This window comes from Aminobacter carboxidus (genome assembly GCF_014863355.1).
GTDB lineage: Bacteria > Pseudomonadota > Alphaproteobacteria > Rhizobiales > Rhizobiaceae > Aminobacter > Aminobacter carboxidus.
Genome location: NZ_JACZEP010000003.1, coordinates 286,602 through 341,834 on the forward strand (window position 1 = coordinate 286,602; position 55,233 = coordinate 341,834).

Annotated in this window: 54 protein-coding genes (1 of these 54 cut by a window edge); 27 read left to right on the forward strand and 27 right to left on the reverse strand. The window is 64.0% G+C overall.

Annotated features, from left to right (window positions below):
- Nucleotides 1-3 precede the first annotated feature (3 nt).
- The 4 genes from IHE39_RS13235 to pdxA all read right to left on the reverse strand — a co-directional run bounded on the left by IHE39_RS13235 (nt 4) and on the right by pdxA (nt 4,285).
- Nucleotides 4-1,134 carry an iron-containing alcohol dehydrogenase gene (locus IHE39_RS13235; RefSeq protein ID WP_192566786.1) on the reverse strand — a complete coding sequence of 377 codons (1,131 nt, stop codon included), beginning with the start codon at nt 1,132-1,134 and terminating at the stop codon, nt 4-6.
- A gap of 43 nt (nt 1,135-1,177) precedes the next feature.
- Nucleotides 1,178-2,314, reverse strand: a complete 1,137-nt coding sequence (locus IHE39_RS13240; RefSeq protein ID WP_184770591.1) for a sialidase family protein — start codon at nt 2,312-2,314, stop codon at nt 1,178-1,180.
- 79 nt (nt 2,315-2,393) lie between these two features.
- Nucleotides 2,394-3,299, reverse strand: a complete 906-nt coding sequence (locus IHE39_RS13245) for a dihydrodipicolinate synthase family protein (RefSeq protein ID WP_192566787.1) — start codon at nt 3,297-3,299, stop codon at nt 2,394-2,396.
- Nucleotides 3,296-4,285 carry a 4-hydroxythreonine-4-phosphate dehydrogenase PdxA gene (pdxA, locus tag IHE39_RS13250; protein WP_184770481.1) on the reverse strand — a complete coding sequence of 330 codons (990 nt, stop codon included), beginning with the start codon at nt 4,283-4,285 and terminating at the stop codon, nt 3,296-3,298. Before pdxA ends, IHE39_RS13245 begins: the two co-directional genes overlap by 4 nt.
- Nucleotides 4,286-4,668: 383 nt before the next feature.
- Between pdxA and IHE39_RS13255 the strand changes: the two genes are divergently transcribed.
- The 8 genes from IHE39_RS13255 (at nt 4,669) to IHE39_RS13290 (ending at nt 12,511) form a co-directional block, all read left to right on the forward strand.
- Nucleotides 4,669-6,318 carry an ABC transporter substrate-binding protein gene (locus IHE39_RS13255; RefSeq protein WP_192566788.1) on the forward strand — a complete coding sequence of 550 codons (1,650 nt, stop codon included), beginning with the start codon at nt 4,669-4,671 and terminating at the stop codon, nt 6,316-6,318.
- 82 nt (nt 6,319-6,400) lie between these two features.
- On the forward strand, nt 6,401-7,357 hold the full coding sequence (locus IHE39_RS13260; protein ID WP_184770483.1) for an ABC transporter permease: 957 nt from the start codon (nt 6,401-6,403) through the stop codon (nt 7,355-7,357).
- 1 nt (nt 7,358) lies between these two features.
- On the forward strand, nt 7,359-8,324 hold the full coding sequence (locus IHE39_RS13265) for an ABC transporter permease (RefSeq protein WP_210322386.1): 966 nt from the start codon (nt 7,359-7,361) through the stop codon (nt 8,322-8,324).
- Nucleotides 8,321-9,331, forward strand: coding sequence for an ABC transporter ATP-binding protein (locus tag IHE39_RS13270; RefSeq protein WP_184770484.1), 1,011 nt, complete (start codon nt 8,321-8,323; stop codon nt 9,329-9,331). The genes IHE39_RS13265 and IHE39_RS13270 overlap by 4 nt, the downstream gene beginning before the upstream one ends.
- Nucleotides 9,331-10,323 carry an ABC transporter ATP-binding protein gene (locus IHE39_RS13275; RefSeq protein WP_192566789.1) on the forward strand — a complete coding sequence of 331 codons (993 nt, stop codon included), beginning with the start codon at nt 9,331-9,333 and terminating at the stop codon, nt 10,321-10,323. Before IHE39_RS13270 ends, IHE39_RS13275 begins: the two co-directional genes overlap by 1 nt.
- Nucleotides 10,320-11,402 (forward strand): four-carbon acid sugar kinase family protein, encoded by a 1,083-nt coding sequence (locus tag IHE39_RS13280; RefSeq protein ID WP_192566790.1) that lies wholly within the window; start codon nt 10,320-10,322, stop codon nt 11,400-11,402. The genes IHE39_RS13275 and IHE39_RS13280 overlap by 4 nt, the downstream gene beginning before the upstream one ends.
- Complete coding sequence (locus IHE39_RS13285; RefSeq protein WP_184770487.1) at nt 11,399-12,184, forward strand: FadR/GntR family transcriptional regulator; 786 nt, start codon at nt 11,399-11,401, stop codon at nt 12,182-12,184. The genes IHE39_RS13280 and IHE39_RS13285 overlap by 4 nt, the downstream gene beginning before the upstream one ends.
- A 51-nt stretch (nt 12,185-12,235) precedes the next feature.
- Nucleotides 12,236-12,511 (forward strand): hypothetical protein, encoded by a 276-nt coding sequence (locus IHE39_RS13290; protein ID WP_192566791.1) that lies wholly within the window; start codon nt 12,236-12,238, stop codon nt 12,509-12,511.
- A gap of 182 nt (nt 12,512-12,693) precedes the next feature.
- Here the strand turns inward: IHE39_RS13290 and IHE39_RS13295 are convergent, their stop codons facing one another.
- From IHE39_RS13295 to IHE39_RS13315, 5 genes are all read right to left on the reverse strand, one after another.
- Nucleotides 12,694-13,497 (reverse strand): sulfite exporter TauE/SafE family protein, encoded by an 804-nt coding sequence (locus IHE39_RS13295; protein WP_192566792.1) that lies wholly within the window; start codon nt 13,495-13,497, stop codon nt 12,694-12,696.
- Nucleotides 13,498-13,599: 102 nt separating this feature from the next.
- Entirely contained in the window at nt 13,600-14,490 is an 891-nt protein-coding gene (locus IHE39_RS13300) for a sugar ABC transporter substrate-binding protein (RefSeq protein WP_192566793.1), read from the reverse strand.
- Nucleotides 14,491-14,852: 362 nt separating this feature from the next.
- Nucleotides 14,853-15,503 carry a GntR family transcriptional regulator gene (locus IHE39_RS13305; RefSeq protein ID WP_192566794.1) on the reverse strand — a complete coding sequence of 217 codons (651 nt, stop codon included), beginning with the start codon at nt 15,501-15,503 and terminating at the stop codon, nt 14,853-14,855.
- A gap of 81 nt (nt 15,504-15,584) precedes the next feature.
- Nucleotides 15,585-16,520: a 2-hydroxyacid dehydrogenase gene (locus tag IHE39_RS13310; protein ID WP_192566795.1), complete on the reverse strand. Its 936-nt coding sequence runs from the start codon at nt 16,518-16,520 to the stop codon at nt 15,585-15,587.
- A gap of 102 nt (nt 16,521-16,622) precedes the next feature.
- On the reverse strand, nt 16,623-17,027 hold the full coding sequence (locus IHE39_RS13315) for a VOC family protein (protein WP_192566796.1): 405 nt from the start codon (nt 17,025-17,027) through the stop codon (nt 16,623-16,625).
- A gap of 194 nt (nt 17,028-17,221) precedes the next feature.
- Here IHE39_RS13315 and IHE39_RS13320 point away from each other — a divergent pair, with 194 nt between their 5' ends.
- Genes IHE39_RS13320 through IHE39_RS13330 form a run of 3 tightly spaced genes read left to right on the forward strand, consistent with a single transcriptional unit; the run spans nt 17,222 to nt 19,499 of the window.
- On the forward strand, nt 17,222-18,178 hold the full coding sequence (locus IHE39_RS13320) for an alpha/beta hydrolase (protein ID WP_192566797.1): 957 nt from the start codon (nt 17,222-17,224) through the stop codon (nt 18,176-18,178).
- Between the two features lie 5 nt (nt 18,179-18,183).
- Nucleotides 18,184-19,098 (forward strand): dihydrodipicolinate synthase family protein, encoded by a 915-nt coding sequence (locus IHE39_RS13325; RefSeq protein WP_192566798.1) that lies wholly within the window; start codon nt 18,184-18,186, stop codon nt 19,096-19,098.
- 2 nt (nt 19,099-19,100) lie between these two features.
- Complete coding sequence (locus IHE39_RS13330; protein WP_192566933.1) at nt 19,101-19,499, forward strand: RidA family protein; 399 nt, start codon at nt 19,101-19,103, stop codon at nt 19,497-19,499.
- Between the two features lie 107 nt (nt 19,500-19,606).
- On the opposite strand, the gene IHE39_RS13335 is transcribed toward IHE39_RS13330, so the two are convergent.
- Both IHE39_RS13335 and IHE39_RS13340 read right to left on the reverse strand, forming a co-directional pair.
- A complete protein-coding gene (locus tag IHE39_RS13335; protein ID WP_246485471.1) occupies nt 19,607-20,218 on the reverse strand; it encodes a malonic semialdehyde reductase in 612 nt (203 codons plus the stop codon).
- Nucleotides 20,218-21,027: a glutathione S-transferase family protein gene (locus tag IHE39_RS13340; RefSeq protein ID WP_192566799.1), complete on the reverse strand. Its 810-nt coding sequence runs from the start codon at nt 21,025-21,027 to the stop codon at nt 20,218-20,220. The genes IHE39_RS13335 and IHE39_RS13340 overlap by 1 nt, the downstream gene beginning before the upstream one ends.
- Before the next feature lie 130 nt (nt 21,028-21,157).
- Here IHE39_RS13340 and IHE39_RS13345 point away from each other — a divergent pair, with 130 nt between their 5' ends.
- The 5 genes from IHE39_RS13345 (at nt 21,158) to IHE39_RS13365 (ending at nt 25,430) form a co-directional block, all read left to right on the forward strand.
- A complete protein-coding gene (locus IHE39_RS13345; protein ID WP_210327561.1) occupies nt 21,158-22,069 on the forward strand; it encodes a fumarylacetoacetate hydrolase family protein in 912 nt (303 codons plus the stop codon).
- A 46-nt stretch (nt 22,070-22,115) separates the two neighbouring features.
- Nucleotides 22,116-23,108, forward strand: a complete 993-nt coding sequence (locus IHE39_RS13350; RefSeq protein WP_210322389.1) for an ABC transporter substrate-binding protein — start codon at nt 22,116-22,118, stop codon at nt 23,106-23,108.
- Nucleotides 23,109-23,136: 28 nt separating this feature from the next.
- On the forward strand, nt 23,137-23,679 hold the full coding sequence (locus IHE39_RS13355) for a VOC family protein (RefSeq protein WP_210322390.1): 543 nt from the start codon (nt 23,137-23,139) through the stop codon (nt 23,677-23,679).
- A gap of 150 nt (nt 23,680-23,829) precedes the next feature.
- The gene (locus tag IHE39_RS13360; protein ID WP_184770499.1) at nt 23,830-24,594 is read left to right on the forward strand and encodes an ABC transporter permease; all 765 of its coding nucleotides are present in this window, start codon (nt 23,830-23,832) and stop codon (nt 24,592-24,594) included.
- Between the two features lie 23 nt (nt 24,595-24,617).
- The gene (locus IHE39_RS13365; protein ID WP_192566801.1) at nt 24,618-25,430 is read left to right on the forward strand and encodes an ABC transporter ATP-binding protein; all 813 of its coding nucleotides are present in this window, start codon (nt 24,618-24,620) and stop codon (nt 25,428-25,430) included.
- A gap of 106 nt (nt 25,431-25,536) precedes the next feature.
- Here the strand turns inward: IHE39_RS13365 and IHE39_RS13370 are convergent, their stop codons facing one another.
- From IHE39_RS13370 to IHE39_RS13380, 3 genes are read right to left on the reverse strand one after another with little or no spacing between them, the layout of a single operon-like run.
- Nucleotides 25,537-26,418, reverse strand: coding sequence for a DMT family transporter (locus IHE39_RS13370; protein ID WP_343070088.1), 882 nt, complete (start codon nt 26,416-26,418; stop codon nt 25,537-25,539).
- 7 nt (nt 26,419-26,425) lie between these two features.
- Nucleotides 26,426-28,831: a PIG-L family deacetylase gene (locus tag IHE39_RS13375; RefSeq protein ID WP_192566803.1), complete on the reverse strand. Its 2,406-nt coding sequence runs from the start codon at nt 28,829-28,831 to the stop codon at nt 26,426-26,428.
- A 25-nt stretch (nt 28,832-28,856) separates the two neighbouring features.
- A complete protein-coding gene (locus IHE39_RS13380; RefSeq protein ID WP_434781312.1) occupies nt 28,857-30,071 on the reverse strand; it encodes an ROK family protein in 1,215 nt (404 codons plus the stop codon).
- Nucleotides 30,072-30,359: 288 nt separating this feature from the next.
- Between IHE39_RS13380 and IHE39_RS13385 the strand changes: the two genes are divergently transcribed.
- The 6 genes from IHE39_RS13385 to IHE39_RS13410 are packed head-to-tail and all read left to right on the forward strand — an operon-like array spanning nt 30,360 to nt 36,899.
- Nucleotides 30,360-31,628: a sugar ABC transporter substrate-binding protein gene (locus IHE39_RS13385; RefSeq protein WP_184770504.1), complete on the forward strand. Its 1,269-nt coding sequence runs from the start codon at nt 30,360-30,362 to the stop codon at nt 31,626-31,628.
- Nucleotides 31,629-31,646: 18 nt separating this feature from the next.
- Entirely contained in the window at nt 31,647-32,585 is a 939-nt protein-coding gene (locus IHE39_RS13390; RefSeq protein WP_184770595.1) for a carbohydrate ABC transporter permease, read from the forward strand.
- Nucleotides 32,582-33,433, forward strand: coding sequence for a carbohydrate ABC transporter permease (locus tag IHE39_RS13395; protein WP_184770505.1), 852 nt, complete (start codon nt 32,582-32,584; stop codon nt 33,431-33,433). Before IHE39_RS13390 ends, IHE39_RS13395 begins: the two co-directional genes overlap by 4 nt.
- A 3-nt stretch (nt 33,434-33,436) precedes the next feature.
- Nucleotides 33,437-34,951 (forward strand): argininosuccinate lyase, encoded by a 1,515-nt coding sequence (gene argH, locus IHE39_RS13400; RefSeq protein WP_192566804.1) that lies wholly within the window; start codon nt 33,437-33,439, stop codon nt 34,949-34,951.
- Nucleotides 34,951-35,988 carry an ABC transporter ATP-binding protein gene (locus tag IHE39_RS13405; protein ID WP_192566805.1) on the forward strand — a complete coding sequence of 346 codons (1,038 nt, stop codon included), beginning with the start codon at nt 34,951-34,953 and terminating at the stop codon, nt 35,986-35,988. The genes argH and IHE39_RS13405 overlap by 1 nt, the downstream gene beginning before the upstream one ends.
- Nucleotides 35,985-36,899 carry a carbohydrate kinase family protein gene (locus IHE39_RS13410; protein ID WP_192566806.1) on the forward strand — a complete coding sequence of 305 codons (915 nt, stop codon included), beginning with the start codon at nt 35,985-35,987 and terminating at the stop codon, nt 36,897-36,899. The genes IHE39_RS13405 and IHE39_RS13410 overlap by 4 nt, the downstream gene beginning before the upstream one ends.
- A 33-nt stretch (nt 36,900-36,932) precedes the next feature.
- Here IHE39_RS13410 and pcaF read toward each other — a convergent pair whose 3' ends face one another.
- From pcaF to IHE39_RS13455, 9 genes are all read right to left on the reverse strand, one after another.
- A complete protein-coding gene (gene pcaF / locus IHE39_RS13415; protein WP_192566807.1) occupies nt 36,933-38,135 on the reverse strand; it encodes a 3-oxoadipyl-CoA thiolase in 1,203 nt (400 codons plus the stop codon).
- Nucleotides 38,132-40,111: a 3-hydroxyacyl-CoA dehydrogenase NAD-binding domain-containing protein gene (locus IHE39_RS13420; protein WP_192566808.1), complete on the reverse strand. Its 1,980-nt coding sequence runs from the start codon at nt 40,109-40,111 to the stop codon at nt 38,132-38,134. Before IHE39_RS13420 ends, pcaF begins: the two co-directional genes overlap by 4 nt.
- Nucleotides 40,112-40,113: 2 nt before the next feature.
- Nucleotides 40,114-40,509, reverse strand: coding sequence for a RidA family protein (locus IHE39_RS13425; RefSeq protein ID WP_192566809.1), 396 nt, complete (start codon nt 40,507-40,509; stop codon nt 40,114-40,116).
- Nucleotides 40,502-40,918, reverse strand: a complete 417-nt coding sequence (locus IHE39_RS13430) for a thioesterase family protein (protein WP_192566810.1) — start codon at nt 40,916-40,918, stop codon at nt 40,502-40,504. Before IHE39_RS13430 ends, IHE39_RS13425 begins: the two co-directional genes overlap by 8 nt.
- Before the next feature lie 10 nt (nt 40,919-40,928).
- Nucleotides 40,929-42,122, reverse strand: a complete 1,194-nt coding sequence (locus IHE39_RS13435) for an acyl-CoA dehydrogenase family protein (protein ID WP_246485472.1) — start codon at nt 42,120-42,122, stop codon at nt 40,929-40,931.
- 3 nt (nt 42,123-42,125) lie between these two features.
- Entirely contained in the window at nt 42,126-42,974 is an 849-nt protein-coding gene (locus tag IHE39_RS13440; protein ID WP_192566811.1) for an enoyl-CoA hydratase family protein, read from the reverse strand.
- Nucleotides 42,971-43,753: an SDR family NAD(P)-dependent oxidoreductase gene (locus IHE39_RS13445; protein ID WP_192566812.1), complete on the reverse strand. Its 783-nt coding sequence runs from the start codon at nt 43,751-43,753 to the stop codon at nt 42,971-42,973. The genes IHE39_RS13440 and IHE39_RS13445 overlap by 4 nt, the downstream gene beginning before the upstream one ends.
- The gene (locus IHE39_RS13450) at nt 43,750-46,077 is read right to left on the reverse strand and encodes a bifunctional salicylyl-CoA 5-hydroxylase/oxidoreductase (protein WP_192566813.1); all 2,328 of its coding nucleotides are present in this window, start codon (nt 46,075-46,077) and stop codon (nt 43,750-43,752) included. Before IHE39_RS13450 ends, IHE39_RS13445 begins: the two co-directional genes overlap by 4 nt.
- 180 nt (nt 46,078-46,257) lie before the next feature.
- A complete protein-coding gene (locus tag IHE39_RS13455; RefSeq protein WP_192566814.1) occupies nt 46,258-46,806 on the reverse strand; it encodes a cysteine hydrolase family protein in 549 nt (182 codons plus the stop codon).
- Nucleotides 46,807-46,911: 105 nt separating this feature from the next.
- On the opposite strand from IHE39_RS13455, the gene IHE39_RS13460 reads away from it, so the two are divergent.
- Nucleotides 46,912-47,886, forward strand: coding sequence for a GlxA family transcriptional regulator (locus IHE39_RS13460; protein ID WP_192566815.1), 975 nt, complete (start codon nt 46,912-46,914; stop codon nt 47,884-47,886).
- 9 nt (nt 47,887-47,895) lie between these two features.
- Here IHE39_RS13460 and IHE39_RS13465 read toward each other — a convergent pair whose 3' ends face one another.
- From IHE39_RS13465 to IHE39_RS13475, 3 genes are all read right to left on the reverse strand, one after another.
- On the reverse strand, nt 47,896-48,420 hold the full coding sequence (locus tag IHE39_RS13465; protein ID WP_192566816.1) for a MarR family winged helix-turn-helix transcriptional regulator: 525 nt from the start codon (nt 48,418-48,420) through the stop codon (nt 47,896-47,898).
- Nucleotides 48,421-48,516: 96 nt separating this feature from the next.
- On the reverse strand, nt 48,517-49,485 hold the full coding sequence (locus IHE39_RS13470; RefSeq protein WP_192566817.1) for a pyridoxal-phosphate dependent enzyme: 969 nt from the start codon (nt 49,483-49,485) through the stop codon (nt 48,517-48,519).
- A complete protein-coding gene (locus tag IHE39_RS13475) occupies nt 49,482-50,261 on the reverse strand; it encodes a GntR family transcriptional regulator (protein WP_184770519.1) in 780 nt (259 codons plus the stop codon). The genes IHE39_RS13470 and IHE39_RS13475 overlap by 4 nt, the downstream gene beginning before the upstream one ends.
- 151 nt (nt 50,262-50,412) lie before the next feature.
- Here IHE39_RS13475 and IHE39_RS13480 point away from each other — a divergent pair, with 151 nt between their 5' ends.
- From IHE39_RS13480 to kynU, 4 genes are all read left to right on the forward strand, one after another.
- Nucleotides 50,413-51,399: an ABC transporter substrate-binding protein gene (locus tag IHE39_RS13480; RefSeq protein WP_184770520.1), complete on the forward strand. Its 987-nt coding sequence runs from the start codon at nt 50,413-50,415 to the stop codon at nt 51,397-51,399.
- Nucleotides 51,400-51,464: 65 nt separating this feature from the next.
- Nucleotides 51,465-52,244, forward strand: coding sequence for an ABC transporter ATP-binding protein (locus tag IHE39_RS13485; protein WP_192566818.1), 780 nt, complete (start codon nt 51,465-51,467; stop codon nt 52,242-52,244).
- Nucleotides 52,245-52,249: 5 nt separating this feature from the next.
- Nucleotides 52,250-53,173, forward strand: coding sequence for an ABC transporter permease (locus IHE39_RS13490; protein ID WP_184770522.1), 924 nt, complete (start codon nt 52,250-52,252; stop codon nt 53,171-53,173).
- A gap of 18 nt (nt 53,174-53,191) precedes the next feature.
- Nucleotides 53,192-54,439, forward strand: a complete 1,248-nt coding sequence (gene kynU, locus IHE39_RS13495) for a kynureninase (protein WP_192566819.1) — start codon at nt 53,192-53,194, stop codon at nt 54,437-54,439.
- A gap of 206 nt (nt 54,440-54,645) precedes the next feature.
- Here the strand turns inward: kynU and IHE39_RS13500 are convergent, their stop codons facing one another.
- Nucleotides 54,646-55,233: the 3' portion of an ATP-binding cassette domain-containing protein gene (locus tag IHE39_RS13500; protein ID WP_192566820.1), read on the reverse strand. 99 nt of this gene lie beyond the right edge of the window; the window shows 588 of its 687 coding nt (coding positions 100-687); the start codon falls outside the window, past its right edge — the gene reads right to left on this strand; the stop codon is at nt 54,646-54,648.

Consider the following 55,233-nt stretch of genomic DNA (forward strand, 5'->3'; position numbering starts at 1 on the left):
GGTTCAGTGAGCCGCGCGATAGATCGACAGGATGTCGTCGCGTGCCAGTTCACGCGGGTTGTTGTCGAGCAGGCGACGGATGGCGAAAGCGTCATCGGCCATCGTCTCCAGGTCGTTTTCCGGCACTCCGAGCTTCGACAGGCGCATCTCGATGCCGAGCGAGGCGCAATAGTCGTACGTCGACCCGAACACGTCCTGCACCGCATAGGCTGCGGGCAGGCCGAGCGCTGAAAGGACATGGCCCGTCTTTTCGACAGCTGCCGGAAGGTTGAAGGCAAGCACATGCGGAAAGATCAGCGCGTTGGCAGCACCATGGGCGACGTGCCAGCGCGTGCCGAGCGGGTAGGCGAGCGCGTGACCGCCCGCCGTGTTGACCGGGCCGAGGCAGAAACCACCATAGAGCGAGGCGAGCGACAGGCCGGCGCGGGCCTCGACGTCGCTGCCGTCCTTGACCGCGCGGGTGAGATAGCGGCCGACCAGCTTCACGCCTTCCAGCGCGTAGAGGTCGATCATCGGATGCGCCTTCTTGTTGGTGTAGGCCTCGACGCAGTGAGCCATGGCGTCGACGCCTGTTGCAGCAGTGACGGCTGGCGGCACGGTCATCGTCAGCGCCGGATCGACGATTGCGATGTCGGCCAGCATCTCGATGCTTTCGACAGCGAGCTTGGCTTGCGTTTCGGGATCGGTGACGAGCGCACGGATGCCGGCTTCGCTGCCGGTACCAGAGGTCGTCGGCACCTGGGCGAGGGCGACGCGCCGACGCGCCGCCTTGCCGACACCGACGATGTCCTGCACCCGCTGGCTGGTGCCGACCATGACCGAGACCAGCTTGGCGAGGTCCATGGCGCTGCCGCCGCCGAAGCCTATGATCAGGTCGGCCTGCGAGCGGGCGGCCAGTTCGAGCACCTTTGCCAGATTGGGCAGGTCCGGCTCGGGCCGCACCTCGCCGAAGACGACGGTCTCGACACCGAGGGCGAGGGTGTCGACACGAGCAGCGTTGAAGGCGTCCGCGACGACGAGTGCCTTGCTGACATTGCGCGCCTTCACCCAGGGGTCGAGCCGCGCGGCGACGCCAGGGCCGAACTCGATGATTGGCGGACGAACGATCGTGATGGGCGTGTTGAGACCGGTCATCGTCAGTGCTCCATCTGAATATGGCTGCCGCCGTCGCGCATGATCAGAAAGCCCCTGAGGACAGGCGGATGTATTTGATGGCGCGGCGGAAATAGGTGAAGGCGACGTGGATCACCCCGTCCGTGGTCGCGAGGATCGACGGGTAGGAGAACTCGCGATTCAGCCCGTCCTTGGAATTGTTGGTCAGGCAGAAGCCGTCGCCGGTTTCGAGGTCGATCCGGTTGCCGAAGGTCTCACCGGCGTCGGACGAGAAGGCGAGGCAAAGCGGCGCGCGTGGGACGCCCCAGACTGCCTTGCGGCCCGAGAGCTGAACGGCTGCCGATATTGTCTCTGCCTCATCACCCTCGATTTCGTCATAGAGTGACAGGCGCCTGTCGGCGGACATCGATGCATTGGCGTGGTTGTAGACGATGGCGATGCGGCCATCGCTCGTACGCACCGCCTGCACCGAAGAGTTGTTGTTGGGCAGGTCCGTTGCTTCAGGTGCGCTCCAGCTGCGGCCACCGTCATGTGAGCGGCTGCGCAGCACCTGCTCGGAAAAGCGGTTGCGGTAGAGCGCCACCATCTCGTCGCCGCCGAGCGGCACGATGTTCATGTGCACCGCGCCGATGCTGTCGCGTACGTCGTGGATCGCCCAGCTGGCGCCGGCGTCGGTGGAGATCAACACTGCAGCGGTGTCGATATCGCCGCTCCAGCGCGTGCCTGAAATGCCAATGCATCGGAACACCGGCAGCAGCCACGCCCCGGAACCATTCACGATGATCGGCTGGCGCACGAAGGTGCCCGGGATGTCGCAGAGGACGGACACCTCGCCGAAGGTCCTGCCGTCATCGTCCGAAATGCGGCGCTTGACGACGGCGCCGTCCTGATGGCCCGAGGTCTGCGAGGTGTAGAGCAGCCAGACCTTGCCGTCAGGGGCATTGAACAGCAGTGGGTTCTGCTCGGATTTCTGCGCGTCGTCCGTCATCTTCTCCGGCACGGACCAGACGTCCGAACCGGGCGTAAGTCGCGACATGTAGATCGAGATGTCGCCCATGCCCTCCATGGTGCCGCCGAACCAGACGCAGGCGAGCGTACCGTCGGAGAGCAGCGAAAGGTTGGCGGCGTGGTTCTGCACTGTCGGCGACGGCAGGAAGGCCTCAGTGCGGCCGGGCGCGGTCGCGCGCATTTTGCCGTCCATGCGGGCGGCGACCTCGGCGTGGGTCAGAACTGCTGCATCTGGGTCCGCTGGTGCCGTATTCGTGGTCATGGAACCCTCCTTACGGCAGCTGTTCGAGCTGCGGGTTAAGTGCGGCGATCTCGCCTTCGCTCAGCCCGACCAGCGGTGGCCGCAGACGCTGCCATGCCTTTTCGCCGTGCTTCAGGCCGACCATCGCCTTGATGGTCGGGATCTGGGCGTAGCTGTTGGAGAGATTGCGCCAGGCATTGATACGCGCCTGTGCCGCTTCGACCTTGGCCACTTCGCTCGGGATGGCGTGGTTGTCGAACACCGTGCGCAGCGAATCCGCGATCAGGTTGGAGGTGGCGGTGATGCAGCCGGCGCCGCCTTCGCGCAGAAGCGGCAGCATTAGCGGGTCAGCACCTGGAAATACGGCGAAGCCGGGATAGGCCTTCACCAGCGCCTGCATGTTGGCGAAGTCGCCTTTGGATTCCTTGATGCCGACGACGGCCCTTGGGAAGGCCTTGATCAGACGGCCGACGAGTTCCACTGACAGCGAAATGCCCGACACCTGCGGGATATGGTAGAGCACGACCTTGAGCCGATCGTCGGCGACGCCTTCAAGGATGCGTGAATAGGCGTCGAACAGGCCGTCGTCTGATACACCCTTGTAGTAAAAGGGCGGCAGCATCACCACCTTGTCGATCCCAATGGATAACGCATGGCGGGTCAGGTCGATGGTCTCGGGGATGGCCGCGACGCCGGTGCCGGGCATCAGTCTGTCGACCCCGACGCCTGCCTTGACGACGCTCTCCAGCATCGCCTTGCGCTCGCCAAGCGAGAATGAATTGGCCTCGCCCGTGGTGCCGAGCAGAGCAACGCCATGGCAGCCCTCATCGAGCAGCCGCTGGCAGTGCGCCGCGAGCAGGCCGTGGTCAGGCGAAAGGTCGGCATTGATCGGCGTGGCGGCGGCGGAGAAGACGCCAGAGATTGCGAATTTCGTCATGCTGTCACCCGAGGCGTTCCGGCAAGCTTGCGCGCATAGGCGATCGCCGCATTCATGTTGACGTGGTTGGCCTTGCCAGTCCCGGCAATGTCGAAGGCGGTGCCATGGTCGACGGAAGTGCGGTCGATCGGCAGGCCGAGTGAGATGTTGACGCCGCTGTCGAAGGCCACCAGCTTCATCGGGATGTGGCCCTGGTCGTGATACTGCGCGACGACGAGGTCGAAGGCGCCGGAATAGGCGCGGTGGAAGACTGTATCAGGTGGCACCGGCCCGTAGGCGTCGATGCCCTCGGCCTTGGCCGCGGCGATGGCTGGTGCGATAAACTCGTCATCCTCGGTGCCGAACAGGCCATTTTCACCGCAATGTGGGTTGAGGCCGGCGACCGCGATGCGCGGGTTTTCGACGCCGATGCGGCGCAGGTGGCGATAGCCGGTGCGGATGGTCTCGAGAATGCGCTCCGGCCTGACCCGGGCAATTGCTTCCTTGAGCGACACGTGGGTCGAGACATGGATAACCGACATGCGCTCGGCAGCGAGCAGCATCCAGGATGAGCGCGATCCGGTGAGATGCGCCAGCATTCCGGTGTGGCCGTCATAGTGGTGCCCGGCGAGGTTCAGCGCTTCCTTGTTGATCGGGGCGGTGACGATGCAGCCGATCTCGCCGGCGGTCGCAGCTTCCACCGCGCGTGCGATGAAGCGGAACGAGGCGTCGCCGGCGCGGGTGTCAATCTTGCCGAAGGCGATCGGGCCGCCGTCGATGGCGACATGCTCGACGGCAACCGTGTCGACACTGTTGGAGGCGGGTGCAAATTTCAGCGCTGCGCCGACGATCTTGGCTGCAGCCTCAAGGCTGTCGCGATTGCCAAAGACGCGGATGGTGGCGCGGTCGGCGGCACTCATCTCGACGAGCGACTTGCAGATGATCTCGGGGCCAACCCCTGCGGGGTCTCCCATGGTGATGCCTATCGTGCGGCTAGAACTCGCCATCGCTCCCTGTCCGTCTTGTCTGCCGGCGACACCAGGGTTGTGGTGCGCGGCTGCCTGGAATCCTCCCGAGCACATGCACCCGCGGTGCCAACTGCACTTGGACTATGGCCGGAAAACTGACCACAAGCAGGAAAGTTGTCAAGTTGCTTTTTCATCTCAGGGTCAACGGACCGCCGCGATGAATGCGCTAACAGTATGATATTACGATAGTATTTTGATGTCATTTTACCTGTGCCTAATTATTGCGGGTGGCGATCTGAAAAAATGAATTGACATGTTTACAATATGACGGCATTTGTTCGGCCACGGTAGCCGCTTCCGTGTCTGTTGCCTTTCGACTGACCAGAGCATCGCCGTTCACGGGTTTCAGGGAGGAAATTGTGATGTCGAAACGGAATACCGAGACTCCGTCGCGTGCCGGGATGACCCGCCGCGACGCGCTCAGGCTCGGCCTGGGCAGCGCTGTGGGCTTCACGCTGCTCGGCCTCAACGCCAAGATCGTCTTCGCTCAGGAAGGGCAGGTGCTGAAGGTCGCCAATCCGGCCTTCAATCAGGACTGGTCGCCGCTGCGCGGCGGTGGCGTGCCCTATCGCTGGAACTCGGCGTGGTGGGCCTCGCCGATGTATTTCGACAGCGAAGGCAAGATCCATCCTTATGTCTTCGCCAGCTGGGAAGGCTCGGCCGATTCCAAGACCTGGACATTCAAGCTCGACCCCAAGGCGACCTTCTCGGACGGCAGTAAGATCACCTCGGCCGACGTCGCCGGGTCGTGGAACGTGGCGGCCATGCCCGGCACCAAGAGCCAGCGTGCCGACCAGGTGCTCGCCAAGGTAGCAGGCTTTGCCGAAGTGACTGGCGGCAGTGCGGATACCATTTCCGGCGTCGCCACACCCGACGAAGGCACTGTCGTCGTGACGCTGAACGAGGCCGACCCGATCTATTTCATGCGCGTCGCCAATCACATCGTGCCGATCACCAAGGCATCGCAGTCACGCGGCGAGGACGGCAACGAGATCCAGGACTGGTTCACGCCCGATGCAGGTGCGGTCTATTCCGGCCCGTTCAAGCTGACCAGCATCGACATCGACGCCGGCAAGCTGGTGTTCGAACCGAACGAGCATTTCTTCGGTCCTAAGCCGAAGCTGGCCCGCATCGAGATCACCTCGATCGAGGACAACGTCACGGCAACCTCGTTGCTCAAGTCGGGCGAGTTCAACGCCCACACCGAGCTCGTCACCTCGACCATCGTGCAGGACCTCGGCGCCGAATTCGCCTCGGGCCCGCTGATCCCGACCAGCCAGCACTTCTGGTTCAATTCCAAGCGTGCGCCGATGGACGATCCGAAGGTTCGCCAGGCGCTGATCATGGCCGTCGATCGCGATGGCCTGATGAAGGCATCGTTCCCCGATGGCCCGCACAAGAAGACCGACCAGGTGCTCAACTCGGTGCCCGGCGCTGACAATTCCGGCTTCGAGCCATACCCCTACGATCCGGAAGGTGCCAAGAAGCTGCTCGCCGAGTCGACCTATGGCGGCCCGGAGCGCCTGCCCAAGATCCTGTTCGTCGGCATCTCCTCGCCGGCAAACGAAGCGGCGGCCCAATTCATCGCCGAGCAGTGGCGCCAGAATCTCGGCATCACCGCCGTCGACATGAAGCCGCAGCAGGACGCCTATGCTGGACCCGACCAGAACGCGGTGCAGATCTTCCGCGACGATGTCGGCACGCGCGTGCCCGACGCCGCGAGCTATCTCGCCGGCTCGATCGCCTCGACCTCGTCCAACGCCCAGAACAAGCTCGGCGGCTACAAGAACGACAAGGTCGACCAGTTGCTGGCCGAAGCCGCTACCAAGGCGGCAGACGACCCGCAGCGCGTTGCTCTCGCCCAGGAAGCCCAGAAGGCCTTCCGCGAGGACTGGACCTTCATCCCCTGGTACGCACAGGCGATGTCCCGCTGGGCCAATGCAAATGTGAAGGGCATCGACAAGAACCTCGATTGGCAGGTTGTCGCCCCTTGGGAAATCACCATCGGCTGATGCCGTGGTGACGCGCACGGGGGCTCGGCCCCCGTGTTATGCTCCTCGTTAGGACTAACCGTGCGGTGGGAGGCCGCCCGCCATGCTGCGTTATATTGCAACACGGCTGCTGCTGTGGATCCCGTCCGTTCTGCTGGTCATGCTGGCGGTCTATGCCATGGCCTATTTTGGCGCCGGCGACCCGATCAAGCTGATCTTCCTGCGCGCGCCCGGCGACGTCGCCTACAATCCCGAAAAGATCGAGGCGATCCGCGATGCCGCCGGCCTCAACCGGCCGTTCCTCGTCCAGTTCGGCAGCTACATCCTCAACCTGATCCAGGGCAATTTCGGCAATTCGCTGACCTCGGGCCGCTCGGTCTGGGCAATGGTTTCAGCCGCCGCACCTGTATCGTTCAAGCTCGGCCTGTGCGCCGTCGTGCTGACCGCCGTCGTTGCCGTTCCGCTCGGCATGATCGCGGCGATGAACCAGAATACCAAGGTCGACTACGCGATCCTCGGCTCGGCCTTGTTCCTCTGGGCCATTCCGGCCTATGTCGCCGGTCCGTTGCTGATGGTGCTCCTGATCCTCATCCTGCCCGGCGGCAGTGTTCCCTACGGCTGGGGCGGCATCTTCGATGTGCGTATTCTTTTGCCGCTGCTCGTGCTCTCGTTCCAGCCGATCGCGCTGATCGTGCGCCAGACCCGGGCCGCCGTGATCGAGGTGTTGTCGGAGGATTTCGTTCGCACCGCTCGCGCCAAGGGCGTGCCCGAGATGGTGGTGGCCTTCCGGCACATCCTCCGGCCGGTGCTGACGCCCGTCGTCACCCAGCTCGGCCTGATCATGATCACCATCGTCAATGGCGCCATCTTCGTCGAGCTGGTGTTCGGTCTGCCCGGCCTCGGCCGATTGACCGTCTCGGCGCTGACCAATTCCGACTATCCCGTCATCCTGGCCATCACGCTGATCGGCTCGTTCCTGGTGATGCTGTCGAACCTTTTGGTCGACGTGCTCTATCCGCTGCTCGATCCGCGCGCCAACGACACGATGAGGAGCCGCTGACATGACGATCACGCCCGTCAATCTCTCCTCGTCAGTGGCCGACGACGAGCCCCCCGTCAGCTTGTGGCGCGATGCCTGGCACCGCCTGGTTCGCAACAAGCTGGCGGTCGCCGGTCTCGCCGTGGTCGTCCTGCTCGCCTTCGTCGCTGTCTTCGGCCCCTGGTTGACGCCCTACGACTTCCTGACCCAGGACCTGAACGCCCGCAACCAGGCGCCATCGTTGGCCCATCTGTTCGGCACCGACGATCTCGGCCGAGACGTCTTCTCTCGTGTCGTTTACGGCACCCGCACGGCCTTCGTCGTGGCCATCGTCGTCACGACGATCGCAGTTGCCATCGGCGTGACGCTCGGCGCCATGGCCGGTTTCTTCGGCGGATTGTTCGACCGTACGGTCATGTGGTTCACCGACATGACCATGTCGGTGCCCAACTTGTTGCTGGTCGTGGTCATCAACGCTTCGCTGAAGACGCCGATAACCGCCTGGATGGAAGCGCGCTACCAGGCGACGCTGAACCCTTTCTACCGCGAAACCATCTGGGTCGATTTCCTCTTGGTATTCGGCTCGATGGCGCTGATCAGCTGGCCGCCCTATGCCCGCTTGGTGCGCGCCCAGGTGTTGTCGATCCGCGGCCGGCCCTACGTCACCGCCGCCCGCGCACTTGGCCTGACCAACCGGCTGATCCTGATGCGCTACATCGTGCCCAACGCCATCGGCCCGCTGATCGTCTCGGTCAGCGCTGGGCTCGGAACGGCGATGGTGCTGGAGAGCGCCTTTTCCTTCCTCGGCGTCGGCGTCAATCCGCCCACGCCAAGCTGGGGCAACATGATCTCCGACGGCCTGCGCGTCTGGCAGCACTACCCACACCTGCTTGCCGCTCCAGCCGCCGTGCTCGGCCTCGCCACCGTCGCCTTCTCGTTCCTCGGCGATGGCCTCAACGACGCTCTCAACCCGAGGGGCAGCAAATGACCGCTCCCGAAATCCAGAAGCCGCTGCTCGACGTTCGCGGCCTGACCATCGAGATCGAAACCCGCCGTGGTCCTGCTGTCATCGTCGACGGTATCAACCTCACCGTTGGCAAAGGCGAGACGGTTGGCGTCGTCGGCGAATCCGGCTGCGGCAAGAGCCTGACCATGCTCTCCCTGGTGCGGCTGTTGCCCAACAAGATCAAGGTCAAGGGCGGCACCGCCGAGTTCGCCGGCCGCGACCTGTTAAGGATGTCGAAGTCGGAGCTGCGCCAGGTGCGCGGCGGCAAGATCGGTTTCGTCTTCCAGGATCCAATGACCTCGCTCAACCCGGTGATGCGCATCGGCGACCAGCTCTGCGAGCCGCTGATCTACCATCGAAGCATGAACAAGGCCGAGGCGCGCACGCGCGCGATCGAATTGCTGAGGCTGGTCGGCATCCCGGGCCCGGAGCAACGTATCACGGCCTATCCGCACGAACTGTCGGGCGGCATGCGCCAACGCGTGATGATCGCCATGGGCCTTGCCTGCGACCCGGAACTGTTGATCGCCGACGAACCGACCACCGCGCTCGACGTGACCATACAGGCGCAGATCGTCGACCTGGTGAAGGACCTGCGCAAGAAGCTCAACATGTCGGTGGTATGGATCACCCACGACCTCGCACTGATTGCCGGCCTGGTTGATCGTGTCGCCGTGCTCTATGCCGGAACCGTGGTCGAAGATGCTCCGGTTGGCGAACTCTTCGCCAGGCCGACCCATCCCTACACACGCGGATTGCTGGCCTCGATCCCGAAGCTGTCGGACGAGCGTGCGAGCCGGCTGTCCTCGATCGGTGGCACCCCGCCCGAGCCGGGACGTCGCCCCAAGGGCTGCCCGTTCGCGCCACGCTGCGCGCTGGCCGAAGCTGTGTGCCACGAACGTGTGCCGGCGCTTGAACCGGTTGTCGGCAGCAATGGCCACCGCGTCGCCTGCTTCGTCGCCCAGCGCCAGATGATGGAGGCCGCGTGATGGCTGCCGAACCGCTGATCAAGGTCGAGAACCTCGTCAAGCATTTCGTCGTCCGCCTCGGCGCGTTTGGCGAACGCGGGGCGACCGTCTATGCAGTCGACGACGTCAACTTCGACATCTTCGCCGGCGAGACGCTGTCGCTGGTCGGCGAATCCGGCTGCGGCAAGTCGACCACCGGTTTCACCTTGCTCAACCTGCAGAAGGCAACCTCGGGCAAGGTCATCTTCCAGGGTGAGAATATCGTATCGCTCGACGAGAAGCGCATGCGTCCCTATCGCCGCGAGCTGCAGATCGTCTTCCAGGATCCCTATTCGACGCTCAACCCGCGCATGACAATCGGCGAAGTCGTCGGCGAGCCGATCCTGTTTCACAAACTCGCCACCAAGGCCGAGTTGCCGGAGCGGGTGTCGCGCCTGCTTGGAGATGTCGGCCTGCCCGCGCGTTTTGCCCAGCGCTACCCGCACGAACTGTCGGGCGGCCAGCGCCAGCGCGTCGCCATTGCCCGGGCGCTCGCCTGCCAGCCGAAATTCATCGTCTGCGACGAGGCGATCTCGGCGCTCGACGTGTCGGTGCAGGCGCAGATCATCAACCTGCTGCTCGATCTGCAGGAAAAATACGGCCTGACCTATCTCTTCATCGCCCACGACCTCGCCGTCGTGCGTCATATCAGCGACCGGGTCGGGGTGATGTATCTCGGCCGTCTTGCGGAACTCGCGACACGCGAACAGCTGTTTTCCAACCCACTGCATCCCTACACCAAGGCGCTGCTTTCCGCCGTGCCGGAAGCGGACCCGGAACTGGAGAAGACGCGGCAGCGGCAGATCCTCGTCGGCGACGTGCCGAGCCCGCTTTCGCCGCCGGCCGGCTGTCGTTTCCACACGCGCTGCCCCATCGCCATGGACAAGTGCAGGGCCGTCGTGCCCGAGTGGCGCGAGGTGGTCACCGGCCACCACGTTGCCTGCCATGCCGTCGACATGGGAACCGCAGGATGACGCTGATGCTCGCCATCGTCGCCGACGACCTGACCGGAGCGCTCGATACCTCGGCGCCCTTTGTCGCATCGGGACTGAAGGTGGCGGTGGCGATGACACCCGACGCGACCGGCAAGGCGCTGGCGAGCGAACCCGACGTCTTTGCCGTGAGCACGGCTTCGCGAGCGCTGTCGGCGGAGGTCGCCTCAGCCCGGATACGCGACGTGGCGAGCCGATTGATGCCGCATGCCCCTGGCATCGTCATGAAGAAGATCGACTCCCGGCTGAAAGGCAATGTCGGCGCCGAGGCCGATGCGCTGGCCGAGGCCTCGGGCCGCGAGGCTCTGGTGGTGGCACCTGCCGTTCCGGACCAGGGCCGTACCACACGCGACGGTGCGGTCGTCGGTCGCGGTGTCGATATGCCTTTGCCTATCTTGCCGATATTTTCTGGAATTGCCAGGCGCGTCTCCGTCCGCAACTCTGACACCGACGCCGATCTCGATCAGGTCGTCGCTGGCACCGACTGGAGCAACAGCGTTGCGGTCGGGGCACGGGGGCTGGGCCTGGCATTCGCCCGTCGTCTGCGGGCCAACGACAATTCGAAGCCTGCCGTCTCATTTGAAAGCGGCGGGAACGTGTTGTTCGCCTTCGGCTCGCGCGATCCCATCACAGACCAGCAGGTTGCCCGATTGCTGGAGGATTGTCGCCACGTCCAGATCATCGACGCCCCAAACGGCCGCTTCGCCTTGCCCGCCGACTGCACCTTGCCGACGGTGGTGCGCTGTATCGGAGAGATGATCGAGCAGCCGGCACGCATCGCTGCGCGCTTCGCCGAAGCCGTCGCCGATGCCGTTTACCTGATGCGCCCCTCGACGCTGGTCATGGGCGGCGGCGATACCGCATTGGCCATACTTGGCGCGCTTGGCGCCGACGTGTTATTTCCGCAGGGCGAGGTTGCGCCGGGCCTGCCCTGGTTCACCATTGCGACACACCATGGCGAGGGGCTGCGCTGTGTCGTAAAATCCGGCGGATTCGGGACGGTCGCGGTTCTCTCCGATCTCTTGCGGCCACCGAGCGGGGAACAGGCGGAACACACATGACGACCGAACTGCAGCAGGACGGAACAGAGCCTGATACCACCGACACCGGCGAAAAATCGGGCAACGGCAGCAAGGGTGTTTCCAAGGCGCCCAAGCTGGTCGACAAGGTGTTCGACCAGTTGCAGGAGCGCATCGTCTCAGGCGAGTTCCCCTCGGGGTCCAAGCTGCCGGGTGAACACGACCTGGCGACGCTGCTCGGCGTCTCCCGACCCGTGGTGCGCGATGCGCTGGGCCGCCTGCGCGAGGTCGGCCTAGTCTATTCCCGCCAGGGTTCGGGCACCTATGTCCGTGTCTTCGACACCCAGAAGACCAGCCTCGGCTTCTCCCCGGTCAAGACCATTGCCGATATCCAGCGCTGCTACGAGTTCCGCCTGACAATCGAGCCGGAGGCTGCCTATTTCGCCGCACTTCGCCACGACGCCGCCGCGATGCAGAAGATGCGCGCCGCGCTGTCGGAACTGCGCGACGCGACGCGCGACCAGACCCACCGCTCCGATGTCGACTTCCTGTTTCACCGCTCGGTGGCGGAGGCAGCCAACAATCACTACTACACCGCCTGCCTCGATGCGCTGCGCCAGCACATCGCCGTTGGCATGAACCTGCACGGCCTGTCGCTGATGGGCCCGCTGACCAAGCTCGAACAGGTCTATGACGAGCATCGCGGCATCTGCGATGCGATTGCTGCTGGCGAGGCGGAGTTGGCGCGCGACCGCATGCGCGAGCACCTCGAGGGCTCGCGCAACCGCCTGTTCGAAAACAAGGTGCTCGACCTCTCGCGCTGACCTCTGGTCGGCTGAACTTCAGCCGCGCTGGCGGCACGACTGCAAAGAACGATGACAACGACGATTATCACGGTCGGCGGCCGCATGGCTGCCGAGGGCCTTGCCATGCTTGACCCCACTGCCTTCTCCGGCGAAGCGGCCTTCACCCGCCAGACCGCCAGACCGCCAGACCGCCAGACCGCCAGACCGCCAGACCGCCAGACCGCCAGACCGCCTGGCTCGCCGACGCCTGCCGCATCAACCCGCCGCGTCCCGGCGTCGAGCGTGTCCGTCTGCCTGGCGAAAGTGCTGCTGGGCGCAAGCACAAAGCGCTCGCCGACGGTGTGAGGCTGCATCAGGGCGTGTTCGAAAAACTGCTGGCCCAAGCCGCTCAGCTCGGCGTCGAGGCCGGGCCGGCTTAGGGGCTGAACCCGAAGGTTTCGCGGAGCTGTTATGCCGGTATGAATGGGCGCGCCATTGGCGTCGCGTCCCCAATTCGTGGCCGAGCACAAGTTGGCGCTGGCGCAGCCTTACGCCAACAGTGCCCATGCGAACTGGGCCGAAACCGCAAGCAGGAAGACGCCGAAGGACAGCTCGAGCGTGCGTTTTGAAGCGGCGTGGGCCATGCGTGCGCCGAGCGGGGCGGTGAGCAGCGAGATCGGCATGATGAGCGCCACGGCCAGCATGTTGACATAGCCGAGCGAGTAAGCCGGCAGGTCGGTCTTGTGCCAGCCGGCGATGATCAGGCCGATGACGGCGGGAATGGAGATCAGCACGCCGACGCCCGATGACGTCGCCACCGCGCGCTTGATCGGCTGGTTGTACAGCATCATGAAGGTGTTGTTCATGATGCCGCCGCCGATGCCCATCAGCGTCGAGAAGAAGCCTATCAGCAGGCCGTAGAGCGAACGCACCGGCTGGCCGGGCAGGTCCTGGGCGACGACCCAGCCGGGCCTGTTGATGAGCATCTTGATGCCGACAACCATTGCGATGGCAGTGAAGATCCACTTCAGGCTGGCGCCCGAAATGACCGCGGCAACCGCCGAGGCGAGGATCGCGCCGACCGGCAGCACGATCGCCCAGCTCTTGAGCAGCGGCATGTCGACGGCGCCATGCTTGCGGTGGGCCATGAAGGAGCGGATCGAGGTGGGCACGACGATGCCGAGCGATGTCGCGACCGCGAGATGCATGCGGATGGCCTCGTCGACGTCGAGCAGCGCAAGCGCCTGGACCATGACCGGGACGAGGATAGCGCCGCCGCCGATGCCGAACAGACCGGCCAGGAGGCCGGCGATGGCGCCGGAGAGGACAAGGGCAAGTGCAAGGGTCAACATCGCTGGGTTCTCTGGAAGTGGTAAAGACGAGGGGAACCCGGACTGGCCGGATTCCCCTTTGCTGAAGTGCCTGTCTGAAGTGCCTTTCGAGCGACTTGGCGCTTATGGCTGGTAGTCGGCCGGAGCGATGATCTTGGAGAAGTCGTAGTCGGCGACCTTCTCCTTGGTGACCAGCAGGGCCGGGGCCTCGATGCGGCCAAGCACCTTGCCGCCCTCGATGGCGGCGATCGCCTCACGGGCGGCATCGCGACCCATGGCCACCGCCGGCTGCAGCGACGCGCAGGTCAGCTTGCCGTTTTCCAGGGCCGCGCGCGCGTCGTCGTTGAGGTTGGAGGTCGAGACCTTGATCTTGTCGACAGTCGCACCGAGCTGGTTGATCGACTCGACAGCCATGGTGTCGGCAGCGGTGAAGATGCCATGCATGTCGGGGTGGGCCTTGACCCATTCGACTGCGGCAACGCCCGCATCCTTGGTGCCGCCGGCCTTTTCGGCGACGATCTTGATGTCGGGGAAGTCGGCTTCCATGGTGTTCTTGAAGCCGGTGACGCGCAGCTTGGCCCAGATCTCGTCAGGGCCGGCAAACAGGCCGACCTCACCCTTGCCGCCGATGGCGCGGCCAAGGCAGATGCCCTGCAGGCGGCCCATGCCGATGTTGTCGGCGCCAACGAATGACGTCAGGCGGTCGGACTTCGGCGGCACCGACAGTGCGATAACCGGAATGCCCTTGTCGATGGCTTCTTCGACGGCGGGGCCGACGGCGGCGGCATCGGCCGCGCCGATGATGATGGCGTCCACCTTCTTGTCGATATAGCTGCGGATCTGTTCGATCTGGAGCTCAGCCTTGTCCTTGGCGTCGCCCTTCAGCACCGTGTAGCCTTTTTCCTTGCCGGCGGTCTCGACGCCGTAAAGGCCGGCCTTCCAGAACGGCGAGGCGAAGTAGGGAACCGTGACGCCGATCGTCTTTCCGGCAGCCAAAGCCGGGGCGGACAACATACTCGTTGCCGCCATAGCCAGAGCCAAAGTCAAATACCGTGCATTCTTGCCCATGATTTCTCCTCCAGAATTCGGGTCTTGAATATCGCCGTTGCGCACCCTCGATGTGCCGGCGGCTACAGGTGCTGTGTAGTATGCAATACGATTACTATGTATGCACAACTAAGATTAAGAATGCAAATGATTTGATATGCACATTTGCGTTGATGCCTTGCGACATGCCTAAGGGTGCGCGAAAGCGCGTCGCGCAAGGGCGAGGAATTGGAAATGCGGGTGGGTCCGTGCTTCAGGCGCGGACGTGCGGACGCGATCCGGCCACTGACCGGGTGCGGATCATTCGCCAGGTCGAGAGGGGCGTCTTGCTATTTGGCTGCTTCTGCGGCGAAGCGGCTCATCACGCCGGCGCTGAGGCGGGCATTGTGCTGGTAGAGGGCAGCGAATGCGGCCGGGCCGTCATTGGCACGGATGGCGTCGACGACCTTCTGGTGCTCGTCGAGCGACTGCTGCAGGCGGATATCGGCCGGGCCAGCCTGGTGCTGGCGGAAAGGTGCCAGCCGCACACGCAGGTCGACGGCCATGGCCGTGATGGTAACGCTGTGGGCGCCACGGCAGATGGCGTCGTGGAACTTGCGGTTGATGTCGCGGCAGCCCTCGATGTCCTTGTTGCCGGCACATTCGGCATACTGGCGGTGCAGTTCGTAAAGCTGTTCGCGTTCAAGCGCGCTCATGCGCTGGGCCGCGAGCCGGGCGCACAGCGCCTCGATTTCGCATTCGGCCTCCAGCATGTCGGCCATCTGCTCGGTGTCGATGCGGGCGACGACACCGCCGCGGCGCGGATTCATCTCGATCAGGCCGCGTGCACCAAGCTCGCGCAGCGCGTCGCGCACCGGGGTGCGGGAGACGCCGAACTTCTCGGCGATGACCTTTTCCTCGAGTTTCTGGCCAGGCACCATCACGCCCTTGGCGATTTCCTCGGCGAGGGCCTGGTAGATCTGCGAGGCGATGGTGGTCATGCTTTCGGCTTTCCGGTCTTCACGGCAATGGGCGATCTGCCGCGACGGCAGACTCCAATCGATTTAGTGACAGCCCGAGATTTATGCAAGCTGGGCTTTGAGTATACCACCGTTGCTATACGCGGTGAGGTTGTGGAGAAAGACGTCGATCTGGGCGCTTTCGGCGGCCGGAGAGCGTCCCGCCATATGCGGGGTCAGCACGACATTGTCGAGGCCTGCCAGAGCGGCCGGCAATTCGGGTTCGCCTTCGAAGACGTCGAGGCCGGCGCCGGCGATCCGGTGGTCGCGCAGTGCCTCGATCAGCGCCTCGGTGTCGACCACCATGCCGCGCGAGACATTGACGAGGAAGCCGTCGGGCCCGAGTGCCGTGAGCATGCGACGGTCGACGAGATGGCGCGTTGCCGGCCCGCCGGGGCAGGCAACGACGAGAAAATCGCTTTGGGATGCAAGTGCGACCGGATCGGCGACATGCGCCCAGGTTACGTCGGCCACCCTGTTGCGGCTGGCATAGGCGACGCGCATGCCGAAGGCTTCGCCGCGCCTGGCCACGGCCTTGCCGATATTGCCGAGGCCAATGATGCCGAGGGCGGCACCTGACAGCGTCGGGCGGGCCGAGCGGATCGCGCCCCAGGCGCCCGCGCGCAGACGGCGGTCGCGCTGGCAGATGTCGCGGGCGACCGTCAGCATCAGGGCGAGCGCGTGGTCGGCCACGGTTTCGGTATTGGTGTTCGGCGCGTGGGTGACGTGGACGCCGCGGCGCCTTGCGGCCTCGACGTCGACATTCTCGTAGCCCGCGCCATAGGCAGAAACCAGCTTGAGGTCGGGCAGCCTGCTCATCTCGGTGTCGGAGAGGCCGGTGCTGCCGTTGGTGAGCACGGCCCAGACACCGCTGAAATCGATATCCGGTGATCCGCTGCCCAACCCTGCGGGCAGCGTGATCACGTCGTAGGACTGGGACAGCCGCGACAGGCACGTGTCCGATACGGGGATTGTCACCGCGATCGTGGACTTGACCATCTCGAATGCTCCGTTCCGTTTTGTTGCCGCCGCCCAAGACCGGCGGCCGGGGCTGGCCCGATGCCAGGGTGCTAGTTTGCCCCGGCATTGGTGCGGGCCAGATCAGGCGGCGTTGACGTTCTTGACCGCGCCCTTCCAGCCGTTCTCGGTGACGTCGAAAACGATGCCTTCGGGGGTCTTGTACTTCACTTCGTAAAAGACGTTCGGGTTCGATTCCTTGCGGCCGTTCATGTACGAGCCGCCGGCAGCCTTCACCAGTTCGTCGGTTTCCTCGACCGAATCCACCCACATGCCGAAGTGGATGATGCCGTTGTAGTTCTTCTCGCTTTCGAAGCCTGGAATCGGCTCTTCGCCGAAGTTCAAAAGGGCGACGTTCATGATGCCGTCGGTCATGTAGACGCCGCGCATCGCCTGGCCGGCGCGGGTCATGCCGAAGGCCTTCTCAAAGAACTGGGCCGCCGCTTCGGGGTCGGAGACGGCGATCGCGAGATGGCGCAACTTGGCCATTGGATTTCCTTTCACAGGTCTAGACGGCGAAGCGGAAGCCGCCTCGCAACACAGTATCTGTTTTCTGTGTATGCAAATACTAATCTGTGTATGCAAATATGTTGTCAAGTGTGAAATTGACTGCTATCCAAGCCAAATGAGGGGCGTGGGTACACCTGCTTGATGGCCCCTCCGTAAGGAGCAGGGACAGCGAAATGCGATTTGCGGGACTTTCCGCTGATGACCGGGCGCGGCTCGATGCCATCGGCAAGGTGTGGAACGACGATCTGGGCGCAAGCCGCCAGGTGGTGCTCGACGTCTATCGTGCCCATCACCGCGCCAAGGCCGAGAATGACGACATCGTCATCCATCGCGACCTCGCCTATGGTGCCGATCCAGCCCATCGCCTCGACGTCTTCGAAAGCAGCAGCCGCTGCGCTTCCGGGCGTGGCCGGCCGGTCGTCGTCTTCGTGCATGGCGGCGCGTTCACGCGCGGGTCGAAGAGCACGGACGGCCTCATCTATGACAATGTGCTGCGCTGGTTCAGCCGCCAGGGCCTCGTCGGCGTCAATGTCGAGTATCGGCTGGCGCCGGGCGCACAATATCCCGAGGGCGCGCGCGACGTGGCCGCGGCGATCGACTGGATCGCCGCCAACATCGAGCGCTTCGGCGGCAATCCGCGCTCGATCCTGATCGTTGGCCATTCCGCAGGCGGCTGCCATGTCGCCGGCTATCTCCACGACCCCCATGTTGGACGGCGCCCGAGCCCCGACATCCGAGGTGTTGTGTTGATCAGCGCGCGGCTCAGGGCAGACAGCCTGCCAAGCAATCCCAACGCCAGCAATGTTCGCCAGTATTTCGGTGACGACGAGGCTGTCTATGAGGCGCTGTCGCCGGTCATCCACGCCGGCACCAACCCGCTCCCGGTGCTGGTCGCCGTCGCCGAGTTCGAGAACCGCTACATCGACGCCTATGGCGCCGAGTTCGTCCAGCGGCACGCGATGCGCAGCGGCAAGGCGCCGCGCTTTGTCCAGCTCAGCCGCCACAACCACACATCCATCGTCGCGCATTTCGATACGCACGAAGAAGAACTGGGACACGAGATCATGCGCTTCGCCATCGACGAATGCGGTCTCTTTCCCTGCGGCTTGTCCTGTCAAAAGCGAAAGTGAGACCCATGAACCAGGAGCTTCTCTCCGTCTACGCACCCGTGCTGACGCCGTTCAATTCGGACCTGACCGTCAACACGAAGCGTTTCCTGCGCCACTGCCGCTGGGTTGTCGACCAGGGTGCTGGCCTTGCGATCTTCGGCACCAACAGCGAAGCCGCCTCGCTGTCGCTGGTGGAAAAGCGCCGCCTGCTCGATGAGGTCGTTGCATCCGGCATCCCGGCCTCGGCGCTGATGCCAGGCACCGGCGCCAACTCGCTCGAGGAGACCGTCGAGCTGACGCGTGCGGCGGTGGACGCCGGTGCGCCGGCGGTGCTGGTGCTGCCGCCGTTCTTCTTCAAGCCGGCGTCGATCGAAGGGCTGATCCGCCACTACGGCCGCCTGATCGAGGCCGTGGGTTCGGACAAGCTGCAGGTCGTGCTCTATCACATCCCACAGTTCACCGGCGTTCCTGTTACCGTCGAGCTGATCGAGGGCCTGCGCCGCCGCTATCCCAATGTCGTCGGCATCAAGGACAGCTCGGGCGATCGCGAAAACCTCGCGCGCTACCTAGAGATCGGCGATGGCTTCAAGGTGTTCCCGGCCTCCGAGATCCTGCTCGGCGAAACCATCGCCAAAGGCTCCGTCGGTTGCATCTCGGCGACCGCAAACGTCAACGCCAAGGGCATGGTCGACGCGATCGTGAACACGGCCAAGCTGGGCGCGTCCGATGCCTTTGCCAAGGCCACCATGGTGCGCACGCTGTTCCAGCAGTTCGCGATGATCCAGGCGATGAAGTCGCTGATCGCACGCGAGCTCGGCTCAGCGGAATGGCGGACGGTTCGCGCACCGCTGGTCGAACTCGACGCGCAGGCCGAGCAGAAGTTCTTCGCTGCCGTCGACCAGGCTGGCTTTTCGCCCTGGGCGCTGGAGAAGGCGGCGTGAGTATGGCTTTAACCGAACGGCCGACGCCGCTCGCCAATTATCCGTTCCTGCGCGAAGCAGGTGGCCTGCTGTTCCTGTCGGGCGTCAGCGCTCGGCGCAAGGACGGTACCATTGCCGGCGTCGACAGGCTGTCGGGGGAGGTGCGCTACGACGTGGCCGAACAGCTCCGTGCGATCGTCGCCAACATCACCGAGACATTGCACGCGGCGGGAGGCACTCTTGCCGACCTCGTCGACGTCACGATCTTCCTCACCGACATGGCCGACTATCCGGCGATGAACGGCGAATACAACAGGTGGTTTGCCTCAGACGGTCCGGCCCGCACGACAGTGGGCGTCAGTCAGCTGCCGCACCCCGACATGGTCGTCGAGCTCAAGGTCGTCGCGCGCCGGCCGGGCTGACGTTCTACCCAAGGCCTGGTTCAAGACTTTTCAAGCAACCGATTTTTTTGCACCCATAGCCTGCCCCCGGCGCTTGCGTCGGGGGCTTTTTCTTGCGCAGAGCTCGGTCAGAGGACCGTGCAGGCTTCCTCGAAGGGCAGGCGGGGGTGCCGGGGAAATAGCTTGGCCGGGTCGCCATGCCCGATGCCACAGATGAAGTTGGAACGTATGGCGCTGCCGGCAAAGAAGATCTCGTCGGTGGCGGCGCGGTTGAAACCCGAGATCGGACCGCAGTCGAGGCCGAGCGCGCGCGCTGCCAGCATGTAGTAGGCCGCCTGCAGCGTGGCGTTGCGGAATGCGGTGTCGTCGACGATGTGCCGGTTGCGCTCGAAATGGGCTTTGCCGTCGGTGTGCGGAAACAGGTAGGGCATCTTTTCGGCAAAGTCGTAGTCGGTGGCGAAGATGGCGACGACCGGGCAGGTCATGATCTTGGCGACGTTGCCGGCGGCGAGCGCCGGCTTCAGCCTTTCGCGCGCCGCATCCGTCGTCAGGTAGACGATGCGCAGCGGCGAGCAGTTCATGCTCGTCGGGCCCATCTTGGCGATATCGTGGATGCGCGCCAACAGCGCGAGTTCGACCGGACGGTCGAGCCAGCCGTTCTGGCTGCGGGCATCGAAGAACAGGCGGTCGAGCAAGGTCTTGCCGTCGTCCAGTGTGGCGATCTGCATGGCGTGATCCATCAAAGCGATTCCATTTCCATTGTTGCGGTGTGGCCGAACGCCTCGGCGAGCAGTGCTTTGACGAGGCCAGTGTCGACGAGCGGATCGGGGCGAGCGCTGTCCGGCCCCTGGGCCGCGGCGAATGACGGACGGCTGCGGATGCGCGCCGCCCAGCCGGATGCCTTGGGAAAGGGCGAGAACAAGACAGGCATCGCCAGCCGGTCCAACCGGTCGATGAAGGCTGCCATCGCCACATCGGCGAGCGAGAAGCGGTCCGCTGCCAGCCAGTCGGTTGCGGCAAGCGCCCGCTCCATCTTTGCCAGCACGTCTCGAAAAATCCTGATGGAGTTGATGACGGCTGTGCGATCGAAGGCCGCGTTTGCCGCGGCCACATAAGCTTCGCGCCTGGCCGGAAGCGGATGCCGCGCGATCAGCTCGCCGAATTCGACGGCGGCGATCTTCGCCACGCGCGCCTTGAGGATCAGATTGAAGGTCGGCGGACGAACGGCGGGATGTACCACCTCGTCCTCGAAGCGCGTCCAGACGCGCGCGCGCGCGCGTTCTTCTACCGCAAGGGGCAACTGCCCTCCGCCGGCAATGTCGACGAGCAGTTCATTGATGTCGGAGGATTCGACGAAGACCTCGCCGTTCCAGCGCAGCGCCGGCACCAGCCCCTTTGGGTTCACCGCGAGATACGCCGTTGCGAGATTGTCGAAGCGTGACAGGTCGATGCGGTGCGAGATCCAGGGAAGGCCGAGTTCCGCCAGGCACATGCGCACCTTGAAGGACTGAACCGAACCCCATTCATGGAACAATTCGACCTCAGACATTGTCAGAAACTCGCTTTCTGTGCGCACCTTACGCTTGACATGCATACACAGATGATGAAGTGTATGCAATAACAGTAGCAGGCAACAAGGAAGGAGCCAGCCAGTGGTGTGGCACGCGCTAGGACAACGAGTGATCAGGGACGAAGTTCGGCCCGTATTGGTGACGGAGCAGGGCGTCTATGACCTCGCGCTGGTGGCGCGCCTTGCGGGCAAGGATGACCAGGCCTGGGAGAAGTGGATCGCCAGTGGTGTGCCGGGCATCCTGGATCGCTGGCAGGACGTGGCGCCGGCCTTGGCCACCCTTGCCGAAAGCGTCGTTGCCGCCGGCCCGAAATACGAACCGCTGGGCACCGGCACGCAGCTTTGCGCTCCCTATCGCCCGATCCGCATTTTCGCCACCGCGTCCAACTATGTCGAACATGCTCAGGAGATGGGCACGGTGCTGGCCGCCAAGTCGGAAAGCCAGCCCTATGTCTTCATGAAGGCGGATTCGAGCATCATCGGTCCTGATGAGGCGGTGATCCTGCCGCAGCATGCGCAGAAGGTCGATTGGGAGGTCGAACTGGCGGCAGTGATCGGCATCGGCGGCCGTGACATTCCGGTCGAAAAGGCGCTCGAGCATGTCGCCGCCTATTCGGTCATCAATGACATCACCTCGCGCGATCTCACGCGCCGCACCGATTTCCCCTTCAAATTCGACTGGTTCCGGGGCAAGAGCTTCGACACGTTCGCCCCGCTCGGTCCGTGGCTTGTGCCGGCCGCCTGCATCGGCGACCCGCAGAGCCTGCGCCTGACGCTGGACGTGAACGGGACGCGCAAGCAGGACGACAGCACCGGTTCGATGATTTTTTCCGTCGCCGAGCAGATTTCTTATCTGTCGTCTATCCTGACGCTTAGGCCGGGCGACCTGATCGCCACCGGAACGCCTGACGGCGTCGGCATGGGGACCGGCGAATTCCTCAACTGCGGGGACATCGTCACGGCGGCCGTCGAAAAGGTCGGCGCCATAACAAATCCGATACGGGCGATGCCGGTCGGATAAGAAGCATTCAAAAACCAGGCCCAACACTGAGGAGGACAGTATGGCAATGAGTTTCGGGAAGGCACTGCGCGGGTTAGCCCTTGCAGGTGCCGTAGCAAGCATGACGGCCGCCGCGTCGGCAGCCGAGAAGGTTTCTTTCAACATGTCGTGGCTGCCGCAGGGTAGCGTCGGCGGCATCCTGGTCGCCAAGGCCAAGGGCTTCTATGACGAGGCCGGCCTCGACGTCACCGTCTACCAGGGCTATGGCGGCCAGCGCACGGTCAACGAAATCGACCAGGGCCTGTTCGACATCGGCTACGGCGATCCGGTCTCCGTCATTCTCAACCGCGCCAATGGCGGCAAGGCCGTGTTCGTCGGCTCGATCAACACCGTCTGGCCGGGCGCGCTCTGCTACCTGACCAAGGAAGGCGAGAGCGAGAAGAAGCTCGCCGACTTCGCCGGCAAGTCCGTCGGCGGTGGTGCCACCTCGCCGGTGCAGAACATCGTTCCGAGCTGGCTCGAAGAGAATGGCCTGCCCAAGGATCACCTCAAGCTGCTGCGCATGAATCCGGCCGTCATCACCTCGGCCTTCCTGGAAGGCAAGGTCGATCTCGCCGAATGCTGGGAGGGCGCCAGCCTGCCGATCCTGACCGAAAATGCCGGCGAGAGCGGCAAGAAGATCGGCATGATCAAGTATCGCGACTTCGGTCTCGACATGTATGGCAGCGGCTTCGTCACCACCGAGCAGATGCTGGCCGAGAAGCCCGAGGTCGTCGACAAGTTCCTCGACGCTTCTTATCGCGGCTACGAGTATCTCGCCCAGAATCCCGACGAGTCGGCCGAACTGATCGTCAAGCAGTATCCGACGCTGGAAAAGAGCATCGTGCTCGAGCAGGTCAAGCAGATCAACGCGCTGGTCCGCGATCCCAATGCCGAAAACAAGGACCTTGGTTTCGTCCGCGAGGACCGCATGGAAAAGACCATGGGCTTCGTGCGTGAGGCCTTCGTCGTCGACGACAGCATCAAGACTGCTGACCTCTACCGCAACATCAGCCGCTGAGGGCTGACTTCACTCCTGGATGAGGACCATGAAGAAGAAGATCAACGTCAGGAAGCTGGGCCACATGGTCCTGATGGTTCGCGACATCCACAAGTCCGTCGACTTCTACACCAATGTCGTCGGACTGGAGGTCTCGGACTGGATCGAGGACAAGATGGTGTTCCTGCGCGCAGGCTCCGACCATCATGACCTCGCACTGTCGCAGATCCCGGCGGATTCGCCGGATCGTGACGACCTGCCGAAGTACTCGCGGCCCGGCCTCGAGCACTTCTCCTACCTGGTCGACAGCCTCGAGGACATGGAGGCGGCGGCCGACATGCTGCAGGAGCGCGGCGTCGAGATCGTCCGCGGCATCGGCAAGCATGGCCCGGGCGCCAACTGCTTCCTCGTGTTCAAGGATCCCGACGGCAACAACTGCGAGATCTATTGCGACATGATCCAGGTGACCGAGGAAAACCCGCATGTCGCGCAGGTCTGGGCACGCAACATCGACGCCTTCGACCAGTGGCATTTCAAGCGCTTCGTCGTTCCACCGCCCCACCAGGTGGTGAAGGACAAGCTGGGCGAGTAGGCCGAGGCCTGCGAGCCGATAGAGACCGAGGGGCGCCGGCAATGCTGGCGCTCCTCCTCAAAGAGCGCACCGGCAACCGGATGCGACGAACAGATTTCCGGGGCCGCTGCCTGCGAGGCCACCCTGGACGCCGATCAGGGAGGAGCCATCATGTCAGGCGTTAGTCCAAGGCTTGTCGCCTACGCGCAAGTCGTCTTGTTTTTCGGAGCTTTCCTGCTCTTCTGGGAATACGGCGTCCGCTATTTCGAAGTGAAAAAATACATCCTGCCGCCGATCTCGGCGATCCTGGTGGCGATCTGGGAATCACGCGGCCAGATCTTCGAGCACTCGATGTATACGCTCGCCGAAGTGCTGATCGGCTTCATCGCCGCTGTCGTGGTCGGCATCATCATCGGCATGATCGTTTATGTCTCGCCCTTCGCCCAACGCACCATCTACCCGCTGGTGACGGCGCTGCAGACGACGCCGAAGAGCGCGCTGGCGCCGCTGATGATCGTCTGGTTCGGCTACGGCTTCGTTTCCAAGGTGGCGATGGCCTTCCTGTTCGCCTTCTTCCCGATCGTCGTTGCCACGCTGGGTGGCTTCGCCGGCACGGCCAAGAACCTGGAGGAGCACTTCCGCGCCCTCAACGCCGGGCCATGGACGACGTTCACGACACTGCGCCTGCCGAGCGCGCTGCCTGCTTTCATCGACGGCTGTCGCGTGGCCATGCCGCTGGCGATGATCGGCGCCATCATCGGCGAGCTCGTCGGTTCCGACCGCGGCCTCGGCAACCTGATCATGCTGGGCACCGCCTCGTCGCGCACCGACCTCGTCTTCGGCTGCATCATCGTCATCACGCTGATCTCGCTGGTGCTCTACGCGCTGATCGAATTCGCGGCCAAGTCCGTCTGGTGGCGGGGTATCCAGGTATGAATATTGCAGTTCGGGAGGAAACCATGTCGGCGACGGCGACCATCGAGGCACACAAGGACAGCGTGACGCCGGCGGCACAGCCTCAGGCCTACCACATCGAGGCCAAGGGTCTGAACAAGGCCTTCGGCAAGGTGAAGGCGCTCGAAGACATCAACTTTGGCATACGCAATCAGGAGTTCGTCTCCGTGCTCGGGCCGAGCGGCTGCGGCAAGAGCACGCTTTTGCGCATCATAGCCGGCCTGATCCCGTATGAGAGCGGCGCGGCGACGGTCAAGGGCGAGGCTATCCATTCGCCCAGGCCAGACATCGGCGTGGTCTTCCAGACCAACAACATGCTGCCCTGGTTCACCGTGCGCAAGAACGTCGAGCTTGGCGCCCGCATCCGCAAGATGCCGGCGCAAGCCCGCGACCAGGCGGTCGACAAGGTGCTCGAGGTGCTGTCACTCAGCAAGTTCGCCGACGCCTATCCGCACCAGCTGTCGGGCGGCATGCGCCAGCGTGCCTCGATCGGCCAGGCGCTGGTGCTCGATCCGCCGATCCTGTTGATGGACGAGCCTTTCGGCGCGCTCGATGCGCTGACCCGCGACAAGCTCAATGTCGAGCTGCTGCGCATCTGGCAGGAACACCGCAAGACCGTGATGCTGATCACCCACAGCATCGCCGAGGCCGTGTTCCTTTCCGACCGCGTGCTCGTCATGGCCGACCGGCCCGGCAAGATCATCGAGGAGGTGGTGATCGACCTGCCGCGTCCTCGCGATGCCGCCGCCACCCGCGCCCTGCCGCAATTCGGCGAATATGTCGCTTACCTCGGCAAGATCATGGGCGTGACGAGCTGATCTCGTCCTGCCCGTTCCAGGAGGTCCACTCCGCATCACGGGGCCGTCGGTTCAGGTATTTGGCGACCGCCTGTGTATGGCGGTCGCCGGTTGTAAAGGGCGACCGTCACTTCCTGGCGCGGCGCTCGAGATAGGCGGTTGTCTGCAACGCGGCGAGGACGACGACCGCGCCGATGACGATGCGCTGGTCGGGCACCTCGTCGAAGAAGATGTAACCTGCGGCCGTCGTCACGACGATGGAAAGGTAGCCGATGGGAGCAAGCACGCTGGCATCGGCCAGGCGATAAGCGCGCAAAAAGCAGTATTGCCCGGCCTGCGCCAATAGCCCGATGCCGAGCAGGGGCACCCAGTCGAAGGTCTTGACCGGCTGCCAGACAAAGATGGCCGGGACAGCGGTGATGACCGCGAGGCCGACGGTGTAGAACACCATCATCACGGTGGTGTTTTCATCGCGCAGCATGCGCGTCTGGATGATGGCGAGCGAGCCAAAGACCACCGTGGCGAACACGGCGAGCAGCCCTAGGTTCCACTCGACGCCGCCGGGCGCCAGCATGACGAGCACGCCGGCAAAGGCGAAGGTGGCACCGACCCAGCGCAGGCGCGACACCGTCTCGCCGAGGAAGGCGACAGCCATGGCCATGGTGAGGAGTGGCCTGGAAAAGCTCAGCGCGTTGACCACGGCCAGCGGCAGCAGCGTGTAGGCCATGAACTGGCTGGTCAGCGCGATCGCGTTGCAGCTGATGCGCGAGACGTTCTGCCAGGGATGCTTGGTGTGGCGGATGTGGTGGCGGTGGCGCCAGATCAAAGGCAGGATGAACAACAGGCCGATCATCGCCCGGATGAAGACGAGCTGGAACGCCGGGTAGATCAGCCCCTGTGCCTTGACGAGCGCCGTCATGCCGCCGGAGACCAGAAGCATGTCGGCGAGCACCCAGACGATGCCCTCGCGGTTGGCCTTGTGACGCTCTTCCCCCGCCTCGGGCGTCACCGTGCTGTCAGGCTGGCTGGACAAGATTTGCCATCAAGCGGAATGCGCCCGCCACAAGCTTGTCCATCTGGTGATGAAGGACGAGGCTTGTATGGGTGTGGCGGCCCTTGCCGATCTCAGCCGAGACCAGCGCTCCCATCAGCGGCTGTTCGTTGGAGTCGTGCATGGCCAGCAGAGGCTGGTAGGCCTCGTCCCAGCGCGCGGCGAAATAGAGCCCGCGCTCTTTGTTCCAGCCGGACCAGTCCTGCGGGCCGATCACATTCGGCCCCCTGAGCAGGACGTGGTCCGGCACCAGCACCGTAACTTCGGCGGTCGGATCCGTTACGCGCCAGCGTAAAGACGGCGAGCCAATCTCGAGTTTCCTCGGCGGCGTCGCTAGTGGATCCCAACCGTCGGTCGGGCGGTGGTAAAGGGTGACAAGGTGGCCGCCATTTTCGACGAAGCGATGCAGCTTCTCGGTCGCTGCTGCCAGATCCTTGCGGATGCCGAAGGCAAAGATGCCAACGACGATGGTGGTGTATTGGCTGAGGTCGCCGGCAAGTGCCTTGGCGTCGAGCTCGGTGACGTCGAGGCCCATGCGCGACAGCCACAGGCCGATGCGGTCGGCACCAGCGCCGACATAACCAACGACAGCGCCCTGCGGCAGCTTGAGGTCGAGCGTAAGCACGCGCAGCGCTTCTGGCTGGCGATGGGTGACGCGGCCGAAGTGCGGATAGGCGATCGGGGTCAGCCGCAATGCCGGTCGTCCGCCGACGAGCGGGGTGATGGTTGAAAGCCCAGCGATACGTGTTTCGGGCGCGCGGATGACCTGGCCGCCTTCCACCTGGGCCAGCGACCAGCCGCCATCCATGTTGAGCGAGATGGCCGCATCCCTGCCGGCGACGGCAGGCTTGATCGACCATTCGCGCCTTGTGCCGTCGAGCGGTACGATGATCGCTTCGGGCTCCATTACGACAGAGCTTGCCGGAAGCACGGCAAATGGCTCTTCGAGGTCGAAAGTTGCACGGGCCGTATGGTCGCCGAACTTCGCTGAGATGACGACATGGGCGTCGCCATTGCCGCCGAGAGCAGACCATGACGGCGGATAGAGCTTTGTGAAGGCGGCGCCGGCTGCGGCAACAATCTTCAGGTTGCGCCGGCGTCCGGTGCCGGTCTCGGCATTTGCCGTGATGGCATCGGGCAGGATCACCTCGACCTCGACCGAACGACTGTCACCGGCCGGGGCGAGGTCGACAGTGAGATTGGCTGTCTCGCCCGGCGACACTGTCGACGGCGACAGCGTCGCGCGGTCGAAGAGGCCGGCGGCCTCGATCAAGGCGGCGTCGATCTCTCGCGCCTTGCGGTCGAGGCGGTGGCGATGAAGTTCGAGGAATGCGGGCGAGACATTCTTGCCGGCAGCGCCAAGTTGGGTGGCCGCTTCGGTCAGCGCCATGATGATCGCATCGGCGTTCGGGAAGGCAGCGATTGCCCTGTCGATGGCCGAAGACGCGGCCTTCAGTGCCTGCGCGGCTTCATAGGAGAGGTCTCGCGACGCGGCGAGATCGGCGAGCGTTGCCGGCAGCGCTTCGAGCACCGATGCCTCGGCCTTTGTACCATTGGCGGCCAGCAACAGATGCAGTGGCCAGCGCGACTTCGGCACATCAGGCCAATACCCCATGCCTTGCGAGGCGTGATAGTAGCGCGACCATTCGCCGATGCGGTCATATTCCGCGCCCGTCGCCGGTTCGCGCCCGGGCGCGCTGACGACAACCGTCGCATCGGGAGGCGGAACTTCGTCGTCATAGGTGTCGCCGCCGCCGGACCATGCCGGCAGGTAATATTTCGCCACTTGCCAGGGGCTCAAGCCTTCCTTGAAATGTTCAGGGAAAGCGTCGTGGTCGGCGGCAAGCCTTATCGCCTTTTCGGCGGCGCGGGTCATGGCGCGGTGGTGGCCATGTTGGCCGGGCACGTCGAGGAAGGTCGGGATCACGATGTCGGGCCGTTCGCTGCGGTAGGCGCGCACCAGCCGCTCGACCGTGCGCATTTCGCCCCAGCGGGTGAAGGTCTGATCGCCGTCCTTGGAGAATCCGAAGTCATGCACCTCGTCGTCGGGGCCATGGCCGAGCCAGACGACGTCGGCATCGAGCTCGCGCGCGGCCTCTTCCATCTCGCGCGTGCGCATCATGCCGAGCACGCCAAGGCGCTCCGGCCCGAGCGAGTTCTGGCCGCCTTCGCCACGCGTCGAACAGGCGACGATGACGCGCACGCCAAGGCCAAGGCGGAACCAGGCGAGCAGGCCGCTCTGCTCATCGTCGGGATGGGCACCGGTGTTCATCATCGTGACGATGGAATTCAGACGGCTGAGGGCACGGTGAAGCCTGAGCAAAGACGGGCTGGCCTTTTGTCTTTCAATACGTTCGCGGGCGCTCGGCATTCAGGTCCTCCGGTATTCCAGTCTGCTATTCGGTATGTGCGGTGGCGGCCGTTTCGAGCTTGGGCGTGACCACCTCGAACAGCGGCAGCGCGGCGGCACCGAGTGCCGCCGTGTATTGCCCGGTCTGGCCGCGTATGACGCGGGGCAAGGCGCGGGTCCTTCGGCTGGCGACCGAGATCGGCAAGGGCCCCATCCGCGCGATCAGCTCGTCGATGATCGCGTCGGGCAGCACCCCGCCCAGGATCACCGTCTCAGGGTCGAGGATGTTCTCGATCATCGCGATCATCGGCGCGAGATAGGTCGCGGTCTCGTCCATCCACTCCAAGAGCACGGGATGGCGCCTTGCATGGAGCTCGGAGAAATCGGCGAAATCGCAGTCTGGGATACCTGCGTCGCACAGCTTTTCGCGCAGCGCATGGACCGAAGCGTAGCGTTCGAGGCAGCCGTGCTGGCCGCATGGGCAGGCCCTGCCGCGCGGGACGACGACGACATGGCCGATTTCGCCGGCATTGCCGAAGGCACCACGGAACGGCGTGCCGTCCTGGATCATGCCAAGGCCAAGGCCGGCGCCGAAATAGACCATGCAGAAGCTGGAGATGGTGTGGCCGGCACCAAAGAAGCGTTCGCCGACGGCTGCGGCGTTGGCGTCGTTTTCCACTGTTACCGGCTCGCCGCAGGCCTCGCTGAGCAGGCTTGCGGCATCGATGTTGGCCCAGCCCGGCAGCGTCGTCGGGCCGACCGAGGTCATGCCCTCGATCTCGAACGGGCCGGGCATGACCACACCGATGCCGAGCAGCCGTGACTTGAACGTCGACCTGACCGTATCGAGTTCGGCGCGCAGATGGGCGATGACCTGGCTCGGGCTGGTGTCGCTGACCGGTGTGATCCGCTTGGAGCGCGGCTGCCCCGACAGATCGAGCACGGTCGCCACCATGTGGTCGGAGGCCATCTCGATGCCCATGGTCATGGCGCCATCGGGGTTGACGGCGAACTGGATCGGCGGCTGGCCACGGCCCGACCGCAACCGCCCCGTCTCCATCAACAGGTTTTCGCTGACCAGTTCGTCGACGATGTTGGCGATGGCCTGCGCGGTCAGATGCGTCAGCCGGGCGATATGCATGCGCCCCAAAGCGCCGTTACGGCGAACGACGTCGAGCACCACGCGACGGTTATGGTCGCGGCTGCGCTCGGGGTTGTTGCCCAAAGTGACCTGATGTGTGCTGCCCGGCTGAAATGCCATTTCGCGCATCCTGACTTCAGTTGCAAAATTGATAACGCGGAAGGCCCGAACCCCGCAACAGATTAATTCAAGTAAATTATCTTATTGACAAAAGGCGCCCGGCAGGAAAGCGTATAGGCAGTGTGCGGGGAGGATCCGCAGCTTTGCTGGTGCCTGATTTTTGGCGAGCGTGTTCCGCTCGCGCCTGGGCATCGGAGTTACGAGACGGCCCGGGCCTCGATTGCATGCGAGGCTCCGGTCCAAGGGGATAATCACCGCCCGAAGCCCGGGATTTTCCGGCGGGCGCAGATGGAGGTTAACATGCGTAGAGCAACCCTGTTTGCCGGACTGATTGCTGGTTTCAGCACGCTGGCAATGAACGCGGCCCAGGCCGTCGAGATCGAATATTGGCAGTATGTCTTTGACTCGCGCGTCAAGGCGATGGACCAGCTGATCGAGAATTTCGAGAAGGCCAATCCAGACATCACCGTCAAGCAGACGACCTTCCCCTATGCCGACTACCAGACGCGCGTCATCGCCGCGAAGATGGGCGGACAGGGTCCTGACGTGATGCAGCTGTTCTACGGCTGGCTCGACAAGTTCGTTGCCGGTGGCCTGCTGCAGCCGCTGCCGACCGATGCCTTCCCGCACGACAAGATCGAAAGCGAATTCTTCCCGATCGTCAGCGCCATGAAGCGCGGCGAGGATTATTACGGCCTGCCGACCGCGGTGCGTTCGCTGGCGCTGTTCTACAACAAGAAGCTGTTCACCGAAGCTGGTCTCGATCCGGCAAACCCGCCCAAGACGCTCGACGAGTTCGTCGCCGCCGCCGAGAAGGCGACCAAGCGTGATGCCGCCGGCAACCTGATCGTCGCCGGTTCGACGCTCGACATGGCCGGCCAGGACCACCAGTGGTGGCGTGAAGTGCTTGTCCGCCAGTTTGGCGGCCAGCCCTACACCGACGGCGACCGCAAGGTGGCCTACAACACCGAAGCCGGTGAAAAGGCGCTGAAGTTCTACACCGACCTGCAGACCGAAAAGAAGGTCGGCCTGGCCGGCTTCATGGACGAAGGCCAGGCGGCTTTCCGTGCCGGTATGGCGGCAATGACCATCGACGGCACCTTCCGTCTCGGCGCCTTCAAGTCGATCGAGGGCTTCGAATGGGGCGTGACCGAACTGCCGGCCAATGCCGACGGCACCCGTTCCAACTATGCCAGCTACTTCGCCAACGGCATCTCGGCGACGACCAGCGGTGAGAAGCTCGAAGCCTCGAAGAAGTTCCTGGCCTACATCTCCTCGCCTGAGGCGATGGACGTCTGGCTGAAGACGGTCGGCGAGCTGCCGGCGCGTCGTACCGCCGCGATGACCGACGCCAACCTTGCGGACCCGATCTACGGTCCGTTCCTCAAGGGTCTCGAATACGCCCGCACCACCATGTTCGTTGATGAGGCGGCCCAGCGCCAGACCACCATCGACATGGCCAACCGCGTGCTGCTCGAAGGCCAGTCGGTGAAGGATTCGCTCGCACAGGCCGCAGCGGCCGAGCAGGCGATCATCGACGCAGCAGCCCCCAAGTAAGGCGAAGGCTTGATGTCTGTGACAGCGGATCAACAAGGGGCGGCGGTGAGCCGCCCCGGCGCGACCTTCTGGGAACGCCGTTCCATGCGGACGAAGCGGCTGGTGTGGGTGTGGAGTTTCCTCGCTCTGCCAATCCTGTTCTATTCGGTGATCCGCTTTTACCCGACGATCGAAGCCTTCTGGCTTTCGCTGACCAATTGGGACCTGCTGAAGCCGCCGCAGTTCATCGGCCTGGCCAACTACGAAAAGCTGTTTGCCGACCCGCAGTTCTGGAAGGTGTTCAAGAATACCTTCGCCTACTTGCTCGTCGGAACACCGATCAGCCTGTTGCTGTCATTCGTCATCGCCTACCATCTCGATCGCGTGCGTTTCATGCACGGGCTGATCCGGGGTCTATATTTCCTGCCCTACCTGACCACGGCTGCCGCCATGGCCTGGGTGTGGCGCTGGTTCTATCAGCCGGCACCGATCGGCGTGATCAACAATGCGCTTGGCACGCTTGGCATTCCCCAGCAGCCGTTCATCCGCTCGGTCGACCAGGCGTTGCCGTCGATCATGCTGACGGCGATCTGGGCCGGTCTCGGCTTCCAGATCATCATCTTCATGGCAGGTCTGCGGTCGATCCCCAACACCTTCTATGAGGCGGCACGCATCGACGGCCTCGGCGAATGGGCGATCCTGCGCAAGATCACGTTGCCGCTGCTCAAGCCGACCACCGTATTCCTCGTCGTGTTCTCGTCGATCGGCTTCCTGCGCATCTTCGACCAGGTCTACAACATGACCACCAACGACCCGGGCGGCCCGCTCGGTTCGACCAAGCCGCTGGTGCTGATGATCTACCAGACGGCGTTTTCGTCCTACGCGATGGGATATGCGGCGGCGCAGACGGTCGTGCTGTTCACCATCCTGCTGTTCGTGTCGCTGTTGCAACTCTGGATCCTGAGGGAAAAGAAATGAGTGCCGTCACCCAAACGCCGGCGCTTTCCCACGCCAATCTTCGGCCCGGCCGCATTCTCACCTGGACGCTGCTGTTCATCGGCGGCCTGATCATGGTGACGCCGCTGGCCTTTATGTTCTCGACGTCGTTCAAGACGGCGGGCCAGGTCTATGACCTCAAGCTCATTCCGGCAGCGCCGACGCTTGCCAACTACATCGCCATCCTGGCCGACGGGCGCTTCATGCGCTGGTTCTTCAATTCGATGTTCGTGGCGGTCATGGTGACGCTGTCGAACGTCTTCTTCGACAGCCTCGTCGGCTACACGCTGGCCAAGTTCGAATTCCGCGGCCGTTATTTCATCTTCCTCGCTATCTTGTCGACGCTGATGATCCCGACCGAGATGCTGGTCATCCCGTGGTATCTGATGTCGGCCAATCTCGGCTGGCTGGACAGCTACTGGGGCATCATGTTCCCCGGCATGATGACGGCCTTCGGCACCTTCCTGATGAAGCAGTTCTTCGAAGGCGTGCCCAACGACTTCCTCGAGGCAGCCCGTGTCGATGGCCTGAACGAGTTCCAGATCTTCTGGAGAGTGGCGATGCCGCTGGTGACGCCGGCACTGTCTGCGCTCGCCATCTTCACCTTCCTCGGCAACTGGACGGCGTTCTTCTGGCCGCTGATCGTGACCACCAGCAAGGAGCTCTACACCTTGCCGGTCGGCCTATCGAGCTTCGCGGTCGAACAGTCCATCCAGTGGGAAATGATCATGACCGGTGCGGCGATCGCCACGCTGCCGACGCTGATCGTCTTCCTCGTGCTCCAGCGCTACATCGTCCGCGGCGTCATGCTTGCCGGGCTCAAGGGATAAGACATGTCTGAACTGAACCCCAGGCTCGCCGACAAGAGCGTGTTCCCCGATCCCGTCTACAAGGAGACGGTGCTTCGGCCGCTGTTCGACGGCGCCAAGACCCACCATGTCGACGGCTTCCGCGCCATCGACCGGGCGCATCTGGTGATGCTGACCGAGACCGGCATTCTCGACGCCACGCAGGCGTCGGCGATCGCCGGTGCTCTCGAAGCCATCGACCGCGAAGTTGATCCGGAGAAGCTGGTCTACACCGGCGAGGTCGAGGACTTCTTCTTTCTCATCGAAAAGGAACTGAAGGCCCGCCTCGGGCCTGACGTCGCCGGACGCCTGCACACGTCACGCTCGCGCAACGACATCGACCACACGTTGTTCAAGCTTGGGCTGAAGCAGCGCATCGATGCGCTGATGTTGAAGGCGCGGCACCTGCTGGGCGCGATGATCGATGCTGCCGAGCGGGAAAAGGCGACGTTGATCGTTGCCTATACCCACGGCCAGCCGGCGCAGCCCTCGACCTTCGGGCACTACCTGTCGGCTGCCATCGAAGTGCTGATCCGCGACATCGATCGTTTCGAAGAGGCGCGCAAGATCGTCGATCTGTCGCCGATGGGTGCCGCCGCCATCACCACCTCGGGCTTCCCCATCGACCGCCAGCGCGTCGCCGATCTGCTCGGCTTTGCCGCGCCCTTGCGCAATTCCTACAGCTGCATCGCGGCGTCCGATTACATCACCTCGACCTACTCGGCGATCGAACTGATGTTCCTGCATCTCGGCCGGCTGATCCAGGACTTCCAGTTCTGGACGAGCTTCGAGGTCGGTCAGGTCTATGTGCCAAACGCCTTCGTGCAGATCTCGTCGATCATGCCGCAGAAGCGCAATCCGGTGCCGATCGAGCATATGCGCCTTTTGGCCAGCCAGACGATGGGCCGCGCCCGCACGGTGCTCGGCGTCATCCACAACACGCCGTTCACCGACATGAACGACAGCGAGGGCGAAACCCAGTCGATGGGCTACGAGGCGTTTACCGCTGCCTCCCGCGTGCTCGACCTGTTGGCTGCCTTCGTCGGCGCGATCCGCATCGATCCGGAGCGTGTGGCTGAAAACATCCGCCGCTCCTGCATCACCATCACCGAACTTGCCGACTCGCTGGTTCGCATCGAGGGCCTGTCCTTCCGCGAGGCGCATGAGATCGCAGCGACCGTCGCCAAGGAAGTGGTCGCGGCCGGCGGCGGGCTCGCCACGGACGGCTACGCCCCATTCCTCGATGCCTTCCGGCATTCGACCGGACGCGAACCGAGCTTTGGCCGCGACAAGTTCGAAGAGATCGTGTCGCCTGAGCATTTCGTTGCTGTGCGCGACCGCTTCGGCGGCCCGGCGCCGGCGCCGATGGCCGAGGCGATTGGTGTCTACAGGAAGAAGGCAGCGGCGCTGGATGCCGTTGCGCAGGAGCATGCCGGGCATGAGGCGAAAGCCGCAAAAGAACTCGGTGAGAAATTCAAGGCATTGGCAGGGGCGCTCTGATGGCGACGATCGAACTTGAAAAGCTGGTCAAGCGCTACGGCAAGGTAGACGTCGTCCAGGGCATCGACCTTGAAATCGCCGACGGCGAATTCGTGGTCTTCGTCGGGCCTTCGGGCTGCGGCAAGTCGACGACGTTGCGCATGATCGCCGGCCTCGAAGACATTTCCGGCGGCACGCTGAAGATCGGCGGCGAGGTGGTCAACGAGCGCGATCCCAAGCAGCGCAACATCGCCATGGTGTTTCAGAACTACGCCATCTACCCGCATCTGACCGTGCGCCAGAACATCGGTTTCGGCCTCTATACCTCGAAGCTGTCCAAGGCCGAGAAGGACCAGCGCATCGAAGAGGCGGGCAAGATCCTCGGCCTGGAGAAGTATCTCGACCGTCGCCCGGCGGCATTGTCCGGCGGTCAGCGCCAGCGTGTCGCCATCGGCCGCGCCATGGTGCGCAACCCCTCGGCCTTCCTGTTCGACGAGCCCTTGTCCAACCTCGACGCCCAGCTGCGCGCCCAGATGCGCATCGAGATCAAGCGCCTGCACCAGAAGCTCAAGACGACTACCGTCTATGTCACCCACGACCAGGTCGAGGCGATGACCATGGCCGACCGTATCGTCGTCATGAAGGATGGCCACATCCTGCAGGTGGGCACGCCGACCGATCTTTATGAAAACCCGGTCGATGTCTTCACCGCCCGCTTTATCGGCAGCCCGTCGATGAACCTGGTGCCTGGCCGCAAGAACGGCACGGGCATCGAGCCTGCCGCTGGCGGCGACATCCTGATTGGCGTGCGGCCGCACGAGCTGACCGCAGCCATCGAGAAGTCGGAAGGTGGTCTGGAACTCACCGGAACGGTGACGGCGGTCGAGCCGCTCGGACCCGAGACGCTTGTGCATCTCGATGTCGACGGCAGTGCCGTGATTGCTACTGCGCCGAGCAAGTTCATCCCCCCGACGGGCAGCACGCTGACCTGCCGCGCGGCGCCGGGCAGCCTCTATCTCTTCGACGCCAAGACCGAGAAGAGCCTGGGCCGGCAATGACATCGGGAAATGCCAAGCGTCCGGCGGTGCTCAGCATCGGGCGGATTTACTGTGACCTGATCTTCACCGGCCTGGCATCGCTGCCTGAGCCGGGGCGTGAGGTGTTTGCGCAAGACATGAAGATGGCCGCCGGCGGCGGGGCGTTCATCGCGGCCGCCCACATGGCCCATGCCGGACGTCAGGTCGCTCTGGTGGCGCGCCTAGGCACGGACTCGCTGTCGACAGGGATCGAGGCCGAACTCGGCGCCAGCGATGTCGACCTGCGCTTCGTCGAGCATTCGCCTGGTGCGGGGCCGCAGGTCACTGTCGCCTCGGTGATCGGCAACGACCGTGCCTTCCTGTCGCGCCGCGCCGGAACTGCGCTTCCGGCGACCCTCGATGCCGCGCTCGACTGGACCGATGCCGGCCATCTGCACATCGCCGAATATGCCACGCTACACGAGATCCCCGATCTGGTAAGCCGCGCCAAGGCCAAGGGCCTGACCGTCTCGCTCGATCCGAGCTGGGACGAGACGCTGATCTACGAAGCCGAACTGCTCGATCGCTGTGCCGGCGTCGACATCTTCCTGCCCAACATGGAAGAGGCGACCGCGATCACCCGCGAGAACGATCCGATCGCGGCGATCGAAGTTCTGTCCAGGGACTTCCCTGTCGTTGCCCTGAAAGCGGGCGGCGAGGGCGCATGGCTGAAGGCCGCTGGCCAGCTTTTGCACCGGCAGGCGGAAGAAGTTCCGGTCATCGACACCACGGGCGCGGGCGACGCTTTCAACGCCGGCTTCATCGATGCCTGGCTGTCCGGTCAATCCGAGGACGCCTGCCTTGCCGCTGGCATCACCTATGGCAGCCTTGCCGTCCAAGCGGCAGGGGGCTCGGCGATCCTGCGCCAGCCACTGCGCCGGGCCGCAGGGTGACGACGCCAAATCGCCGTAGCGAGGAACAACTCGCTACGGTCGGCTGATCAGCAGCGAAATACCCTGGCCGACGCCGATGCACATGGTGGCGAGCGCGCGTGTTGCGCCGCGCAGGTCGAGTTCCAACGCCGCTGTGAGCGCAAGACGTGCACCCGACATGCCGAGCGGGTGGCCGAGGGCGATCGCGCCGCCATTCGGATTGACGTGGGCCGCATCGTCATGGAGGCCAAACGCTCGCATGCATGCCAGCGACTGCGCGGCAAAGGCTTCGTTGAGCTCGACAATGTCGATGTCGGTGATGACAAGGCCAGCGCGTTCCAGGAGCTTTTGTGTCGAGGCGATCGGGCCGATGCCCATGATGCGGGGGGCTACGCCTGCGGTCGCCATGCCATCGACCTTGACGAGCGGCTTGAGGCCGTAGCGTTCAACCGCGCGAGCGGACGCGACGATCACGGCCGCGGCCCCGTCATTGACACCAGACGCGTTGCCGGCGGTCACCGTGCCGCCATCTCTGAACGGTGCCGAAAGGCCCGCAAGCTTTTCGATCGTCGTTTCGCGCGGATGCTCGTCGTGTTCGACGACAGTCGCTTCGCCCTTGCGGCCCTTGATCGTGACAGGCGCGATTTCGCGGGCAAAACGGCCGCTTTTCTGCGCGGCGGCGGCACGAGCCTGGCTGCGTAGGGCGAAATGGTCCTGATCCTCGCGTGAAATGGAAAACTCGGCGGCAACGTTCTCGGCCGTCTCAGGCATGGAATCAATGCCGTATTGCTTTTCCATCAACGGATTGACGAAACGCCAGCCGATGGTGGTGTCGAAGATCTCGGCGCTGCGCTGGAACGCGCTTGAAGCCTTGGGCATGACGAAGGGCGCACGCGACATGCTTTCGACGCCGCCGGCAATGATGATGTCAGCTTCTTCAAGCTTGATGGCGCGGGCGGCATAACCAACCGCGTCGAGGCCGGAACCGCAGAGGCGGTTGATAGTCGTTCCGGGCACCGATACCGGCAGGCCCGCAAGCAGGGCAGCCATGCGGGCGACATTACGGTTGTCTTCGCCGGCCTGGTTGGCGCAGCCGAGCACGACCTCATCGATCTGGTCGGCGGGGATGCCAGGATGCCGCGCAAGCGCTTCGCGAATGGCGTGTGCCGCGAGATCGTCAGGACGCACAGAGGCGAGCGCGCCGCCATAACGGCCGATCGGAGTGCGGACGCCACCTACGATGTATGCTTCGGTCATGGTGTCATGTCCTTGTGCGTTTCGGCGGCAAACATCGGCCCGCCCTTGTGCGCCGGAAAGCCGTAGCCATTGATCATCACCAGATCGATGTCGCTCGATCGCGCGGCGATGCCCTCAGTGAGCAAGGCAGTGCCTTCGTCGGCCATGGCGCGCAGCAGCCGGTTGACGATCTCGCCGGGCGTAAAGCTGCGGGGCGACATGTCCTTGGCCGCGCGTGCGGCCACAATCAACGCGGCGACTTCGGGATCGACGGACTTTTCACCCGACGAATAGTCATACCAGCCCTTGCCTGTTTTGCGGCCGAAACGGCCGGCCTCGCAAAGCTGGTCGGCGATCTCGACATAGCGCGCCTTGGGATCGCGCGTCGCCGCCTGGCGCTTGCGCCGAGCCCAGGCGATCTCGAGCCCGGCCATGTCGTAGACAGTGAAGATGCCCATCGGGAAACCGTAGGCTTCGAGTGCCGCGTCGATCTCTTCGGGTGCTGCACCGTCCTCGACCATGAACTCCGCTTCACGGCGATAGGCCGAGAAGATGCGATTGCCGATGAAACCTTCCGTGACACCGCAGACAACCGGCAGCTTGCCGAGTTTCCTGGCGAAAGCCAGCGCGGAGGCCAGCACGTCGGGCGCGGTTGCCTTGCAGTCGACAACCTCGACGAGGCGCATGATGTTGGCCGGCGAGAAGAAATGCAGGCCGACCACGCGCTCAGGGTGAGCGGTCGCCGCAGCGATTTCGTCGGGGTTCAGGTAGCTGGTGTTGGTGGCGAGGATCGCGTCCGGCCTGACGATGCCGTCGAGCCGCTGGAACAGCGCGGTCTTGACGGTGAGATCGTCGAAAACAGCTTCGATGACGAGGTCTGCTGTAGCGAGTTCGCCGATGTTCGCAGTCACCGCCAGCCGCGCAAGGCATTCTTCGCGAACTGTCGTCGCAAGGCGCCCCGACTGCACCGACTTGTCGAGAATGCCTGCGATGCGTTCGCGCCCCTTGGTGGCCGCATCCTCTGTCTGCTCGACGCCGATGACGCGGTAGCCAGCTGTCAACGCTGCCACCGCGATGCCGGCGCCCATCAGGCCGGTTCCGACAATTCCTGCTGTCTCGATCTTGCGTGGGGCGACACTGTTGAGCTTGTCGACCTTGCCGGCCTGTCGCTCGGCGAAGAAGACATGGCGAAGCGCTGCCGCCTCACGTGAATCGCGCAAGCGCAGGAAGGTGGCGCGCTCATCGGTAAGACCGTCCTGGAAGGTCGCCTCTGAGGCCAGCCGGACGAGGCGAACAGCTTCCGCGGGCGCCGATTGGCCCCGCGATCTGGACAGGATCTTTTTCGATGCGGCGTCGACGGCTGCGGGCTCGGCGACGTGGACGTCGAGCAATCCGGTGCGCCTTTGCGGCTGGCCGGCAAGCTGATGGACGAGGCCGAGGGCGGCAGCCAGGTGATCGGCTGCAATGCCGTCAACGAGGCCGAGCTTGAGCGCTTCGTCCGGTTTGATCGTGCGGCCGCTACCGATCAGCTCGATGGCGGCGACGGTGCCGACGAGGCGCGGCAGGCGCTGCGTGCCGCCGGCGCCCGGCACGATGCCAAGCTTGACCTCCGGCATTGCGAAGCTTGCCGCCTCGCCGGCGATGCGGCCGTGGCAGGCGAGGGTGATCTCGCAACCGCCGCCAAGAGCTGCGCCGTTGACAGCTGCAACCACCGGCTTGCCGCAGTTTTCGAGGCGCTGCATGACCTCGGGCAGCGTCGGCTCGACCGGTGGCTTGCCGAACTCCCTGATGTCGGCGCCGCCGACAAAGGTGCGGCCGGCGCCGGTGATGACGACGCCGATGACAGTGCCAACGGCTGACGCATGGTCGAGTGCCTTGACCAGCCCCTGCCGGACATGCGCCGAGGTGGCATTGACGGGTGCATTGTCGATAGTGACGACGAGCACGCCGTCACGGATGCTGCCCGAAACGCTCTCCGAAAACCGCGTCGCGCTCATGGCTATGCCGGGATGACCGCGGTGGCCTGGATCTCGATCTTGGCGCGGTCCTCGACCAGCGCCACCACCTGCATGGCGGCCATGGCCGGGAAGTGGCGGCCGATCACGTCGCGATAGGCCTGGCCGAGGCCGCGCAGGTTCTCGGTGTATTCCTTCTTGTCGGTGAAGTACCAGGTCATCGTGGTGATGTGGTGCGGCTCGGCGCCGCCGGCCTTCAGCACGGCGACGACGTTTTCCAGCGTCTGGCGCACCTGGCCGACGAAGTCGTCGGTCTCGAACTGGCACTGCGCGTTCCAGCCGATCTGGCCGCCGACGAAGATGGTGCGGCCGCTGGCGGCGACACCGTTGGCGTAACCGATGGGCTTGGCCCAGCCTTCGGGTTGCAGGATCTCATGCATCTGACGTCTCCAGGCGGCTTTCGAGTGCGGCGCGGAGGTCGTCCGGCCAGGCAAGCGATTTGTGGGTATCGAGCGAGGTGGCGACCACGCTGTGGCGTGCGCTCCAGAGCAAGGTGCCGGCTGATGACACCTTGTGCTCTAGGTCGAGCGACGAGCGGCCGACGCGGCGAACGAACAGCTCGAAATCGAGCGTGTCGCCGTGGAAGCCGGGATGGACGAAGGTGAGGTCGAGCCGCACCGTCGGCGTGCCGATGCGCCGTGTAGCGATCAGCTCTTTCCACGGCACGCCTGCGTCGCCGAAGAATTCTTCCAGGACACCGACGAGGATGTTCAGGTAGGACGGGAAGTAGGCGATCCCGGACGGATCGCAGTCCCCGAAACGCAGCGGCCGAGAGGTGCGGAAGGGCACGGCGGCGCTCCTACTTCACAGCCTTCATCAGCTCGCGGCCGATGATCAGCTTCTGCACTTCGGTGGCGCCTTCATAGATGCGCAGGGCGCGGATTTCGCGATAGAGCCGCTCGGTGATCTCGCCGACGCGCACGCCGCGCCCGCCGAACATCTGCAGCGCCTGGTCGATCACCCACTGCGCATTCTCGGTCGCTGTCATCTTGGCCATGGCGGCCTCGCGGGTAATCGGCAGCTTCTGCACGTCGCGGCGCCAGGCGGTGCGCACGGTCAGCAGCGATGCCGCGTCGATGGCAGTTGCCATTTCGCCCAGCGTGCTCTGCGCGGTCGGCAGATCGGACAGCGTCGCGCCAAACATCTTTCGCGACTTGGCGTGGGCCACTGCCTCGTCGAGCGCGCGGCGGGCGAAGCCAAGTGCTGCGGCTGCCACCGACGGACGGAAGATGTCGAGCGTGCGCATGGCGATCTTGAAGCCTTCGCCGGGCTCGCCGAGCAAGTGCGATGCCGGGATGCGGCAATTGTCGAAGCGCACGCGTGCGAGCGGATGCGGCGCGATCGTCTCGATGCGCTCGGCGATGGAGAAACCGGGCGTATCGGCATAAACGACGAAGGCCGAGATGCCGCGTGTACCGGGCGCTTCGCCGGTGCGGGCAAAGACGGTGTAGACGTCGGCGATGCCGCCGTTGGAGATAAAGACCTTCTCGCCGTCCAGGATGAAATGGTCGCCGTCGCGGCGCGCGCTGGTGCTCATGGCGGCAACGTCGGAGCCGGCTTCCGGCTCGGTCAATGCGAAAGCGGAGATCAGTTCGCCCTTGGCGATCTTGGGCAGGATGGCCTGCTTGAGCTCAGCCGAGCCGGACAGGCTGATGGCGCCGGTACCGAGGCCCTGCATTGCGAAGGCGAAGTCGGCGAGGCCATCGGCATAGGCCAGCGTCTCGCGGATCAGGCACAGTGAGCGGCTGTCGATCTGCTCGGACACACCACCAAATTCAGCCGGCACGCAGTTGCGCAGGATGCCAGCCGCGCCAAGTGTCGCGACCAACTTCTTGCAGGCGCCATCGGCATCGGCATGATTGATCTCGCCCAGCCCGCCCTTTGATATGAAGCCGTCGAGTTCGGCCGCGAGCGCGCGATGGCTGTCGGCGAAGAACGGCCAGTCGAGATGGTCGCGGGCCGGCGCGCGGGTCGACATGAGATGCGCGGCCATGGCTCAGTTTCCCTTGAATTCGGGCTTGGACTTGGCGGCAAAGGCCTCGAAGGCGCGGCGAAAGTCACCGGTTGCCATGCAGATCGCCTGCGCCTGCGCTTCGGATTCGATCAGCTGGTCGATGCCCATCGCCCATTCCTGGTCGAGCATCTTCTTGGTCATGGTGTGGGCGAACCAGGGTCCGTCGGCGATGTCGCGGGCGAATTTCTGCGCGGCACCCAGCAAAGCGGGGCGTTCATGCAGGGCGTTGTAGAAGCCCCAGGCATGGCCTTCGGCCGATGTCATGACACGGCCGGTGAACAAAAGCTCGGCGGCGCGGCCCTGGCCGATGATGCGCGGGAGGATGCCGCAAGCGCCCATGTCGGCGCCGGCAAGGCCGACGCGGTTGAACAGGAAGGCCGTCTTGGCCTCGGGCGTGGCGACGCGATAGTCGGATGACATGGCGAGGATGGCGCCGGCACCGGCGCAGATGCCGTCGACCGCAGCTATGACCGGTTGCGGGCAAGCGCGGATCTGGCGGACCAGGTCGCCGGTCATGCGGGTGAAGTCGATGAGGTCGGGCATCGACATCTTGGTCAGCGGCTCGATGATGTCGAAGACGTCGCCGCCGGAGGAGAAGTTGTTCTCGGCGCCACTGAGCACCACGGCGCGCACGTCGCTGGCGCGGCCGAGCGCGCGAAACAGATCCGTCAACTCCTCGTAGCTTTCGAAGGTCAGCGGGTTCTTCTTCTCGGGACGATTGAGCGTGATGGTCGCGACCTTGCCATCGGCATCGGTTTCGAACTTGAAGTGTTTCGCCTGATGGCCCTGGAAGGGACGCTTCTTGTCCTGCATCGGGTTGGTCATCGTCATCCTCCCAGAACTTCGCCGCCGGCGACCGGGATCGCCTGGCCGGTGATTGCGGTTGCCTTTTCCGAGGCGAGCCAGAGCACGGCGTCGGCCACTTCCTCAGGCGTTACCAGCCGCCCTTGCGGATTGGCGCGGGCAAGCGTTGCGCGAGCTTCTTCGGCCGAACGGCCGGTCTTGCCGGTGATGTTTTCCACTGCACCATCGAGCAGCGGCGTGTCGGTGAAGCCGGGGCAAACGGCATTGACGGTCACGTCAGTACGGGCGAGCTCGAGCGCCAGCGCGCGGGTCATGCCGACCACGCCATGCTTGGAGGCGCAGTAGGCGGAGACATAGGCATAGCCGGTGAGGCCGGCGGTGCTGGCGACGTTGACGATGCGGCCCCTGCCGGCGCGCCTGATCGAGGCGAGTGCTGCCTGAATGACGAGGAACGTGCCGGTGAGATTGATGCTGATCACCCGGTTCCAAGTGACGAGGTCGGTCTTGTCGAACGGTGCCGAAGGCGCTTCGCCGGCGCAATTGACCAGCACGGCAATTTCGCCTGCCTCGGCAATCGCCTTGACGACGCCTGCCTCAATCGACTGCGCATCGGTGACGTCGAAGCCGTCAAGTACAAAGGCTTCGCCGCCCGCCTGGGCGATTTCGTCGCGCACAGCCTCGAGCGGCGCGACTCGCCGTCCGCACAGGCTGACGCTGTGACCGTTGGCGGCGAGCACCAATGCGATGGCGCGGCCAATGCCGCTGCCGGCGCCGGTGACGAGCGCGTGACGCTTGGCTGTGCTCATGCCTTGCCTGTGGGCGTTGCCGCCGCGGCGCGGGCGAGGTTGTTCACATATTGGGCGCGGGCCGAATGGTACTGTTTCGGCCAGGCCTGCTCGGCATAGCCGATCTTCGCTGCCTCATGCATCACGAAGGACGGGTCGGCGAGGTGCGGCCGGGCGACGGCGCAGAGGTCGGCTCGGCCGGCGGCGATGATCGAATTGGCGTGGTCGGCTTCCGAGATCGCACCCACCGCTATCGTCGGCACCTGGATCTCGTTGCGGATCTTGTCGGAGAAAGGCGTCTGGAACAGGCGGCCATAGACCGGCTGCTCTTCCTTCACTACCTGGCCCGACGAACAGTCGATCATGTCGGCGCCGGCATCCTTGAACATTTTGGCGAAGATCGCGGCGTCTTCCGGCGTGTTGCCGCCTTCGTACCAGTCATGGGTGGAAAGGCGCACCGAGATCGGCTTGTCCTCGGGCCAGACGGCGCGAATGGCGCGGAACACTTCGAGCGGATAACGGGCACGGTTCTCGTGGCTGCCGCCATATTCGTCGTCGCGCAGGTTGGTCAGCGGCGACAGGAAGGACGACAGCAGGTAGCCGTGGGCGGCGTGTAGTTCGAGGATATCGAAGCCGAGGTCGCGGGCGCGTTCCGTGGCGCTGACGAAGTCAGCCAGCACGCGGTCCATGTCCTCGCGTGTCATGGCGCGCGGCATGTCCGAATGCTTGAGATAGGGCAGGGCCGACGCCGAGATCAGCGGCCAACCGCCTTCGACGACGGGTTGGTCGATGCCTTCCCAGGCAAGCTTGGTCGCGCCCTTGCGGCCGGCATGGCCGATCTGGATGCCGATCTTGGCCTGGGTCTGGTTATGGACGAAGTCGACCATGCGCTTGAAGGCTTGCGCCTGCTCGTCGTTCCACAAGCCGAGGCAGCCAGGGGTGATGCGTGCGTCGGGCGACACGCAGGTCATTTCGGGAAAGACGAGTGCCGCGCCACCCATGGCGCGGGCGCCGATATGGACGAGGTGGAAATCGTCGGGCAGGCCGTCGGTCGCCGAATACATCGCCATCGGCGACATGACGATGCGGTTCTTCAGCGTCAGGCCGCGGATCGAGAATGGCGTGAACATCGGCGGTGGTACCGAGCCGTTTGGCGCAGGGCTGACGCCGGCACGTTCGGCGAACCAGCGCTCGAAACCCTCGAGCCAGTCCTTGTCGCGCAGGCGCAAGTTCTCGTGGCTGATGCGCTGCGAGCGCGTCAGCATCGAATACATGAACTGCTCGGGTTCGAGCGTGTCGGCGTAACGCGTGCCCACCACTTCGAACCACTCCATGGCGTTGCGCGCGGCATTCTGGATGCGGGCGACGTCGACGCGGCGCACGTCCTCGTAGGCCGAAAGCACCGCCGGAATGCTGGCCTTGTCGTGGCCGATGAGGTCGAACTGGCGGGTCAGCTCGATGGCGTCGTCGATGGCGAGCTTGGTGCCCGAGCCGATGGCGAAGTGCGCGGTATGGGCGCTGTCGCCCATCAACACGACGTGGCTTTGGCCATTGAAATGGCTCCACTTGTCGCAGATCAGGCGCCCGAAATTCAGCCAGGCCGAGCCGCGCAGATGGCGCGCGTTGGTCATCAGCTTGTGGCCTTCGAGCGTGCCGGCAAACAGCTTCTCGCAGAAGTCGATGGACTGGTCCTGGTCCATTTCGTCGATGCCGTGCGCCTTGAACACCTCGTCTGTCGTTTCGACGATGAAGGTCGAGGTGTTGTCGTCGAACCGGTAGATATGCGCCTGGAACCAGCCGTGCTCGGTGCGCTGGAAATCGAAGGTGAAGGCATCGAAGCGCTTGTCGGTGCCGAGCCAGATGTAGCGGTTGGGCCGCATCACCATGTCAGGCTTGAAGATGTCGGCATATTTGTGCCGGATGCGCGAGTTGACGCCGTCCGCGGAGATGATCAGGTCGGCGTCCGGGAAATCCTGGTCGCCCTGCACGTCGGTCTCAAACACCAGCTCGACGCCAAGCTCGAGGCAGCGTTCCTGCAGGATGTTCAGCATCTTCTTGCGGCCGATACCGACGAAGCCGTGGCCGGAGGTGCGGATCTTGCGGCCCTTGAACACCAGTTCGATGTCGTCCCAATGGTTGAAGGCGACTTCGATGGTTTCGGCCGTCTGCGGATCCCACTGGCGCATCGACTGCATGGTGGCGTCGGAGAAGACCACGCCCCAGCCGAAGGTGTCGAAGGGACGGTTACGCTCGACGACGGTGACCTGATGCCCGGGGTGCTGCTTCTTCATCAGTAGTGCGAAATAGAGACCGGCCGGTCCGCCACCGATACAGACAATGCGCATGCCGTCCTCCTCCTGAAGCCGTGCGATCAGGTGGACATGCGTGCCCGACCTTGACCGTTGGGGGCACCATGAACGCTTTCAAAAAAAACTTCAAGCTTAAAGTTATTTCTGAAATGGGACGAAGAACCGCCCCGGCCGGCGTGTGCGCGGCCGGGGCGGAAACAGGGCCCGAGGGTCCTGTTATCGCGACAGATAGGTCGCCGTATCCACGAGTTCGCCATAGCCGAAGGCGATTGCTGCCATGACGGCGTCGTGGACCTGTGCGGCAGGCACGGTCTTGCCGTTGAATTCGAGGTCGCGCGTGGCGCAGGCGTCGTGAATGACCGACGTCTTGTAGCCGAAGTCGGCGGCGGCACGCGTGGCGCCTTCGACGCACATGTGGCTCATCGCGCCGACGATGACGAGCTCTTCGATTCCGCCGGCATCCAGCGTCGCCTTGAGGTCGGTTTCGCGGAACGAATTGACGTAGTTCTTGGTGATGATCTTCTCACCGTCGGCCGGGGTGACAGCGGCATTGATCTCGATGCCGGCGGTGCCGGGCGCGAAGATCGGCGCGTCCGCCGCCTTCGAGACATGGCGGACGTGGATGACCGCGTCGCCCCGGGCGCGTGCAGCCGCGATGACGCGGGCGGCATTTGCCGTCGCCTGCTCGATGCCGACGAGCGGCATCCTGCCACTGGGGAAGTATTCGTTCTGGATGTCGATGGCGATTACCGCGCGCTTGCTCATGTCCCTGATGCCTTTGCTGTTGGGAAGGATGTTGCACGAAAGATGCAATGGATTATGGTGCCGGCCCATTGGCGATATCGACATAACAAGGGGTGATTTCGACAAATGACGAAGGCCGATCTCATCGAGATAGGGCTGGTGTTCTACCCCGGCGCACAGATGTCGGCGGTGCTCGGCATGACCGATCTGTTCGAGCTCGCCAACCGCACCGCCGCACGCAAGAGCCAAGGTGCCCCGCCAAAGCAGCTGCGCGCCAGCCACTGGCGCGCGGACCAGCCGGAGCATGCCCCTGTGCGGGTGTTCGACAGCTATCCGGATGCTTCAGGCGTCCCCGAGGTCTACGTCGTGCCGCCAGCGCTCGGCGATCCGATCTCGCGCGAGGCCATCGCTGCCCTGGCCGGCTGGCTGCGCGAACGCCACGGCGCCGGCAGCGTGCTGGCTTCGGTCTGCGCCGGCGCATTTGTGCTTGGCGAGACCGGGTTGCTGGCCGGCCGGGCGGTGACGACGAACTGGGTCTATGACGAGGCATTCCGGTTGCGCTTTCCAAAGGCCAGACTCGACACCGACAGGCTGCTCATCGACGATGGCGACATCATCACGGCCGGCAGCCTGATGGCCTGGACCGATCTCGGCCTCCGGCTGGTCGACCGCTTCCTCGGGCCAACCGTGATGATCGAGACGGCCCGGATCCTGGCGCTCGATCCGCCCGGGCGCGAACAGCGTTACTACAGCGCTTTCGCGCCGCGGCTCAGCCATGGCGATGCGGCCATCCTCAAGGTGCAGCATTGGCTGCAGGCGGGCGAGGGCAAAGAGCTGAACCTCAATGTGCTGGCATCGTTGGCGGGCCTGGAGGAGCGCACCTTCCTGCGCCGGTTCCAGAAGGCCACCGGGCTGACGACAACCGAATATGGCCAGCGCCTGCGCGTCGGCAAGGCGCGCGAATTGCTGCAGTTCACCACCCAGTCGGTCGACAAGGTGGCGTGGGAGGTCGGCTACGGCGATCCCGGGGCCTTTCGCAAGGTCTTTGCCCGCATCGTCGGGCTGACGCCGAGCGACTATCGCGCCCGGTTCCGCGCGTAGTCAGCTCGACTAGGCGCCCTTGGCGAGCGACGCGACGATCGAGCGCTTCAGCTTGCCGAGTTCATCGAGCAGGATCCCACCGTCCTTTGCCGTCAGCGTGCCGAACAGGTCGCCGATCCAGTCGGCATGGGCTGCCGCCATCTTCTCGAATTCGGCACGGCCGAAGCGGGTCAGCGCGATGATCTGGACGCGGCGGTCGGTGGGAGAAGTGGTGCGGCTGATGTGGCCGCTCTCGGCCAGGCGCTCGACCAGCACGGTGATGTTGCCAGGTGAAACCATCATGCGCTTGGACACTTCGCCCAGCACCATGCCGTCCTTCGCCCGCTCCAGCTGTGCCATCAGGTCGAAGCGGGGCAGGGTGGAATCGAACTCTTCGCGCAGGCGCCGTCGCACTTCGGTTTCGACCAGTGTCGAGCAGGTCAAAAGGCGCAACCACAGGCGCAGCTCGGTGCCGTGATCGGCAGGGGCTTCCAGCACCTTGGTCTCGCCATCCACCCAGCCTTCGGCACCCGCCGTGTCCTTGCGCTCTTCCATCTGTGTCAGGGTCTTTCCTCGCCGTGGGCCGGCACGGCGGCCGATCCTCTGAGGCAGTTGTAGTGCCGTTTCGCCCGATAGTACAAGCTTGAAAGGTTAAGCTGCGGGAATGTTGCCGGCTAGCACTGCCGAATAGGCCGATGCGTCGATGTTGCCACCCGAGATGACACAGACGACGTTGCCCTTGGCGAGTTTGCTCGCCAGTGCTGCGGCCACAGAGGCAGCGCCCGCGCCCTCGGCCACGATCTTGGACTTGGCAAACAGCAGTCGCATCGCCTCGGTGACCTGTTCCAGGCTGACTGACACCGCCCCGTCGATCAGCTCGCGTGCCACCGGCCACAGCTGTGGCACCAGCGACGGGCCGCCGATGCTCTTGATGAAGGAGGGCCGGGTCTCGATGTCGACGATACGTCCGGCTGCGAGCGCGGCCGTCACGGGTGCTGCGTTCTCGTCCTCGACGGCGAAAACCTTGGCATCGGGCCGCAGCGCCTTCACCGCGCTGGCGACGCCCGTGGTCATGCTGCCGCCGCCAAAAGGTGTGAGCACCACGTCGACTTCGGGCAGGTCTTCGACAATTTCCATGCCGATCGAGCCGTTGCCCGAAAGCACCGCCTGATCGGTCACCGGGTTGATCAGCAGTTCCGGAAAATCGGGGCGGTCGGCGCCGATAATGTACTGCCACCAGGTCTCCATGGAGATGAAGCGGACATCGCCGCCGAGGCGGCGGACGCCTGCTATCTTGGTCTCCGGCGCACCTGAGTACATGTAGGCGGCCATCGGTACGCCAAGCCTGTTGGCGGCCCAGGCCATGCCGTAGGCCATGTTGCCGGAACTCGTGGTAGCGACCCCTTGGGCGAGCGTTTCGCGCTCGCGCGACAGCAGTGCGTTCAGCGCCGGGCGCAGCTTGAAGGCTCCGATGGGAGAAAGCGTTTCGAGCTTGAGGAAGATCTGCCGGTCGGGCAGGTCGAGATCGAGGCGGACCAGCGGCGTGGGCGGAACATAAGGCGCGATCCGGGCACGAGCGGTGGCGATCTCGTCCAGTGTCGGACGGTATGGGGCGGTCATTCGGCAGCCGATTTCGATCGCAGGCTGCCGGCACGCGCGGCATGCTTGTTGCCGCTGTAGTCCTCAGTGTGGACATAGACGTGCAGCGTGTAGCCGATGTGGTCGATCATCAGCGCCTTCGCCTTGTCGAGGTCGCGATCGAGTGCGGCCTCCATGAGCGCTGTGTGCGGTCCGATCGACTGTGCCTCACCGAGTGCGGCCATCGCCTCTTCGTAGCCTTGCTTCTGGCCTTCGGCTGCTCTGAGCGTTGGCGCCAGACCTAGAAAGCGATGGTGGCGGCGCAACTGGTCGGAGATCGTCGAACGGAAGCGCAACAGCCAGTTCGAGGTAGCCGCGCTCAGGAGTGCCGAATGGAACGCTTCGTGCTTTTCGTCCCAATCATCGACGGAGGCGTCGGAAGGGTCCTCGACTGCGGTCTTGCAGCGCGACAAGCGATAATGCGCTGTCACGACAGCCTCTTCCCAGTCGCTGCCGCCCTTTTCGATGGATTCCAGCAGAAGCGGCAGCTCGACCACCATCCTGGCCCGCGCCAAATCTTCCAGCTCCTGGCGCGAAACGGAGGCGACGGTGAAACCGCGATTGGAAATCGCCGTCACCAGCCGTTCGGCCTCCAGTCGCGATAGAGCCTCGCGCAGTGGGGTCCAGCCGACACCATAGGCGGTGCGCAGCGCGCTCAGCTTCAGCGGCGCGCCCGGCATCAGCCGGGTGGTCAGGATATCGCGGCGCAGCAGCCGGTAGGCCGCTTCGGTCTTGGTCGAGTGCTCGTCGTCCTGCATCGCTATCCGTCCCTGTCTTCGCAAAAATTATATATCATGGGAGCTGATGGCAAGAATTATATATAATGTTTGACAGAGCTCTCCGGACTGCTCATGATTGTCCCATGCTGCCGTTCTGGGGAGCGGTGCTTGTCAAATCTGGGAGGAATAGATGAGAAATTTGAAGTCCGGTCTGATGTCGGGCCTGGTTCTGGCCGGCGCTCTCGCTGTCAGCCTTGGTGCTGCTGTTGCTGACCCGATCAAGATCGGCATTGCCAATTTCGGTGAACATCCGCAGCTCAACGCCGCGGTCGCAGGTTTCAAGAAGGCGCTGGCCGAGAACGGTTATGTCGACGGCAAGGACGTTGTCTACACCGAGAGCCACACCAATTTCGACGCATCGCTGGTTCCCCAGATGATTGCCAAGCTGCAGGCTGAACAGCCGAAGCTGATTTACACCGTCACCACCCCCGTGTCGCAGATCGCCAAGAAGGCGCTCGCCGGCTCGGGCATTTCCATCGTCTTCTCCGCCGTGACCGACCCGGTCGCCGCCAAGCTGGTGCCGTCGTGGGAAGCCGGCGACGAAGGCATGACGGGTGCTACCGACCTGCAGGACGTCAAGGCGGTGATGGAGTTCACCAAGAAGTTGCTGCCGAACGCCAAGCGTTTTGGCGTGCCTTACAATCCAGGTGAGGCCAACGACGTCGCCCTGGTCGAAAAGATCAAGGAAGCAGCACCCGCCGCAGGCTTCGAAGTCGTTGAAGTCGGTATCGACAACGTCAACGACATCCAGCAGCGCATCGCCTCGCTGGCCGGCAAGGTCGACGTGATCTACGGCCCGACCTCGAACCTGATCCAGCCGGCGATCCCGGCTGTCTCGGCGGCAGCGCGCCAGGCCGGCATCCCGGTCGTCAACGCCGATGACAACGCCGTGCGTGACGGCGTTGTGCCGGCGAGCTTCGCGGTGAACTACGAGCAGGTCGGCATCAACGCCGGCAAGATCGCCGCTGAGATCCTGAAGGGCAAGGATCCCAAGACCATCGCGCCTTCGCGCCCGGCCTATGAGGACCATGCTGCGATGATTTCGAAGAAAGCCATGGCGGCATTCGGCATCGAAATCCCGGCTTCGCTGGCTGATTGCGGCTGCATCGTCGAGTAATCTTCAGCTTCGTCAAAAACAGGTGGCGGCGTCTATGACGCCGTTGCCTTTTTCGGGAGGGACGGATGCTCGAAATCCGATCTGCACGTAAAGTTTTCTACAAGGGCCAAGCCGACGAAAAAGTCGCGCTGGACGGCCTCAGCCTCAAGCTTGCAACAGGCGAGTTCGGCGTCGTCATCGGCTCCAATGGTGCTGGCAAAAGCAGTATGCTCAATGCCATTTCAGGTGCGCTGGTGCTCGATTCCGGCCAGATCCTCATCAATGGTGACGATGTCACGGACATGCCCGTCCACAAGCGCGCCATCCGTCTGGCGCGCGTCTTCCAGGATCCGATGAAGGGCACTGCCGCCTCGATGACGGTCGCTGAAAACATGCTGCTGGCCGATCTGCGCAGCAAGAAGCGCACCTTGCGCCAGGGGCTCAACGCCTCTCGTCTTGCCACCTACAAGGAGCGGCTTGAACTGCTTGGCCTTGGCCTCGAAAATCGCCTCGACACCCGCGTCGAATTGCTTTCGGGCGGCCAGCGCCAGTCTTTGTCGCTGATCATGGCCGTTGGTGGCTCACCGGACCTGCTCTTGCTCGACGAGCATACCGCAGCGCTCGATCCGCGCACTGCCGACATCGTCATGAAGGCAACCGTGCGTGCCGTCGAAGCACTGAAGCTCACCACCTTGATGGTGACCCACAACATGCAGCATGCCGTCGATTTCGGTCACAGCGTCATCATGCTGGACGCGGGCAAGCTTCGGCTCGAAATCTCCGGCGAGGAAAAGGCCAAGGTGACGGTTGTCGACCTGATCGGTCATTTCTCCGTCAAAACCGACCGCATGTTGCTGGCGAGCTGATCATCATGGACTTTATCCAGACTGTTTTCACGAGTTTCGTCGCGCTCATCCCCGTCACCCTGGCGCAGAGCCTGATCCTGGCATTCGTCGTGCTCGGCATCATGATTCCGTTCCGCACGCTCAATTTCCCTGACCTGACCAGCGAAGGCGCGTTTCCGCTTGGCGGCTGCGTCTGCGGCGTGCTTCTGGCAAGCGGTGCCTCGCCGCTGACGGCGCTTGCCGTCGCGCTCATCGCCGGTTTCCTCGCCGGCTGCTGCACCGCCTTCATCCACCTGCGGTTCCGCATCCACACGCTGCTTGCCGGCATCCTGATGATGACGATGCTCTACAGCATCAACCTGCGCATCATGGGCAAGTCGAACCTTTCGGTGTTCGGTGCGCCGACGGTGTTCGACTGGGCTCCATTCGTCCAGCCAGGTTTCCCGTTCGCCAAGATCATCGTCGCGGGACTGATCGGCGCGGTCATCTTCATCCTGCTCAACATGTTCTTCAAGACCGAGAAGGGCACGGCGATCCGCGCGGTCGGCGCCAATCCCGACATGGCCGAGGCACAAGGCATCAATGTCTGGGTCGCTACCATCGGCGGCGTTGGCCTCGCCAGCGCGTTTTCGGCGACGAGCGGTGCGCTGATGGTGCAGAGCCAAGGGTTTGCCGACGTCAACATGGGACTCGGCATCCTGATCAACGGTCTCGCCGCCCTGATGATCGGTGAAGCCATCGTCGGCAAGCAGACCGTCCTGCGCCAGCTCGCCGCGCCATTCGTCGGTGCGGTCGTCTACTACCAGCTGGTGTCGTTCTGTCTCGCCGCCGGCATGCCGCCCCCCGATCTGAAGCTCGCCACCGGCCTGTTCGTCCTCGCGATGCTGGCTCTTCCAAGCCTCAAGCGCAGCCGGGGACCGGCACAAGCACGCGAAACCATTCGCGAATAATCAAGGATAGCCCGAATCATGACTGCAATTCCTGATCTCGCCGCTGTCGAGGCGATGGACGCTGCCGATCCGCTGCGTTCGATGCGTGACCGTTTCATCCTGCCGGAGGGGGTGATCTATCTCGACGGCAATTCGCTGGGGGCCGCTTCGCATGCCGCCTTCAGCGAACTCCAGGCGGCCGCGTCCCAGGAGTGGGCGCAGGACCTGATCCGCGCCTGGAACACCGCCGGCTGGTTCGACATGCCGACCGAACTGGGCGACCGGATCGGCCGCCTGATCGGTGCCGCGCCCGGCCAGACGGTCGTCTGCGACACCACTTCGACCAACATCTACAAGGTGCTGCATGCAGCCCTTGCGATGCGGCCTGACCGCTCGGTCATCGTCGCCGAAGGCAATAGCTTCCCGACCGATCTCTACATGGCGGAAGGCGTTGCGTCGACGCGGGCCGGAGCAGTGCTCAGGCTCGAGGGTGTCGATGCGCCAAGCATCGAAGAGCTGATCGACGACAAGGTCGCCGTGGTTCTGGTCAACCACGTCAACTACAAGTCGGGTGAGCTGCGCGATATGGCGGCGCTAACGAAAAAGGCGCAAGCAGCGGGCGCCTTGATCGTCTGGGACCTCTGCCACACGGCAGGTGCCCTGCCGGTCGACCTCGACGGCGCCAATGTCGATTTCGCCGTCGGCTGCACCTACAAATACATCAATGGCGGCCCCGGTGCGCCGGCCTTCATCTACGCCGCGACCCGTCATCTCGCCGACGTCCGCCAGCCGCTGAGTGGCTGGTGGGGCCATGCCAGGCCCTTCGCCTTCGAGCAGGGTTACGCCGCAGACGCCGGCATCCGCCGGTTCCTGTGCGGCACCCAGCCGATCCTGACGATGCGTGCGCTCAAGGGCGCGCTCGATGACTGGGACGACGTCGACATGACGGCGCTCAGGACAAAAAGCATTGCCCTGACGGACCTGTTCATTCAGCTGGTCGAAGCGAAATGCGCTGGTTATGGATTGACCCTGGAAAGCCCGCGCGAGGGCACGAAGCGCGGCAGCCAGGTGTCGTTCGAGCATGACGGCGCCTATGCCATCATGCAGGCGCTGATCGAACGCGGCGTAATCGGCGACTTCCGCGCGCCAGCGACGGTGCGTTTCGGTTTCACCCCGCTCTATGTCGGTTTCAAGGATGTGTGGAATGCAGTCGAAGTGCTGGAGGACATCCTCCGCACTGGCGCCTGGAAGGATCCACGCTTCGCCGTGAAGTCGGCGGTGACCTGATCTCAGGTCATATTGAAACGAAAAGGGCGGCTTTTGCCGCCCTCAGATTGATTACAAACCCCTCGTTTCTTGGCAGCAGTCAAAATCGAGGGGTTTTGATTCTGGTTTGTTCACGATCTGAATCTGTGACGTTCTGTGAATCTTGGGTGATTTAGGTGTGCCCGGAGGTTTGTCAGCAGTCTGAGGGCGGCTTTTGCCGCCCTTTTTCATACGCCGAGATAGCGGTCCTGGATCTCAGGCGTCAGGGCATCCGGTGCGCCTTGGAAGACCGTCACGCCCTTCTCCAGCACGAAGCAGCGATCGGCCACGGGCAGCAGCTCCGACAACGTCTTGTCGACAACGAGAATCGACTGCCCCGATGCCTTGAGCTTGCGGATTGCAGCCCAGATGTCCTGACGGATGACGGGCGCTAGCCCCTCGGTCGCTTCGTCAAGAATGAGCAGGCTGGGATTGGTCATCAGCGCGCGGCCGATCGCCAGCATCTGCTGCTCGCCGCCTGACAGCGTGTTGGCATACTGGTCGCGACGTTCGCCGAGACGCGGAAACAGCTCGACCACCTTTTCCAGTGTCCACTCACTACCGCGTGCTGCGGCAAGCAGGTTTTCCAAGACGGTCAGATTGGGGAAGCAGCGTCGCCCCTCGGGCACCAGACCCAGTCCGAGGCGGGCGATGCGGTGCGGGCGCATGCCGGCAAGCTGGCGGCCGCCAAAGCTGATCGAGCCCGAGCGTGGTTTCGCCAGACCGAGTATCGAATTGATCGTCGTCGACTTGCCCATGCCGTTGCGGCCCATCAG

Excerpts from the sequence above, each read along its gene's own strand:
- IHE39_RS13375 (WP_192566803.1), bottom strand. The coding sequence starts at position 28,831 with ATGCCGAGCGCCCGCGAACGTATTGAAAGACAAAAGGCCAGCCCGTCT.
- IHE39_RS13365 (WP_192566801.1), top strand. The coding sequence starts at position 24,618 with ATGTCGGCGACGGCGACCATCGAGGCACACAAGGACAGCGTGACGCCG.
- pdxA (WP_184770481.1), bottom strand. The coding sequence starts at position 4,285 with ATGGCGAGTTCTAGCCGCACGATAGGCATCACCATGGGAGACCCCGCA.
- IHE39_RS13475 (WP_184770519.1), bottom strand. The coding sequence starts at position 50,261 with ATGCAGGACGACGAGCACTCGACCAAGACCGAAGCGGCCTACCGGCTG.
- IHE39_RS13360 (WP_184770499.1), top strand. The coding sequence starts at position 23,830 with ATGTCAGGCGTTAGTCCAAGGCTTGTCGCCTACGCGCAAGTCGTCTTG.
- IHE39_RS13290 (WP_192566791.1), top strand. The coding sequence starts at position 12,236 with ATGACAACGACGATTATCACGGTCGGCGGCCGCATGGCTGCCGAGGGC.
- IHE39_RS13295 (WP_192566792.1), bottom strand. The coding sequence starts at position 13,497 with ATGTTGACCCTTGCACTTGCCCTTGTCCTCTCCGGCGCCATCGCCGGC.
- IHE39_RS13445 (WP_192566812.1), bottom strand. The coding sequence starts at position 43,753 with ATGAGCACAGCCAAGCGTCACGCGCTCGTCACCGGCGCCGGCAGCGGC.
- IHE39_RS13435 (WP_246485472.1), bottom strand. The coding sequence starts at position 42,122 with ATGGCCGCGCATCTCATGTCGACCCGCGCGCCGGCCCGCGACCATCTC.
- IHE39_RS13485 (WP_192566818.1), top strand. The coding sequence starts at position 51,465 with ATGCTCGAAATCCGATCTGCACGTAAAGTTTTCTACAAGGGCCAAGCC.
- IHE39_RS13330 (WP_192566933.1), top strand. The coding sequence starts at position 19,101 with ATGGCTTTAACCGAACGGCCGACGCCGCTCGCCAATTATCCGTTCCTG.
- IHE39_RS13405 (WP_192566805.1), top strand. The coding sequence starts at position 34,951 with ATGGCGACGATCGAACTTGAAAAGCTGGTCAAGCGCTACGGCAAGGTA.
- IHE39_RS13395 (WP_184770505.1), top strand. The coding sequence starts at position 32,582 with ATGAGTGCCGTCACCCAAACGCCGGCGCTTTCCCACGCCAATCTTCGG.
- IHE39_RS13355 (WP_210322390.1), top strand. The coding sequence starts at position 23,137 with ATGAAGAAGAAGATCAACGTCAGGAAGCTGGGCCACATGGTCCTGATG.
- IHE39_RS13315 (WP_192566796.1), bottom strand. The coding sequence starts at position 17,027 with ATGGCCAAGTTGCGCCATCTCGCGATCGCCGTCTCCGACCCCGAAGCG.
- IHE39_RS13235 (WP_192566786.1), bottom strand. The coding sequence starts at position 1,134 with ATGACCGGTCTCAACACGCCCATCACGATCGTTCGTCCGCCAATCATC.
- IHE39_RS13305 (WP_192566794.1), bottom strand. The coding sequence starts at position 15,503 with ATGACCACCATCGCCTCGCAGATCTACCAGGCCCTCGCCGAGGAAATC.
- IHE39_RS13280 (WP_192566790.1), top strand. The coding sequence starts at position 10,320 with ATGACGCTGATGCTCGCCATCGTCGCCGACGACCTGACCGGAGCGCTC.
- IHE39_RS13425 (WP_192566809.1), bottom strand. The coding sequence starts at position 40,509 with ATGCATGAGATCCTGCAACCCGAAGGCTGGGCCAAGCCCATCGGTTAC.
- IHE39_RS13255 (WP_192566788.1), top strand. The coding sequence starts at position 4,669 with ATGTCGAAACGGAATACCGAGACTCCGTCGCGTGCCGGGATGACCCGC.
- kynU (WP_192566819.1), top strand. The coding sequence starts at position 53,192 with ATGACTGCAATTCCTGATCTCGCCGCTGTCGAGGCGATGGACGCTGCC.
- IHE39_RS13260 (WP_184770483.1), top strand. The coding sequence starts at position 6,401 with ATGCTGCGTTATATTGCAACACGGCTGCTGCTGTGGATCCCGTCCGTT.
- IHE39_RS13285 (WP_184770487.1), top strand. The coding sequence starts at position 11,399 with ATGACGACCGAACTGCAGCAGGACGGAACAGAGCCTGATACCACCGAC.
- IHE39_RS13265 (WP_210322386.1), top strand. The coding sequence starts at position 7,359 with ATGACGATCACGCCCGTCAATCTCTCCTCGTCAGTGGCCGACGACGAG.
- IHE39_RS13320 (WP_192566797.1), top strand. The coding sequence starts at position 17,222 with ATGCGATTTGCGGGACTTTCCGCTGATGACCGGGCGCGGCTCGATGCC.
- IHE39_RS13455 (WP_192566814.1), bottom strand. The coding sequence starts at position 46,806 with ATGAGCAAGCGCGCGGTAATCGCCATCGACATCCAGAACGAATACTTC.
- IHE39_RS13385 (WP_184770504.1), top strand. The coding sequence starts at position 30,360 with ATGGAGGTTAACATGCGTAGAGCAACCCTGTTTGCCGGACTGATTGCT.
- IHE39_RS13245 (WP_192566787.1), bottom strand. The coding sequence starts at position 3,299 with ATGACGAAATTCGCAATCTCTGGCGTCTTCTCCGCCGCCGCCACGCCG.
- IHE39_RS13440 (WP_192566811.1), bottom strand. The coding sequence starts at position 42,974 with ATGACGATGACCAACCCGATGCAGGACAAGAAGCGTCCCTTCCAGGGC.
- IHE39_RS13490 (WP_184770522.1), top strand. The coding sequence starts at position 52,250 with ATGGACTTTATCCAGACTGTTTTCACGAGTTTCGTCGCGCTCATCCCC.
- argH (WP_192566804.1), top strand. The coding sequence starts at position 33,437 with ATGTCTGAACTGAACCCCAGGCTCGCCGACAAGAGCGTGTTCCCCGAT.
- IHE39_RS13240 (WP_184770591.1), bottom strand. The coding sequence starts at position 2,314 with ATGGACGGCAAAATGCGCGCGACCGCGCCCGGCCGCACTGAGGCCTTC.
- IHE39_RS13270 (WP_184770484.1), top strand. The coding sequence starts at position 8,321 with ATGACCGCTCCCGAAATCCAGAAGCCGCTGCTCGACGTTCGCGGCCTG.
- IHE39_RS13450 (WP_192566813.1), bottom strand. The coding sequence starts at position 46,077 with ATGCGCATTGTCTGTATCGGTGGCGGACCGGCCGGTCTCTATTTCGCA.
- IHE39_RS13380 (WP_434781312.1), bottom strand. The coding sequence starts at position 30,071 with ATGGCATTTCAGCCGGGCAGCACACATCAGGTCACTTTGGGCAACAAC.
- IHE39_RS13410 (WP_192566806.1), top strand. The coding sequence starts at position 35,985 with ATGACATCGGGAAATGCCAAGCGTCCGGCGGTGCTCAGCATCGGGCGG.
- IHE39_RS13480 (WP_184770520.1), top strand. The coding sequence starts at position 50,413 with ATGAGAAATTTGAAGTCCGGTCTGATGTCGGGCCTGGTTCTGGCCGGC.
- IHE39_RS13340 (WP_192566799.1), bottom strand. The coding sequence starts at position 21,027 with ATGTCTGAGGTCGAATTGTTCCATGAATGGGGTTCGGTTCAGTCCTTC.
- IHE39_RS13325 (WP_192566798.1), top strand. The coding sequence starts at position 18,184 with ATGAACCAGGAGCTTCTCTCCGTCTACGCACCCGTGCTGACGCCGTTC.
- IHE39_RS13465 (WP_192566816.1), bottom strand. The coding sequence starts at position 48,420 with ATGGAAGAGCGCAAGGACACGGCGGGTGCCGAAGGCTGGGTGGATGGC.
- pcaF (WP_192566807.1), bottom strand. The coding sequence starts at position 38,135 with ATGACCGAAGCATACATCGTAGGTGGCGTCCGCACTCCGATCGGCCGT.
- IHE39_RS13470 (WP_192566817.1), bottom strand. The coding sequence starts at position 49,485 with ATGACCGCCCCATACCGTCCGACACTGGACGAGATCGCCACCGCTCGT.
- IHE39_RS13310 (WP_192566795.1), bottom strand. The coding sequence starts at position 16,520 with ATGGTCAAGTCCACGATCGCGGTGACAATCCCCGTATCGGACACGTGC.
- IHE39_RS13460 (WP_192566815.1), top strand. The coding sequence starts at position 46,912 with ATGACGAAGGCCGATCTCATCGAGATAGGGCTGGTGTTCTACCCCGGC.
- IHE39_RS13275 (WP_192566789.1), top strand. The coding sequence starts at position 9,331 with ATGGCTGCCGAACCGCTGATCAAGGTCGAGAACCTCGTCAAGCATTTC.
- IHE39_RS13300 (WP_192566793.1), bottom strand. The coding sequence starts at position 14,490 with ATGTTGTCCGCCCCGGCTTTGGCTGCCGGAAAGACGATCGGCGTCACG.
- IHE39_RS13420 (WP_192566808.1), bottom strand. The coding sequence starts at position 40,111 with ATGAGCGCGACGCGGTTTTCGGAGAGCGTTTCGGGCAGCATCCGTGAC.
- IHE39_RS13335 (WP_246485471.1), bottom strand. The coding sequence starts at position 20,218 with ATGGATCACGCCATGCAGATCGCCACACTGGACGACGGCAAGACCTTG.
- IHE39_RS13350 (WP_210322389.1), top strand. The coding sequence starts at position 22,116 with ATGAGTTTCGGGAAGGCACTGCGCGGGTTAGCCCTTGCAGGTGCCGTA.